The following is a 52,683-nucleotide window of genomic DNA, read 5'->3' on the forward strand; positions in this document are numbered from 1 at the left end:
CGGCCGGGCGGCTGCTGGAGCGCGCCCCCGAGATCCTGGCCAAGGCCGTCGAGCGCTGAGTCGCCTGCGTCACCCGGAGCGCCCGGTCCCGTCGAAGGGGCCGGGCGCTCCGGCATCATGGGCGGGAGGCCGGACCGTCGAGGAGAGCAGGGACACACCGTGGGCAAGCGCGCGCAGCAGGACGGGGACGGGGGCGCCGCCCCACTGCTGGAGCAGGCGGTGCGATCGGTGCTGACGGCCCCGGACGAGACGCTGGACCTCGCCCTGGACACCGGGGCGTCGCTGCTCGCCGCCTCGGCCGGGCAGTGGCCGGCGGTCAGCCGGGCCCTGCTGGCGTACGCGGACACCGCCGTCGGCCGCTGCTGGTCCGCCGGGTGGCGCCCGGCCGACGTGGCCCGGGTGGTCCGGCGCGGGCTGAAGCCCGTCCACCTGGCCCTCGCGGTGGACCTGATCGCCGCCGAGGGCCGTCGGCACGCCGCGGCCGCCCTCGACCGGCGCTGGCACGAGCAGCTGCGCGAGCTGGAGGCCGAGGTGTGGTGGCCCGGTGACGAGCAGTACCTCGGCGCCTTCGCCGACCGGCACCGGCTGGACCGCTTCGCGCTCGCCACCGCCGCCCTGGAGCTGCTGCGGACCTGGGGCCGGCTGCCGCCGATCTCCCCGGTCGGCCCCGCGCCCGGCGGGCGGCCGCAGGCCGAACGCGCCGCCGGCCCGCAGACCGGCGAGCCTCGGATGCTGGCCCGGATCCGCGCGCTGCTGGCCAAGGCCGAGTCCACCGAGTACCCGGAGGAGGCCGAGGCGCTCACCACCAAGGCCCAGCAGCTGATGGCCCAGCACAGCATCGACGACGCGCTGCTGGCCGCCACCCGCGACGACCGGAACACCCCGGCGGCGCTGCGGATCGGCGTGGACAACCCGTACGAGAGCCCCAAGACGATGCTGCTGGACGCCGTCGCGGCGGCCAACCGGTGCCGGGTGGTGTGGGCCAAGGAGTTCGGCTTCTGCACCGTCGTCGGCTTCGACGGCGACCTGGACGGCGTCGAACTGCTCTACACCTCGCTGCTGGTGCAGGCCACCCACGCGCTCAACAAGGCCGGCTCCCGCCGGGACTCGCGCAGCAAGGCGTTCCGGCACTCCTTCCTGGTCGCGTACGCGGCGCGGATCCGCGAGCGGCTGACCGCCGCCACCGAGCGCGCGACCAGCGCCGCCGCGGCCGGCCGGCACCTGCGCGAGGACGGCACCGAGGAGCAGCTGCTGCCCGACGAGCGGCTGCTGCCCGCGCTCGCGGCCCGCTCCGAGGCGGTGGACGACGAGGTCGGCCGACTGTTCCCCAAGCTGGTCTCGCAGCGGGTCCGGGTGAGCGACGGCGTGGGCTGGGCGGCCGGGCGCGCCGCCGCCGACCGCGCCGCGCTGCACGGGCGCGCCGGGCAGATCCGCCGGTAGACCTGATAGAACGTATCCCGCCATGAACCAAGGGGGATCGACGTGACGGAGTCGGCGGCCGAATCGGGATACCGCGACCGGGTGCGCGGGGCGCTGCTCGGCGGGGCCGTCGGCGATGCGCTGGGCTGGCCGGTGGAGTTCCAGCAGCTCCACCAGATCCAGCAGCGGTACGGGCCGGACGGCGTGACCGGGCTGCCGCCCGGCGCCGGGCCGGTCGAAGTCACCGACGACACCCAGATGACCCTGTTCACCGCCGAAGGCCTGATCCGCGCGTTCGTCCGCGGCTGGACGGGCGGCGGCGGCTCGGTGCCGGAGGCCGTCCACGCCGCGTACCGGCGCTGGCTGCTGACCCAGCGCCAGGGCTCGCCGGACACCGCGCCGCAGCCCCGCCCGTACGACGGCTGGCTGCTGACCAGGCCCTTCCTGTACGCGTCGAGGGCGCCCGGCAACGCCTGCATGAGCGGGGTGTCCGAGCACCCGGAGTTCGAGTCGCCGTCCGTGATCGGGCAGCCGGGGCCGATCAACCCGGACTCCAAGGGCTGCGGCACGGTGATGCGCTCGGCGCCGTTCGGGCTGGCCCGGCTGGGCGTCGAGCTGTCCTTCGGGCTGGCCGTGCAGTGCGCCCAGCTCACCCACGGGCACCCGACCGGCTACCTCTCGGCGGGCGCCTTCGCGGCGCTGGTCGAGCGGCTCGCCAACGGGACCGAGCCGTGGGCGGCGGTCGGCGAGACCGTGGAGCAGATCCGCGAGCTGCCGGGGTCCAAGGAGACGGTGCAGGCGCTGGCCCGGGCCGTCCGGGTGGCCCAGGAGTCGCAGCCGACGGCGGAGTCCGTGGAGCGGGTCGGCCTCGGCTGGACCGCCGAGGAGTGCCTGGCCATCGCGGTGTACTCGCTGCTGGCGACCACCCTCGAACCCGACCCGGTGCGCAGCGCGCTGCTGCTGTCGGTGAACCACTCCGGGGACAGCGACTCCACCGGCGCGGTCTGCGGCAACCTGGTCGGCGCCGCGTACGGCGCCTCGGCGCTGCCCGCCGAGTGGGCGGGGGCGGTCGAGGGCCGGGCCGAACTGCTGCGGGTCGCGGACGACCTGCTGGTGCTGTTCGGCAGCCGCGACCCGGCCCACCCGGCGCTCGGCGGGCGCTACCCGGCCTGGTGACGCCCGGTCCTCCCCCGGCTGCTTCGGCCGTTTCGGCTGCTTGGCCTGCGGGTCGGCTCAGGGCGCCTGCGGGTCGGTGACCTGGCCGAGGAACAGCGGCCGCCCGTCGGCGGTGTCGCGGATCAGGAACAGGAACGGCCGGTCGATGTGCAGCTGGACGGACTCCGGCGCGGCCGGCGCCGCCATCACCGCCACCCCGGCGCCGCTGCCGGCCGCCGCGACCGTACCGTCCTCGTCCACCTCGACGGTGGCCTTCTGCACCACCGCGCCCAGGCCGAGCGGCTCCTTGCCGGTGATGCCGGTGAAGTCGGGTGCGTCGAAGGCCGCCCTGACGCCGAGTGAGCGCAGGGCGGGGACGAGGTCGTTGGCCGTGTCGAAGTGGAACCGCGGCAGGGTCAGGTCGACGGACCGCTCGTCGAGCCCGCCGAGGATCCGGTCGAGCTGGGCCTGGTCCAGGCCCTTGCTGAAGGCCGCGTACCCGCCCTGCGCGGGGACGATCAGGTCCATCGCCAACCCGCCTCCGACGTACGGGAGTTCGACGGCCTGCCAGGGTTCGCCGACGATGCCGCCGGAGCCCTCGGCGTACCGGAGGGTGCCGGTGCGGCTCATCGTGCTCACCGACGGGGTGGAGCCGTCCAGCCGGTGGAAGGGGCGCTCGGAGGTGTTGGCGGGCTTGAACCCGGAGGCCCACGCCGCCTTCAGGTAGAGCGCGTCGGTGAGTGCCAGCCGGGTGTCGGCGGTGATCTGCCGCGGGCCGAAGAGCTCCTTGATCCGCCCCTCGGTGGCCTTCTCCACCGCCGCGTTGATGCTCCCGCGGGCACCGGCCGGGTCCCTGGCGAAGTCGACGGGGTGCACGCCGGTGTCGAAGGCGGCGGCGAGCGTGTCCAGGTACTCCGGGGCGACGGCCAGGCCCTGCTGCGTCCACAGGGCGTCGGACCGGCGCAGGACGACCTGGTCGCCGCCGGCCCGGCTCCCGCTGTCCGGCGCGCCGACGGCGAGGGCGTACTGGCGCGGGTCGAGCCCGGTGTGCAGGGCCTTGGCCAGCTCCTCGGCGGTGGCGCCGCGCGCCCCCGGCAGCAGCATCCCGAGCACGCTCGCCAGCCCGGCCGGCGAGACCACGACGTTGCGCCCCGCCCCGTCCGGCGTCGCGGTCAGCGCGTGCAGCAGGTCCAGCCCGAACGCGCTGGTCCCGGCCGCGACCGCCGCCACCTGCCCCGGATCCACCGCCGCCCGGCTCCCCGACGTCGAGGCCCGCACCACCGCGGGCCCCCCGCCCGCCGTACTCCCGCACCCCGCCAGCGCCGGGCCGACGGCCAACCCGGCGGCGAGTAGCAGCCCCGCCCGACGGCGGGAACGGCCATGCCCTGCGACGCTGCGCTTCGTCATGGCCCTTCGACGCACCGCCCCCGAACCCGGTTCCCCGGCGTCAGGGGGGATTTCAGACCTCGACCACCAGTTCCCGGAGGCCCCGGATCACGTAGCCCGGGTTCCACTCGGGTTCGCGGGCCAGGCGCAGGCCGGGGGCGCGGCGCAGGAGGGCGCCGTAGGACTCGGCGAGTTCCAGCCTGGCGAGCGGGGCGCCGAGGCAGAAGTGGATGCCGGCGCCGAAGGTGATGTGGGGGTTGTCGGTGCGGCCGAGGTCGAGGCGGTCGGGGTCGGTGAAGCGCTCGGGGTCGCGGTTGGCGGAGCCGAAGAGGAGGGCGACCTCGGAGCCGCGCGGGATGGTGACGCCGCGCAGCTCGATGTCCTCCAGGACCCACCGTTCGAACAGCTGCAGCGGGGTGTCCCAGCGCATCAGCTCCTCGATGGCGGTGGGCAGGAGCGCGTCGGTCGCGCCGCGCAGCCGGGCGAGTTCGCCGGGGTTGCGGAACAGCGCCCACCAGCCGTTGCCGGTGGTGTTGACGGTCGCCTCGTGGCCGGCGTTGAGCAGCAGCACGCAGGTGGAGATCATCTCCTGCTCGCTGAGCGCGTCGGAGCCCTCCTGGGCCTGGATCAGCGCGCTGATCAGGTCGCTGCCGGGGGCGGTGCGGCGTTCGCGGATGAGGGCGCGCAGGTAGTCGGAGAACTCGGTGCTCGCGGTGACGGCCTTGCGGGCGGCCTCCTCGCTCGGGTTGAGCTCGTACATGCCGGTGATGTCGGCGGACCAGGGCCGCAGCAGGTGCCGGTCGCCCTCCGGCACGCCGAGCATCTCGGCGATCACGGCGACCGGCAGCGGCTCGGCGACGGCGGCGATCAGGTCGCCGCCGCCGGCCGCGAGCAGGCCGTCGACGAGTTCCCCGGCGAGCCGCTGGACGGTCGGCCGCAGGCCCTCGACCATGCGCGGGGTGAAGGCCTTGGAGACCAGCCGGCGGATCCGGGTGTGGTCGGGGGCCTCCAGGTCGAGCAGCCCGAAGTCGTTGAGGGTGTGGAAGGGCTCGTGCGCCGGGTCGGGTTCGGGTCGCCCGAACTCCTGGTGGCTGAAGCGGTGGGTATAGGTGCGCCCGAGCCGCCGGTCGCGCAGGAGCGCGCTGACGTCCTCGTGCCGCGAGACGAGCCACTGCCCGGTCGGCTCGAAGTACGTCACCGGCGCGTGCTCGCGCAACTCGGCGTACGCGTCGTACGGGTGGGCCACGAACGCCGCCGACCAGGGGTCGAACTTCGCCGTCGTCGTCATCGCTCGATCACTCCAGGCCATGAGGGGGGAGCCGGAAGGATCATCGTACGCATGCGGTTCACCCCTTTTTAAGCCCCTTCCTCAGAGCCCCTCCCCCACCAGCCTGCGCACCAGGGCCGGCAGCGCCTGGGAGATCGGCTCGCGGATCACCTCGTCGGCGGCCTCGTCGTACGGCGTCGGCTCGGCGTTCAGGATGATCAGCTTCGACCCCGTCCGCACCGCGTCGTACGGCAACGCGGCCACCGGGAACACCTGGAGGCTGGTACCGACCGCGATGAACACGTCGCAGGCGCGGGCGATCGAGTCGGCCTGCCCGAGCACCTCCTGGTCCAGGTTCTCGCCGAACATCACCGTGCGCGGCTTCAGGATCCCCCCGCACGCCCGGCAGGCGGGGTCCGGCTCGCCCGCCTCGACCCGCCGCAGCGCCTCCGCCATCGGCCCCGTCGCCCCGCAGCCCAGACACTGCACCTCCAGTGCGGTGCCGTGCAGTTCGAGCACCTTGCGCGGGGGCAGCCCGGCCCGCTGGTGCAACCCGTCCACGTTCTGGGTGAGCACCCGCAGCGGCAGCCCCGAGCGCTCCAGATCGACCAGCGCCCGGTGCCCGGCGTTCGGCTCGGCCCCCAGCACGCCCGTCTCCAGCCTCAGCCGCCAGGCCCGCCGCCGCACCTCGGGATCGGCACGGTACGGACCGATGGTGACCAGGTCCTGGGCCGACGGGTCGCGCTGCCAGAGCCCCTGCGGGCCGCGGTAGTCGGGGATGCCCGAGTCGGTCGAGATGCCCGCGCCGGTGAGGACGGCGATCAGGGGGCGTTTCGCGTTCATGCCCCGGACGGTACGGGCGGCCCGGTTCGGGGCGCCAGCGAAAATCCGGGTGCGCCGCGTCAACTGCCGCCGCACACTGGGCCGGTCACCCCACCACTCGCCAAGGAGCCCCGTGCAGGGAGCAGTCAGCGTCTCGCCCGTCCAGATTCCCGAGTTGCTGCTCGGTCTGGCCACCGTCCGACCGGTGTTCCTCTGGGGCGCGCCCGGGATCGGGAAGTCCTCGCTGGTACGGGAGTTCGCCGAGTCGCTCGGCCTGGAGTGCGTGAGCCTGGTCGGCACCCAGCTCGCCCCGGAGGACCTGATCGGCGTCCCGCAGCTGACCCCGGAGGGCCGCTCCCGGTTCTGCCCGCCCGAGCAGATCGCCCGCGACGAGCCGTACTGCCTGTTCCTGGACGAGCTCAACGCGGCGACCCCGGACGTCCAGAAGGCGTTCTACTCGCTGATCCTGGACCGCCGGATCGGCTCGTACGAGCTGCCGCCCGGCTCGATCGTGATCGGCGCCGGGAACCGCGCCACCGACGGCGCGCTCGCCCGGCCGATGGCGTCCGCGCTGGTCAACCGCGTGGTCCACGTGCACCTGCGGGCCAGCGCCGCGGACTGGCTGCGCTGGGCGGCCGGCGCCGGCATCCACCCCTGGGTCATCGACTACGTCACCGACCGGCCCGACCACCTGTGGTCCGCCCCGCCGAAGACCGAGGAGCCGTTCTCCACCCCGCGCGCCTGGCACATGCTCTCCGACGCGCTGCACTCCTTCGGCCCCACCCTGGACGAGGAGACCCTCAAGGTGCTCGCGTACGGGCTGCTCACCCCGCAGCACGCGATCGCCTTCTGCGGCTACGCCAAGATCGTCCGCAACGCGTACGGCCTGGAAGCGATCCTCAAGGGCGACGCCCGCTGGCCGCACCGGCTGGAGGACCGCGACCTGCTCTACTACCTGGCCGACGCCTTCCGCGACCGCCTGGTCAAGGAGCTGCCCGCCAGCAAGGAGCACGCCTCGGGGGCGCAGCGGCAGACCGCCTTCCGGGCCAAGTCGCTGCTGGTGCAGCTGGCCGAGATCTCGGTGGAGGTCGCCCAGACGGTGATCGCCGACGGCGCGGACGGCAATCCGGTGCTGCCCTCCTGGTTCCTGATCGAGGCGGCCCGGGACATGCCCCGGCTGGTCGAGGCCCGCCGGTGAGCCCTTCCGTCCAGAAGGGTGCGAAGAAGCCGGACCCGGGCGCGGAGGTCTTCGCCGCGGGGGTCCGGCTGCTGCGCCGGAACCCGGCCTTCGACGCCGTGCCCGCCGACTTCTGCCGCCGGGACGACTGCGGGCTGGCCCCGCCCGACGGCTGGGCGGTGGTCGACTCCGACGGCACCGTGCACGTCAACCCGCGCCGCCGGGCCGAGCCGGAGGAGTGGGCCTGGGTGCTGGCGCACTGCCTGCTGCACCTGGGCTTCGGCCACGTCCCGGCCGCCCGGGGTGTCCGGGTCCAGCCCGACGCCTTCGAGGAGGCGGCCCGCTGCGCGGTGGTGAACCGTTTCCTCGCGACCTTCCCGGTCGGCCGCCCCCCGGTCGCCCTCCCGCAGGAGTACCCGGGCGGCGACGAGGAGGAGCTGGCCGCCCGCTGGCGCCGCGACGGCCTGCCACCCGCCGTCACCGCCGGGACGGCCGGCGCCGCCGACCACGACCAGCTGCTGGTCGAGTGGCAGGACCATGGCCACACCCCGCAGGACTGGTCGATGGCCTTCGCCGCCGCCCTCACCCGCACCATGTCCGCCGCGATGGACCGGGCCGGCGGCCGTTTCGACCAGGAGACCGGCGAGCGCCTGCCCGAACGGCCGTGGACCAGGGCGCTCGGCTGGTTCGTCTCCTCCTACCCGCTGCTCGGCGGCATCGCGGCCGGCCTCACCGTCGTCGCCGACGCCGAACTGGCCCGCGCCCACGGCATCACCATCGCCGCCGTCAACGCCGAGGCCGGCGAGGTCTACATCAACCCGCTGCGCCAGCAGACCGACGAGGAGTGGCGGTTCATCCTCGGCCACGAGATGCTGCACGCCGCCCTGCGGCACGGCGAGCGCCGCGGCGGCCGGGACCCGTTCCTCTTCAACGTCGCCGCCGACTACGTCATCAACGGCTGGCTGCTGGAGATGGGCGTCGGCGACATGCCGGAAGGCCTGCTGCACGACCCGCAGCTGAAGGGGCTGTCGGCCGAGGAGGTGTACGACCGGATCGTCCGCGACGAGCGCCGGATCCGCCGGCTCGCCACCCTGGCCGGCAAGAACCGCCCGGACATCCTCGGCGCACCGCTGGACCGCGGCCCGCGCGACTACGTGGACCTCGACGACTTCTACCGCCGCGGCCTCCAGCAGGGCTTCGAGCTGCACCGGCGCGAACGCGGGCTGCTGCCCGCCGGGCTGGTCGAGGAGATCCGCGCCCTCGCCCACCCGCCGCTGCCCTGGGACGCCCGGCTGGCCCGCTGGTTCGACGAGTTCGTGCCCCGCCCGGAGCCGGTCCGCAGCTACTCCCGCCCGGCCCGACGGCAGTCCGCCACCCCGGACATCCCCCGGGCCGGCCGCTACCACCCGCCCGAGGAGGTGCCGCGCTGCACCTTCGGCGTCGTCCTGGACACCTCCGGCTCGATGAACCGGGTGCTGCTCGGCAAGGCGCTCGGCGCGATCGCCTCGTACGCGGCCGCCCGGGACGTGCCCGCGGCCCGGGTGGTGCACTGCGACGCCGCACCGCACGACGCCGGGTACGTCCCGGTCGGCGAGATCGCCGGCCGGGTCCGGGTACGCGGGCGCGGCGGCACCGAGCTGCAGCCGGGCGTCGACCTGCTGGAGCGGGCCGAGGACTTCCCGCGCGGGGCGCCCGTGCTGGTGATCACCGACGGCGCGTGCGACGTGCTGCGGGTGCGCCGTGAGCACGCCTTCCTCGTCCCCCGGGGCGCCGGGCTGCCGTTCACCCCGCGCGGACCGGTGTTCCGGATGAGTTGACGGGCGTCCGCCCCTCCCCCGTGGGAGCGGGCGCCCATCCGTACTGCCCGTCCGGGGCACCCGGTCAGGCCAGTGCCGGGCGGGGCGCGGCGGAGCGGCGGGCCAGCGGGGCCAGCGCCGCCAGGTAGCAGACCGAGGCCACCGGGATCAGCGCCAGGTCGACCCCCGAGGCGGCGGTGCCGACCAGCATCAGTACCGGGCTCCACCAGGGCAGCGTCCGGGCCGCGCCCACCGCGGCGGCGACCAGCAGGGCCAGCAGGCCGACGTAGAACAGCAGCGGGCCGATCCGGTAGACGGCGGGCAGCACCCCGGGGACGCTCTGAACGCGGTCGAACATCCGCGACTGCCCGGCCTTGTCCGCCGCCGCCAGGCCGACGTACAGGTCGATCCCGATCTGCACCAGCGAGGCCGCCAGGCCCGCGAACGCCGTCCCGAGCGCGGCACCGGCCGCGAGCCGCCCGGCCGTGGTGCCGCGCGGGGCGAGCAGCCCGCGCAGGGCGAGCAGGACCGGGGCGAACAGCAGCAGCCCGGCGAACATCGCGGTGTGGCCGAGCGTCCAGCCGAGGCCGGGCGCCCGGGAGCCCGGGATCAGCCGGATCCCCCCGTAGAGGGCCATCAGGGCGGGGGCGCCGACGACGGCGTAGGCGGTGCGGCGGTTCTGCTGCAAGGTGTCCATCCGACGATCTCCTGTGGTGATCAGTGGCCCGTGGCCCCTGGCCCGTGGTCCGTTCCGACACCACAGATGCTGTCCGCCGCACCCCTCGTCGCGGATCGCCCGCACCGGCGAACCCGCCGCCTCCCCCGCACGGGGGAGCCCCGGCCCCGCGCGCCCGCCAGGGCCCCGCAGGAGGGCCCCTACCCCTCCCCCGCCACCACCGCGCCGGCCTCGTACGCGAACACCACCGCATGCACCCGGTCCCGCAGCCCCAGCTTGCTCAGCACATTGCTGACGTGCGTCTTCACCGTGTGCTCGCTGACCACCAGCTCGGCCGCGATCTCCGCGTTGGAGAGCCCGCGCGCCAGCAGCCGCAGGGTCTCCTGCTCGCGCAGGGTGAGCTGCTCCAGCAGCCTGGACGGCGGCCGCACCGCCCGCTCGGGCGAGCCCGGGCGGCGGGCGGCGAACTCGCCGATCAGCCGCCTGGTCACCGAGGGCGCGAGCAGCGCCTCCCCGGAGGCCACCATCCGCACCCCGTGCGCCAGGTCGTCCCGCCGGACGTCCTTGAGCAGGAAGCCGCTGGCGCCCGCGTACAGCGCGTCGAAGACGTAGTCGTCGGCGTCGAAGGTGGTCAGCATGATCACCTTGGTGGACGGGAACTCGGCGCAGACCCGGCGGGCCGCCTCCAGCCCGTCCATGACCGGCATCCGGACGTCCAGCAGCAGGACGTCCGGCCCGTGGACGCGGACCGCCTCGACCGCCTCGGCGCCGTCGCAGGCCTCGGCCACCACCTCGATGTCGGGCTGCGCGTCCAGGATCATCCCGAACCCTGCCCGCACCAGCTCCTGGTCGTCCGCGACGACCACCCGAATCGGCTTCATCCGCCCACCTTCTCCACCACGCCCGGCGCCCCCAACGGCAGCCGGGCACTCACCAGGAAGCCCTTGCCCCCCGGTCCGGGTCCGGCCTCGGCCCGCCCGCCGCAGGCCGCCGCCCGCTCCCGGATGCCGACCAGCCCGCGGCCGCCGGACCAGCCGTTCACCGCGCCGCCGGCGGTCACCGGCAACCCGCGCCCGTTGTCGGACACCACGACCTCCAGGGTGTCCCCGGACCGCCGCACCCGGACCGCCACCCGGTCGGCGCCGGAGTGCTTGACCGTGTTGGTCAGCGCCTCCTGCACGATCCGGTACGCCGCCGCCTGGAGGTCGGCGGGCACCGCGCCCAGCCCGTCGGCCAGTTCGAGCTCCACCGCAGGTCCGGCCCGGCGCACCCGCTCGGCCACGTCGGCGAGTTCGGCCAGCCGGGGCTGCGGGGCCAGCTCGGGGCCGGCCCCCTCCTCCTTCAGCACTCCGAGGACGCGCCGCAGTTGGACCATCGCGTCGCGGCCCGTGTCGGCGATGGTGTCGAAGGCGCGGATCGCCCGGTCCGGGTCGGCGTGCACCACCAGCGGCCCGGCCTCGGCCTGGATGATCATCAGTGAGACGGCGTGCGCCAGGATGTCGTGCATCTCCCGGGCGATCCGGGCCCGCTCCTCCACCACCGCGCGGCCCGCCTCACTCGCCGCCCGCTCCCCCGCCTCGCGGGCCCGCTCGGCCTCCAGCCGGGCCAGCCGCCGCTGGGCACGCACCAGCGAGCCGAAGACGAACGAGCCGACCGAGGTGAGCAGGCTGAACAGCATGCCGTTGGGCGAGTGGGTGCCGATCACGTTGGCGACCACCACCACCGCCAGCACCGTCCAGCGCTGCCGGTCCGGGGAGCGCTCCGCCACCGTGTAGATGCCGATCACCCCGGCCAGCGGCACCTGCGGACTCGCCGAGTGCGCCACCACGGACAGCGTCATGAAGGCCACGCTGCCCGCCGCCAGCGCGGCCAGCGGCGCCCGGCGCCGCCAGGGCAGCGACAGCGAGGCGGACACCGCCAACAGGTAGACCCACCACGGCCAGGCCGTGTCGTCGTTGCCGACCGCCCAGAGCGAGATCCCGGCCGATGCCACGGCCAGCAGCGAGTCCAGCACGTACGGACTCAGCCCGGCCGACCAGCTCCGCCAGCGCGCCGTTCGCACCACCGCCGCCCCTCCCCCGGGTCCGGGGGCGCCGCCCCCGCGGAGAAGATCATGCCCTACCGGCAGGACCTCCGGAACGGCCCGGTCAGACACCGTCGACCGACACTCCTCCGGCGCCCGTACGCGCCGTGATGCTGCGCGCCGCCCCCGGCTGCGAGGGGATCCCGAGCTCCACTCCGCCGGCCCCGGCGTGCGCGTCCACCGCGTACGCCTCCCCGGTCGGCACCCTGACCCGCACCCCGCCGGTCTCCGCCTTCGCCTCCACCTTCACGGGCGCCGCCGCGAACTCGGCCCGCACCCCGCCCGTCCGGGTGCTCAACCGGACGGTCTGCGAGGTCAGCCGGGTGGCCTCGACCCCGCCGGTGTCCACCGAGACCTCCACCTCGGCGGCCAGCCCGACCAGCCGCACCCCGCCGGTCTCCTGGGTCACCCACACCTTCGTCCCGGCCGGCACCTGCACGGTGTACCCGACGCCGCAGCCCCGGCAGTCGTACGTCAGCCGCAGCACGCCGTCCTTCACCTCGTGCGTGGTCCGCGGCGCCTCGCCCCGGTAGTTCTGCGCCTCGGTCACGTGCACCGCGTCGCCGCCGGTCACCACGATCCCGCCGGTGTGCGCCTCGACCACCAGTTCCCTGACCGGCTCCGACACCCCGTAGTCCACGGTCCGGTGCTCCTGGTCGTCCCCGAAGGGCAGGCAGGCCGACATCCCGACCAGCACCGCCCCCGTGATCGCCATCGCGCCCAGTACCCGCCTCATGCCCGACCCCCTTCGAAAGCCCCGCCGTCCCGATACGTGAAGCCTCCCCCGGCCGCCCCCTCCCCCGCCTCCCTCACCAGAGCGGTTCCGGCCCCTCCCCCGCACGGGGGAGGGGCAGCTCCCGGGAACGACGAAGGGCCCGGAGGCTTGATGCCTCCGGGCCCTTCGTTTGCTACTGAGTAGCGGGGACAGGATTTGAACCTGCGACCTCTGGGTTATGAGCCCAGCGAGCTACCGAGCTGCTCCACCCCGCGTCGGTGAACACGACTCTACGCGACTTGTGCCGGGGAACCTAATCCGTGCCCCGCAGGGCCCCCGGCGCCCCTACGCCCCGGCCCCCGCAGCGGAAACGCCGCAGGGCGGCCACCCCGCGAGGGGTGACCGCCCTGACAGCCGAACGTCGGACTCAGCCGGTGTACGGGCCGTAGTCGTAGTCGTCCAGCGGGACCGCCTGGCCGGAGCCGGCGCCGAAGGGCGACAGGTCGTAGTCGTCGTAGCCGACGGCCGAGTACATCGCGGCCTTGGCCTCCTCGGTCGGCTCGACCCGGATGTTGCGGTAACGGGGCAGACCCGTACCGGCCGGGATGAGCTTACCGAGGATGACGTTCTCCTTGAGGCCCAGCAGCGGGTCCGACTTGGCGTGGATCGCCGCGTCGGTGAGGACCCGGGTCGTCTCCTGGAAGGAGGCGGCCGACAGCCAGGACTCGGTGGCCAGCGAGGCCTTGGTGATACCCATCAGCTGCGGACGACCGGAGGCGGGGTGACCGCCCTCGGCGACCACGCGACGGTTCTCGGTCTCGAAGCGGCCGCGCTCGACGAGCTCGCCCGGGAGCAGCTCGGCGTCGCCCGACTCGATGATCGTCACGCGGCGGAGCATCTGCCGGATGATGATCTCGATGTGCTTGTCGTGGATCGACACACCCTGCGAGTTGTAGACCTTCTGGACCTCGGCGACCAGGTGGATCTGGACGGCACGCTGGCCCATGATGCGCAGGACGTCGTGCGGGTTGGTGGCACCCATGGTCAGCTTCTGGCCGACCTCGACCGCCTCGCCCTCGCTGACCAGCAGCTTCACACGCTTGGAGACGGGGTAGGCGATCTCGTCGCTGCCGTCGTCCGGGGTGATGACGAGCTTGCGGGTCTTCTCGGTGTCCTCGATCCGCGCCCGGCCGGTGGCCTCCGAGATCGGGGCCACACCCTTGGGGGTACGGGCCTCGAAGAGCTCGACGACACGCGGCAGACCCTGGGTGATGTCGTCACCGGCCACACCACCGGTGTGGAAGGTACGCATCGTCAGCTGGGTACCGGGCTCACCGATGGACTGGGCGGCGATGATGCCGACCGCCTCACCGATGTCGACCAGCTTGCCGGTGGCCAGCGAACGCCCGTAGCAGAAGGCGCAGGTGCCGACGGCCGACTCGCAGGTCAGGATCGAGCGGGTCTTGACCTCGCCGATGCCGTGGCGGATCAGCTCGTCGATCAGCACGTCACCGAGGTCGGTGTTGGCGGTGGCAAGGAGCTTGCCGTCCACCGTGATGTCCTCGGCGAGCATGCGGGCGTACACGCTGGTCTCGACGTCGTCGGCCTTGCGCAGCACGCCGTCCGCACCGACGGCGCCGATCGCCAGCTTCAGGCCGCGCTCGGTGCCGCAGTCCTCCTCGCGAATGATGACGTCCTGGGAGACGTCGACCAGACGACGGGTGAGGTAGCCGGAGTCGGCGGTACGGAGGGCGGTGTCCGCCAGACCCTTACGGGCACCGTGGGTGGAGATGAAGTACTCCAGCACGGTGAGACCCTCACGGAACGACGCCTTGATGGGTCGCGGGATGGTCTCGTTCTTGGCGTTCGACACCAGACCACGCATACCGGCGATCTGGCGCATCTGCATCATGTTTCCACGAGCACCCGAGTCGACCATCATGAAGATGGGGTTCGTCTTCGGGAAGTTCTCGTTCATGGCCTCGGCGACCTCGTTGGTCGCCTGGGTCCAGATGCCGATGAGCTCCTGCTTGCGCTCGTCGTTGGTGATCAGGCCGCGCTCGTACTGACGCTGGACCTTCTCCGCCTTCGCCTCGTAGCCCTCGAGGATCTGGGGCTTGTTCGGCGGGACGACGACGTCGGAGATGGAGACGGTGACACCCGAGCGGGTCGACCAGTGGAAACCGGCCGCCTTCAGGTTGTCCAGGGTCGCCGCGACGACGACCTTGGGGTAGCGCTCCGCCAGGTCGTTGACGATCGCGGAGAGCTGCTTCTTGCCCACCTCGTAGTCGACGAACGGGTAGTCCTCGGGCAGCAGCTCGTTGAAGAGCGCGCGGCCCAGGGTGGTGGTCAGGCGGAACGGCTCGCCGTCGAACCAGGCCGTCTGGCCCTCCTCGTCCACCGGCGGGGTCCAGCCGCGCGGCGGGACGGTGCCGGCCGGCAGGCGCAGCTCGATCGGGGCCTGGACGTCCAGCTCGCGGGCGTCGAAGGCCATGACGGCCTCGGCGGTCGAGGAGAAGGAACGGCCACCGCCCTTCACCGTCTCCCGGTCCGAGGTCAGGAAGAACAGACCGAGCACCATGTCCTGGGTCGGCATGGTGACGGGGCGACCGTCGGCCGGCTTCAGGATGTTGTTCGAGGACAGCATCAGGATGCGGGCCTCGGCCTGCGCCTCCGCGGAGAGCGGCAGGTGGACGGCCATCTGGTCACCGTCGAAGTCCGCGTTGAACGCGGTGCAGACGAGCGGGTGGATCTGGATGGCCTTGCCCTCGACCAGCTGGGGCTCGAAGGCCTGGATGCCGAGGCGGTGCAGGGTGGGCGCACGGTTCAGCAGGACGGGGTGCTCGGCGATGACCTCTTCGAGCACGTCCCACACGACCGGGCGGGCACGCTCGACCATGCGCTTGGCCGACTTGATGTTCTGCGCGTGGTTCAGGTCGACCAGGCGCTTCATCACGAACGGCTTGAAGAGCTCCAGCGCCATGGCCTTGGGCAGACCGCACTGGTGCAGCTTGAGCTGCGGGCCGACGACGATGACCGAACGGGCCGAGTAGTCGACGCGCTTGCCGAGCAGGTTCTGGCGGAAACGACCCTGCTTGCCCTTCAGCATGTCGCTGAGGGACTTCAGCGGGCGGTTGCCCGGGCCGGTGACCGGACGGCCGCGACGGCCGTTGTCGAACAGGGCGTCGACGGCCTCCTGGAGCATGCGCTTCTCGTTGTTCACGATGATCTCGGGCGCGCCGAGGTCGAGAAGCCGCTTCAGGCGGTTGTTGCGGTTGATCACGCGGCGGTACAGGTCGTTCAGGTCGGAGGTCGCGAAGCGGCCACCGTCCAGCTGCACCATCGGACGCAGGTCCGGCGGGATGACCGGGACGCAGTCCAGCACCATGCCGTTGGGCTTGTTGGTGGTCTGCAGGAACGCGGAGACGACCTTGAGGCGCTTCAGCGCACGGGTCTTCTTCTGGCCCTTGCCGGTGCGGATGATCTCGCGCAGGCGCTCGGACTCCTCCGCCAGGTCGAAGGTCTCGAGGCGGTCCTTGAGGGCCGCCGCGCCCATCGAGCCGGAGAAGTAGGTGCCGAAGCGGTCGCGCAGCTCGCGGTAGAGCAGCTCGTCGCCCTCGAGGTCCTGGACCTTGAGGTTCTTGAAGCGGGCCCACACCTCGTCGAGGCGGTCGAGCTCGCGCTGCGCGCGGTCGCGCAGCTGCTTCATCTCGCGCTCGGCACCCTCGCGCACCTTGCGGCGCACGTCGGCCTTGGCGCCCTCGGCCTCCAGCTCGGCCAGGTCGGTCTCGGCCTTCTTGGCACGGGCCTCGAGGTCGGAGTCGCGGCGGTTCTCGATCTGCTGGCGCTCGACCGAGACGTGCGCCTCCAGGGACGGCAGGTCGCGCTGGCGGCGCTCGTCGTCGACCCAGGTGATCATGTAGGCGGCGAAGTAGATGACCTTCTCGAGGTCCTTCGGCGCCAGGTCGAGCAGGTAGCCCAGGCGGGACGGCACGCCCTTGAAGTACCAGATGTGGGTGACCGGGGCGGCCAGCTCGATGTGGCCCATCCGCTCACGGCGCACCTTGGCGCGGGTCACCTCGACGCCGCAGCGCTCACAGATGATGCCCTTGAAGCGGACGCGCTTGTACTTACCGCAGTAGCACTCCCAGTCCCGGGTGGGGCCGAAGATCTTCTCGCAGAAGAGTCCGTCCTTTTCGGGCTTCAGGGTGCGGTAGTTGATGGTCTCCGGCTTCTTGACCTCGCCGTGCGACCACTGGCGGATGTCGTCGGCGGTGGCCAGGCCGATGCGGAGCTCGTCGAAGAAGTTGACGTCAAGCACTGGTCGTCAAGCCCTCTTTCGTAAGTCGAGAGTCGTTCATGTGGTCTGAGGGGGGCCTGGGGGCGGGCCGGCTGCTCGGGCAGCCGGCCCAACCTCCGTCAGACCTCTTCGACGCTGCTGGGCTCGCGCCGGGACAGGTCGATGCCGAGCTCCTCGGCGGCGCGGAACACGTCCTCGTCGGAGTCCCGCATCTCGATGGACTGGCCGTCCGAGGACAGCACCTCCACGTTGAGGCAGAGCGACTGCATTTCCTTGATGAGGACCTTGAAGGACTCGGGAATGCCGGGCTCGGGGATGTTCTCGCCCTTGACGATGGCCTCGTAGACCTTCACGCGGCCGAGGACGTCGTCGGACTTGATGGTGAGCAGCTCCTGCAGCGCGTAAGCAGCGCCGTACGCCTCAAGGGCCCACACCTCCATCTCACCGAAGCGCTGACCACCGAACTGCGCCTTACCACCGAGCGGCTGCTGGGTGATCATCGAGTACGGACCGGTCGAACGGGCGTGCAGCTTGTCGTCGACCAGGTGGTGCAGCTTGAGGATGTACATGTAGCCGACCGAGACCGGCATCGGGAACGGCTCGCCGGAGCGGCCGTCGAACAGCCGGGCCTTGCCGGTGGAGTTCACCAGGCGCTCACCGTCACGGGTGAGGGTGGTGTTGTCCAGCAGGCCGGTGATCTCGTCCTCGCGGGCGCCGTCGAAGACCGGGGTGGCGAGGTTGGTGCCGCCCTGGACCGTGTCGGCGCCGATCGCCTGGAGGCGCTGGGCCCACTCGTCGGCGAGGCCGGAGACGTCCCAGCCCTGCTTGGCGAGCCACCCGAGGTGGATCTCCAGGACCTGTCCCGGGTTCATTCGGGACGGGACACCCAGCGGGTTGAGGATGATGTCGACCGGGGTGCCGTCCTCCAGGAACGGCATGTCCTCGACCGGCAGGATCTTCGAGATGACGCCCTTGTTGCCGTGACGGCCGGCGAGCTTGTCACCGTTGGTGATCTTGCGCTTCTGGGCCACGTAGACGCGGACCAGCTGGTTCACGCCCGGGGGCAGCTCGTCGCCCTCTTCGCGGTCGAAGACGCGGACGCCGATGACCTTGCCGGACTCACCGTGCGGCACCTTCAGCGAGGTGTCGCGGACCTCACGGGCCTTCTCACCGAAGATCGCGCGGAGCAGGCGCTCCTCCGGGGTCAGCTCGGTCTCGCCCTTGGGCGTGACCTTGCCGACCAGGATGTCGCCGGTGACGACGTCGGCGCCGATGCGGATGATGCCGCGCTCGTCGAGGTCGGCGAGGACCTCCTCGGAGACGTTCGGGATGTCCCGGGTGATCTCCTCGGGGCCGAGCTTGGTGTCACGGGCGTCGACCTCGTGCTCCTCGATGTGGATCGAGGAGAGGACGTCGTCCTGCACGAGGCGCTGCGACAGGATGATCGCGTCCTCGTAGTTGTGACCCTCCCACGACATGAACGCCACGAGCAGGTTCTTGCCGAGGGCCATCTCGCCCTCGTCGGTGCACGGGCCGTCGGCCAGCACCTGGCCGGACTCGACCCGGGCGCCCTCGTCCACGAGCACCTTCTGGTTGAAGGCGGTGCCCTGGTTCGAGCGGGTGAACTTGGCGGCGCGGTACGTGGTGTACGTGCCGTCGTCGTTGGCGACGGTGACGTAGTCGGCCGAGACCTCCTGGACGACACCGGCCTTCTCGGCGGTGATGACGTCCGCGGCGTCGACGGCGCAGCGGTACTCCATGCCGGTACCGACCAGCGGAGCCTCGCTCTTCAGCAGCGGCACCGCCTGGCGCATCATGTTCGAGCCCATGAGCGCGCGGTTGGCGTCGTCGTGCTCGAGGAACGGGATCATGGCGGTCGCGACCGACACCATCTGGCGCGGCGAGACGTCCATGTAGTCGATCTCGGTGCCCGGGATGTAGTCGATCTCGCCGCCACGGCGGCGGACCAGGACACGCGGCTCGGCGAAGGTCAGCTCCGTCGTCAGCGGGGCGTTGGCCTGCGCGATGACGTAGCGGTCCTCCTCGTCGGCCGTGAGGTAGTCGACCTGCTCCGTGACGACACCCTCGATGACCTTGCGGTACGGGGTCTCGATGAAGCCGAAGGCGTTGACCCGGCCGTACGAGGCCAGCGACCCGATCAGACCGATGTTCGGGCCTTCGGGGGTCTCGATCGGACACATGCGCCCGTAGTGCGAGGGGTGCACGTCACGGACCTCGAAGCCGGCGCGCTCACGGGAGAGACCACCGGGGCCGAGGGCGGACAGACGGCGCTTGTGGGTCAGGCCCGACAGCGGGTTCGTCTGGTCCATGAACTGCGACAGCTGGCTGGTGCCGAAGAACTCCTTGATGGAGGCGACGACCGGCCGGATGTTGATCAGGGTCTGCGGCGTGATCGCCTCGACGTCCTGGGTGGTCATGCGCTCGCGCACGACGCGCTCCATACGGGCGAGACCCGTACGGACCTGGTTCTGGATGAGCTCGCCGACGTTGCGCAGGCGACGGTTGCCGAAGTGGTCGATGTCGTCGACCTCGACCACGATGTCGCGACCGGTCTGGTCGTTCCACTCGGTCTCACCGGCGTGCAGCTTCACCAGGTACTTGATCGCACCGATGATGTCGGGCTCGGTGAGCACGCCGGAGTCCAGCGACTCGGCGTTGCCCAGCTTCCGGTTGACCTTGTAGCGGCCCACCTTGGCGAGGTCGTAGCGCTTCGGGTTGAAGTACAGGTTCTCCAGAAGCGTCTGCGCGGCCTCGCGCGTCGGCGGCTCGCCAGGACGCAGCTTGCGGTAGATGTCCAGAAGCGCGTCGTCCTGGCCCTGGGTGTGGTCCTTCTCCAGGGTGTTGCGCATGGACTCGTACTCGCCGAACTCCTCGAGAATCATCTCGTTGGTCCAGCCGAGCGCCTTGAGCAGCACGGTGACGGACTGCTTGCGCTTGCGGTCGATGCGGACGCCGACCATGTCGCGCTTGTCGATCTCCATCTCCAGCCAGGCACCACGCGAGGGGATGACCTTGCAGGAGTAGATGTCCTTGTCGGACACCTTGTCCAGGGTGGAGTCGAAGTACACGCCCGGGGAGCGGACCAGCTGCGACACGACGACACGCTCGGTGCCGTTGATCACGAACGTGCCCTTGTGGGTCATGAGCGGGAAGTCGCCCATGAAGACCGTCTGAGACTTGATCTCACCGGTCTCGTTGTTGGTGAACTCGGCCGTGACGAAGAGCGGAGCCGCGAACGTGAAGTCGCGGTCCTTGCACTCGTCAATCGAGTTCTTCGGCGGCTCGAAACGGTGGTCGCGGAAGGTCAGCGACATCGACCCACTGAAGTCCTCGATCGGGGAGATCTCCTCGAAGATCTCCTCCAGACCGGACTTGGTGGGGACGTCCTGACCGTTCTCCAGCGCCGCCTCGACCCGGGACTTCCAGGCCGCGTTGCCGAGCAGCCAGTCAAAGCTCTCGGTCTGCAGGGCCAGGAGGTTGGGGACCTCGAGGGGCTCCTTGATCTTCGCGAAGGAGACGCGGAGCGGGGCGGTGGATGCGGCGGAATTGTTCGAGGCGTTGCGCGGCGCGGCCAAGAGGGGGGTCCTTCCGAGGGCTCGGAGCTCACTACGCGCGTACCAGCCGGGCCTTCACGGGCTTGGTCCCGCCTCCCTCGCCACTGGCCTCCGCCGGGATCGAAATCCCAGGTCAGAGCCGCTTTGCGGAGGCGATGCCAGACCCCTTCAGGGCAACGCAAACTCCGGGCGACGAGTCACGGAGCAGCTAACAGGCAGCGCAAAGGGACAGTGTAGCCAAAGGGCACACTGCTGTCCAGCTCTGATTCGGAAACCGAATCGGAGACTCCTCCCGGTAGCCGGCGGACGCGAACGCCCACCGGGTACTGCACCGGCCCGGGCACTGCCCGGGCCCCATAACTCACGTGGAGTCATTTCCCGCCTGAGCCGCTGGTTATGCATCCAGAGGCAAACCAACCGGGCGGACTCGCGCCTTGAGAATCGCGCGCCTCGCCGGGTTCGTCAAGGGCCCGCAGGCAGTGCGGACCTCGACCCGTCCATCGGCCGAGAGCCCCCCGGCGTTACAGAAGCCGTGGTGGGGGCCACAGTCGATGACGGTGATCACCATACCCGTCCGCACCGACGCTGCCGAGTGGGCTCTCGGCCACACCGGCGCGTCCCGGCCGCGGACCGGCCCCGGGGCCGCCCAGGGCCGCTCAGGGCCGGAAACGCGAAAAAGCCGGGCCGACCACCCACAAGGGTGATCGGCCCGGCTTCAGGCCCCCTCAGAGGGGGCGAGAAGTCACTTGACGGTGACCTTGGCGCCGGCACCCTCGAGGGCGGCCTTGGCCTTCTCGGCAACGTCCTTGGCAACCTTCTCCAGGACCTTGGCACCAGCGGTGTCAACGAGGTCCTTGGCCTCCTTCAGGCCGAGGGAGGTCAGGGTGCGCACCTCCTTGATGACCTGGATCTTCTTGTCGCCGGCACCATCGAGGATGACGTCGAACTCGTCCTGCTCCTCGACGGCCTCAACGGCGGCCGGGCCACCGGCGGCGGCAACGGCGACCGGGGCGGCGGCGGTGACGTCGAACTTCTCCTCGAAGGCCTTCACGAAGCCAGCGAGCTCGATGAGGGTGAGGTCCTCGAACTGCGCGAGCAGCTCGTCCTGGGACAGCTTCGCCATGATGGCGTCCTTCCACTAAATCGGCAGGTGATGCCGTATGTACGGGTGGGGCGGGCACGGGCCCGCAGCGAGGCGTGAGCCTGCCGATTACTCGGCGGCGGCGTCCTCGGCGGCGGGAGCCGGCGTACCGGCACCGCCCTGCTCGACCTTGTCGCGCAGCGCGTCCACAGTGCGGACGAGCTTCGACGGCAGGGCCTGGAAGAGCGCGGCAGCCTGGGACTGCTTGGCCTTCAGGGCACCCGCCAGCTTGGCGAGCAGCACCTCGCGGGACTCGAGGTCCGCGAGCTTCTTGATCTCATCGGCGGACAGCGCCTTACCGTCAAGGACACCGCCCTTGATGATGAGAGCGGGGTTCTCCTTGGCGAAGTCACGCAGAGCCTTCGCCGACTCCACCGGGTCACCGGTGACGAAGGCGACAGCCGTCGGACCGTTGAACAGGTCGTCGAGCTCCGAAATCCCGGCCTCGTTGGCCGCGATCTTGGTCAGCGTGTTCTTCACCACGGCGTACTCGGCGTTCTCGCCGAGCGAGCGACGCAGGGTCTTGACCTGCTTCACCGAGAGACCGCGGTACTCGGTCAGCAGCGCCGCGGAAGAGCCACGGAACTTGTCCGTGATCTCGGCGACGGCAGCAGCCTTGTCGGGCCTTGCCATAGGCTTACGCCTCCTTCCGTGATGTCGAAATCCGGCCGACCGCGAAAGTCGACCATTCACGCCTCGAACCGGCCGGACGGAAGGAAAGCCTGCGGAAAAGCAGATGAGCCCCGGTGCGCAGGGCGCACGGGGCTCGAAACGACCTCAACGGATGTTCGCGTGAACGCGGACCCGGAAGTCGAAGCTCCAGACACACCTGCGCGGGCTGCCTGCGACGAAGCGCAGATCCTTCGGCCACCGAATCCCTCGCGAGCACGGTGACAACCAGCGGTCTTTGGCTTCGGTAACAGTAACCGGACTCGGCCGTCCGGGGCAAATCGCCCCTGAACGGCCGATCCCCGCCGGGCCGGCCGTGCCGGACGGGGCTCAGCGGGCCAGTGGGGAGACCGTCCGGGGCCCGGTGTCCACGGTGTCCGCCTCGGCCGGGGCCTGCACCGAGAGCAGGGCGCCGGCGAAGTCGGAGTAGAGGATCGAGTCGTCCGCCCGGCCGCTGTCACCGCTGCCGGTGCGCTGGAGCCGGACCAGCTGGTCCTTGTCGTTGAGCCAGAGGTCCACGGTGAGCGAGATCGAGCCGCCGGGGGCCAGCGCGGCCCGCAGGCCGTCCCGGCGGGCCTGGGTCAGCTGGGTCTGGGCGGCGGCGTAGCGCTCGGCGGTGGTGGTGATCCGGTAGTGCTCGACCGTCGAGTCGTCGAACTTCTCCTCGCCGACGAACCGGGGGTCCACCCCGTCGGCGGTGGCGGCGGCCAGCGCCTCGACCGGGTTCAGCAGGTCGATCAGCCCCGCGTACGGGACCTCCCGGTGGCCGTCCTGGTCCGGCGGGACGGAGAAGCGCTCCCAGTGCCGGCCGCCCTGGCGGGCCGCGGTGGCGGCGTCACCGCCCTGGTAGGCGACGGTGTCCACGACGATCAGCTGCTCGGCGTCGGCCGGGGTGGAGCGCTTGATCTGGAGCGCCGTCTTGGGCTGCCAGAACAGCGGCCCGGCCCCGGCGTCCGCTCCCAGCCGGTAGTTGACCTTGGCCCGGCGGGCGGTCTGCATGGCCAGCTGGGCGGAGACCAGGACGCCGTGCGGCGAGCGGTCGCTGGGCTTGGCCGCCTCGGTCGACGAGGAACTGGTCGGGGTCGGGCTGCCGGAGGGCGTGGCCGGCGTGCCGCCACCCCCGCTGCATCCCGCCAGCCCGGTCGCCAGCAGGACGACCGCGGCCAGCGCCGCCAACCGCCGTCGTCCCGCCATCGTCTGGTCCCCTCTCGCCCGGGCGCCGCGTCGGCGGCTTTCGTTCCGGCCACCTTGCCACCCTGCCCCGGATCAACCGGTGGCGCCCCCCTTGCCCAGCTTCGCCAGCTCGGCCAGTTCCACCGTGTCGGCCGCCTCCGGCACCGTGGCGGTGACCGGCGTGCCGTAGTCCGAGTAGAGGACCGTGGACTTGAACGCGCCCGCCTTGGTGTCACCGGTCGCGCTCCGCTGGACGACCAACTGGTCGGCGTCCACCCAGAGGTCGATCCGCTCGCTGGTGAGGCCGCTGGCGGCCAGCTTCTCCTTGGCCTTCTCGAGCTGCTCCGGAGTCACGCCCTTGCCGGCCATCCCGGCGATCTTGTCGGCGTCGAGCTCACCGGTGTAGTGGGTGGTGGCCTTGCCGTTCAGCTGCTCCTGCCCCACCTCTTTCGCGTTGCCGGTCGCGATCAGCAGCCGGACGCCCTCGACCGGGTCCGTGTCCTTGAGCTGGTCGGCCGTGCCACTGGCGGTCTTGGCCAGGTCGTCCTTGCTGTAGTGCAGCCAGTGCCGACCGCCGAGGGCGTCGACCACTCCGCCGCCCAGGCGCAGGTACATCGCGTCCTTGGTGTAGCGGTAGGACACGGTCTGGCCGCCGGTCAGGGACGAGATGGCCTTGCTCATCGCAGAGCCCGACAGGTCCTGGGCGAGCTCGCCCTGGAGGCCGTCGGCCCAGGAGACGGCGCCCTCGCCCTTGACGGCGATGTCGCCCACCGTGGCCGACTGGGTGACCTTGGCCGACTTGGCGGCGCCGGTCTTCTGGACGACCTGCTCCAGGAGGACGGCCGGGGTCGCCTTGGTGTGCGTCGCGGCGGCCGGCACGGCCGCCGCCCCGGTGGTCGGCGCCGAAGCGGCGTCCTTGCTGCCGTCGTTGTTGTTGCAGGCCGTCGCGGTCAACGCCAGAGCGGCGAGGACGACGACGGTGGCGGTCTTGCGGGTTCCAGCCATGAATCCCCCTGCCGGCCCCGGGCGCACCGCGCCCGGGGCCGGCCGTTCGATACGGAGGGAGCCGTGTCGGCTCCGGTGCGCGGGCTCGGCGGATCAGCCGAGCAGTTTGAGGAGATCGGTCTCGCTGCCGAGGTCGGTGGCGGCGGGGGCGTCGATCTTCGCGGCCTTGCCGAGGTCCGCGTACTTGACGGTGACGGCGTCGTGCTCGCCGTTCTTGTCGCCGTACTCCTGGTACTGGACGAGTTCCTGCCGGCCGTTGAGCCAGAGGTCGATGGTGAGGGTCCTGCCGTCCTGTTCCAGGGACTTCTGGACGGCCGTGCGCTGGTCGGCCGTGAGCGCCGGCATGCCGGCCACCATGGCGGAGGCCTCCTCGACCACCCGCAGGTGGGTGACCTGGACGCCGTCCAGGCTCTCCTGGCCGACCTTGGCGGGCTTGCCGCTCTGCGCGGCGAGCCCGAGCTGGGCGACGGGGTTGAGCAGCTGGCTCATCAGCAGGACGCCGTCGCCGAGTTCGTTCGAGGCGGGCAGCTTGATCCAGTGCTTGCCGCCCATGGCGGCGGCCTCGGTGTCGCCGCCGCCGAGGTAGCCGTCGGTCCCGATCACCCGGAACCGGATCTTCTTGGTCTCCACCTCGCCCGTCAGGTCGACGGCCGTCCGGTTCGGGTCCTTCCAGTCGGCGTCGCCGCTGCCCGCGGTGTGGGTCGAGCCGTCCGGGGAGACCATGGTGACCTTGCCGTTGCCGGCCTTCTGCATCACCAGGGCGGAGGCGGCCAGCGCGGCCTTGGGGTCTCCGGCCGACGCCGCGTCGCCGCTCTTGGCGTCGCCGCCCTTGCTGCCGCAGGCGGTGACGGCACCGAGCAGCACGGCCGCGGTGACGACGGTCGAGGCGAGGCGCGCAGCGCGCATGAAGTCCCCCGTGAGATCCGAACGATCCGATGAAGAACCGATTTTCGGCTTCTTCCACGCGGACTCTAACGGATCGCCAGATGCCGCACGCGCCGGACGGCCCCCTCACGTCACCCGGTTTCGGCCGGGGGCGTGTCCCCTTCTCCGGGGGTCGAGACATCCGTCGTGGTCACCGTGGTGCCGTCGCTCCCCCGGGCCGTCTCCCGCAGTCTCAGCAGCCGCTCGCCGGGCCCGACCCAGACGTCGTAACCGATCGCCGACACCCCTCGCCGGCGGTACCAGTCGACCACCGCGGCGAGTCGCGCGGGGGTCAACTCCTGGTCCGCGCCGAAGTATTCGGCCACCGGCGTGGTGCCCTGGTAGTGCGCCACGGTCATCCCGGCCAGCTGCTCGCCGCCGAGCGAGCCGAGCTTCCCGGCCTGCGCGATCTGGTACGCGCGGCTGCCCGGGTTGGTGACCAGGGCGGTCATCCAGCCGCCCGCGTAGCCGCCGGGGCCGGTGGTCGCCCGCGGATCGAGCGACTCGGCGCCGTCCCGGTCCGCGTGCTTGGGCGCGGCGCCCTGGTAGCCGAGGTCGAGTGCGCCGTCCCTCAGGGTCAGCTGCCCGGTGCCCTGCTCGTCGGTGACGGTCAGGGCGCCCTCGTCCCGGGTGCCCCAGGTCAGGGTGCCGCTCGCGGTGCGGCGGCCGGCCGGGCCCTCCTCGACCACGTCGATCCGGGCGCCGCCGGCGTCGTCCAGCGCCTGGGCGGCGGCGAGCACCACCTGGCGGGGCGGTACGGGCGCGGGGTCGCCGTCGGGGGTGCGGGTTCCCGGGGCGGCCAGCAGGCTGCACCCGGTGGTGGCACCGATCAGCAGCAGGGTGGCCACCGCGACGGCGGGGCGAAGGGTGGGCGGCACGGCACGCTCCGACGGTCACACGTTCTGCACATGATCTGACCGGCAGAGCGTACGACGCTTCGGGCAACCGTTCCCATCCACCCCTGTCCCGATCCGGAAACGACTGCGGGCCCGCACCCCCGGTGAAGGGGGTGCGGGCCCGCTGTGCAGACTGCTTCAGAGCCGATCGGCTCAGACCGCGGCCGGGTCCTCTTCGACGAAGAGGTTGCGGGTGCGGTTCGGGTCCACGGGGATGCCGGGGCCGATCGTGGTGCTGATGGCGGTCTTCTTGATGTAGCGGCCCTTGGCGGCGGACGGCTTGGCGCGGAGCACCTCGTCCAGCGCGGCGGCGTAGTTCTCGACCAGCTGCTCGTCGGTGAAGGAGGCCTTACCGATGATGAAGTGCAGGTTCGAGTGCTTGTCGACGCGGAACTCGATCTTGCCGCCCTTGATGTCGTTGACAGCCTTGGCGACGTCCGGGGTCACGGTGCCGGTCTTCGGGTTCGGCATCAGACCACGGGGACCGAGCACGCGGCCGAGGCGGCCGACCTTGCCCATGAGGTCCGGGGTGGCGACGACGGCGTCGAAGTCCAGACGGCCCTTGGCGACCTCGTCGATCAGCTCGTCGGAGCCGACGATGTCGGCGCCCGCAGCACGCGCGGCCTCGGCACGGTCACCGGTCGCGAAGACCAGGACCCGAGCGGTCTTACCGGTGCCGTGCGGGAGGATCACGGTGCTGCGGACCATCTGGTCGGCCTTGCGCGGGTCGACGCCCAGACGCATGGCGACCTCGACGGTGCCGTCGAACTTGGTGGTGCTGGTGGCCTTGGCGAGGCGGATGGCCTCGAGGGGGGCGTAGAGGCGGTCGCGGTCGACCTGAGCGTCCGCGGCCTTCAGAGCCTTGCTGCGCTTCACTGCTGCTCCTGAATGGTGATGGGAGTCGTGGTATCACGGGCCTGCGCAGGCCCTACCACAGGGACGAAAAGAGCTGGTCAGCCCTCGACGGTGATGCCCATCGACCGGGCGGTGCCGGCGATGATCTTCTCCGCCGCGTCCAGGTCGTTGGCGTTCAGGTCGGGCATCTTGGTGGTCGCGATGTCGCGGACCTGGGCGCTGGTGAGCTTGGCGACCTTGGTCTTGTGCGGCTCGCTGGAGCCCTTGTCCACACCGGCGGCCTTCAGGATGAGGCGCGCGGCCGGCGGCGTCTTCGTGATGAAGGTGAAGGAACGGTCGTCGTAGACCGTGATCTCCACCGGCACGATCATGCCGCGCTGCGACTCGGTCGCAGCGTTGTAGGCCTTGCAGAACTCCATGATGTTGACGCCGTGCTGGCCCAGCGCGGGGCCGACCGGCGGCGCCGGGTTGGCCGCACCGGCGTTGATCTGGAGCTTGATAAGCCCCGTGACCTTCTTCTTCTTGGGAGGCATGTCTCTCCGGGTCCTTCCGAGAGGTGAGTGCTGGTGTGTGCGGAACCGGGGCGACACCCGGCCGCCAACACACACATCGAACCAGGCTAACGCCTTAGCGCCGCTGGACCAAAACGGATCCGGGGCAGGGCCCTCGGCCCCGCCCCGGATCCGAAGACCGTGGGACTAGTTCTTCTGGATCTGGTCGAAGGAGAGCTCGACCGGGGTCTCCCGGCCGAAGATCTCGACCAGGCCCTTGACCTTCTTCGAGTCGGGGTTGATCTCGTTGATGGTCGCCTGCAGCGTCGCGAACGGACCGTCGGTGACGGTGACCGAGTCGCCGACCTCGAAGTCCAGCACCTGGATCTCGCTGGGCTTGATCGGCGAGGGCTTGCCGGCCTCCTTGGCCGCCTGGCGCTCGACGTCCGGGGCGAGCATCTTGACGACCTCGTCCAGGGTCAGCGGGTACGGGTCGTAGGCGTTGCCGACGAAGCCGGTGACACCGGGGGTGTTGCGTACGACGCCCCAGGACTCGGGGGTGAGGTCCATGCGCACCAGGACGTAGCCGGGGAGCTTGTTCTGGCGGATGGTCTTGCGGTCGCCGTTCTTGATCTGGACGACCTCCTCCTGCGGCACCTCGGCCTGGAAGATGTACTCCTCGACGTTCAGCGAGACGGCGCGCTGCTCCAGGTTCTGCTTCACCCGGTTCTCGTAGCCGGCGTAGGTGTGGATCACGTACCACTCGCCCGGCATGAAGCGCAGGTCCTCGCGGAACTTGGCGACCGGGTCGACCTCGACGGCCTCCTCAGCCTCGGCCTCCTCGGCGTCGGCGTCGGCCTCGGTCTCCTCGGCGGCGGGCTCCACGTCGTCCTCCACGTGCAGCGCCGCCTCCTCGGCGGGCTCGCCGGCCTCGGCCTCGTCCTGCGCCTCGACCTCGTCCTCGTCGCCGTCCACGGCGTCAACGATCTGCTCGGCGGACTCGGCTTCGTCAGCCAGCTCGGCCGCGTCCAGCTCGGCGGCGACATCCGCCTCGCGGACGGTCTCGTCGGCGTCGTACAGGGGGGACTCAGACACGGTGGCTGCTTCTTTCCTGGAGATGGTGAAGGTGGCGCGCTCCGGGGCCGGCTCCGGCGGGCTGCCGCTCGCGCGGGCGCCAGGAGAGGACTCGGAGACTTCAACAGTACCGAGTCCACGGTAGCGGCCGCGTACGTCCGGCGCAGACAGCGCGACCCGGGCCGATGATTCGGCCCGGGTCGGGAGACTGCTACGGAGGTGGGACGGCCAGGTCAGCCGAAGACCAGGAGGCTCAGCTTGGAGAGGCCGTAGTCGAGGCCGGCCACGAAGCCCATCACGACCACCACGAACACGACGACGACGGTCGTGTACTGGGTGAGCTCGCTGCGGGTGGGCCAGACGACCTTGCGCAGTTCGGCGATGATCTGGCGGTAGAACAGGCCGATCCGGGCGAACGGGCCCATCTTGCCGCGCTTGCCGGACTTCTTGTCGCCGGCGCGGGCGGCGCGCTTGCGCTCGCGGCGCGAGAGCGACTTGTCCTCGCCCTCGGCGGGCGTGGTCTCGGCAGCGCCGTCGGCCCCCTCAGGGTTGCCGCTCTCAGGCGTTGCGGTGGAGCCCGTGGTCTCCGTCACTCGTCCTCACCTGAATCCGGGTCCGGCCGAGCGGCTCGCGCCCGATGGGGCACGAACGGCCGGCTACAAGCGGTGCTGATTCGGCCCTCTCCGCATCAAGCCCGCTCGCTCTGTGGAGCGAACGGGCTGAAAACGGATCAAGCAGCAGGGCAAGAGGGACTTGAACCCCCAACCGCCGGTTTTGGAGACCGGTGCTCTACCAATTGAGCTATTGCCCTACGGGGTCTCGCGACTCCGTAGCGACCAACCTACCGCATCTCCCCCGGCTGTCTGCACAGCTGGTGAAGCTCCGGTTCTTTCTCGGCGGGCCGTCGAGCAGTGAGCATACGTGGTCGAGGGGTGTTTGGTCGAACCTCTTCTTCCGGGAGCACCGGTTGTCCGGCATATGTCCGGCATGCCCGCATGATCACCGACGGATCGACGGGCGCCGCCATGTGGACGGTCCGGTACGGATGGTGAAACCGCGATGCCCGGTCCGTCCCGGTTCTGCGACGATGCAGGCATGAGCGCTTCCACCCCGCAGCCCGACCGTTCCATCCGCCCCGCCGACCGCCGGGTCTCCGCCCGGATCGGTGCGATCGCCGAGTCCGCGACCCTCGCCGTGGACGCCAAGGCCAAGGCCCTCAAGGCGGCCGGCCGTCCGGTGATCGGCTTCGGAGCCGGCGAGCCCGACTTCCCCACCCCGGACTACATCGTCGAGGCGGCCGTCGAGGCCTGCCGCGACCCGAAGAACCACCGCTACACCCCGGCGGGTGGCCTGCCCGAGCTGAAGTCCGCGATCGCCGCCAAGACGCTGCGCGACTCCGGCTACGAGGTGGACGCCTCCCAGGTGCTGGTCACCAACGGCGGCAAGCAGGCGATCTACGAGGCGTTCGCCGCGATCCTGGACCCGGGCGACGAGGTCATCGTCCCGGCCCCGTACTGGACCACCTACCCGGAGTCGGTCCAGCTCGCCGGCGGCGTCCCGGTGGAGGTCGTGACCGACGAGACCACCGGTTACAAGGTCTCGGTCGAGCAGCTGGAGGCCGCCCGCACCGAGAACACCAAGGTGGTGCTCTTCGTCTCGCCGTCCAACCCGACCGGCGCGGTGTACACCGAGGCCGAGGCCGAGGCGATCGGCCGCTGGGCGCTGGAGCACGGCCTCTGGGTGCTCACCGACGAGATCTACGAGCACCTGGTGTACGGCGACGCCTCCTTCACCTCGCTGCCGGCCCTGCTGCCCGAGCTGGCCGACAAGTGCGTCGTGGTCAACGGCGTCGCCAAGACCTACGCGATGACCGGCTGGCGGGTGGGCTGGGTGATCGGCCCCAAGGACGTCATCAAGGCCGCGACCAACCTGCAGTCGCACGCCACCTCGAACGTCTCCAACGTCGCCCAGCGCGCCGCGATCGCCGCCGTCAGCGGCGACCTGTCCGCCGTGCACGAGATGCGCACCGCCTTCGACCGCCGCCGCAAGACCATCGTGCGGATGCTCAACGAGATCGAGGGCGTGTACTGCCCCGAGCCGGAGGGCGCGTTCTACGTGTACCCGTCCGTCAAGGGCCTGCTGGGCAAGGAGATCCGCGGCCGGCGCCCGGAGAGCTCCGGCGAGCTGGCCTCGCTGATCCTGGACGAGGCCGAGGTCGCGGCCGTCCCGGGCGAGGCCTTCGGCACCCCCGGCTACCTGCGGTTCTCCTACGCGCTCGGCGACGCCGACCTGGCCGAGGGCATCGGCCGGCTGCAGAAGCTGCTCGGCGAGGCCCGCGACTGACACCCGTCGGCGTCCGCTGACGCCCGCTGACACCCGCGCTCCACGTCGGGTACCGCCCTCTTTCACCCCTTCGGGGGACGGAAGGAGGGCGGTTCCCGTTTGGGGGTCCGATGCGGCAGTATCGGCGAATGGAACGCCTGTTGAATCCGCGAGACGTCAGGGACCTCCCGAAGGCCCACCTGCACCTGCACTTCACCGGCTCGATGCGGCCCGCCACCCTGCTGGAGCTGGCCGACAAGCACGGCGTCCGACTGCCGGAGGCGCTCAGCTCCGGCGAGCCGCCGCAACTGCGGGCCACCGACGAACGCGGCTGGTTCCGCTTCCAGCGCCTGTACGACACCGCCCGCTCGGTGCTGCGGGACGAGGAGGACATCCGCCGGCTGGTCCTGGAGACCGCCCAGGACGAGCGGCGGGACGGCTCCCGCTGGCTGGAGATCCAGGTCGACCCGACCTCGTACGCGCCCCGGCTGGGCGGGCTGATCCCCGCACTGGAGCTGATCCTGGACGCCGTGGAGAACGCCGCCACGGCCACCGGGGTGGGCATCCGGGTGCTGGTCGCGGCGAACCGGATGAAGTCCCCGATGGACGCGCGGACGCTGGCCCGGCTCGCCGTCCGGTACGCCGACCAGGGCGTGGTCGGCTTCGGCCTCTCCAACGACGAGCGGCGCGGCCTCGCCCGGGACTTCGACCGGGCCTTCGAGATCGCCCGCAAGGGCGGGCTGCTGGCCGCCCCGCACGGCGGCGAGCTGGCCGGGCCCGAGTCCGTCCGGGACTGCCTGGACGACCTGGGCGCCGGCCGGATCGGCCACGGCGTCCGCGCCGCCGAGGACCCCCGGCTGATGGAACGGCTGGCGGACCGCCAGATCACCTGCGAGGTCTGCCCGTCCTCGAACGTCTCGCTCGGCGTCTACGAGCGCCCCGAGGACGTCCCGCTGCGGCGGCTGTTCGACGCCGGCGTGCCGCTGGCCCTGGGCGCGGACGACCCGCTGCTGTTCGGCAGCCGGCTGGCCGCCCAGTACGACCTGGCCCGCGACGTCCTCGGCTTCGACGACGCCGAACTCGCCGAGCTGGCACGGCAGTCCGTCCGCGGCTCGCGCGCGCCGGAGGCCGTCCGCAAGGAGCTGCTGGCGGACATCGACACCTGGCTGGTCAGCGGCACCTGAGGCGTGCCTCGCGGACCGGGCCTAGAGCTTGACGCCGATCATCACCGGCTCGTTCACCAGCTCGACCCCGAAGGCCTCGCGGACGCCGTCCCGGATCTCCCGGGCCAGCGCCAGCAGGTCCTCGGCGGTGGCCGCGCCGCGGTTGGTGAGCGCCAGGGTGTGCTTCGTGGAGAGCGTCGCCGGGCCGCTGCCGTAGCCCTTGCCGAAGCCGGCCCGGTCGATCAGCCAGGCGGCCGAGGTCTTGGTGCAGCCCTCCGGCGCCGGGTAGGCGGGGGCGTTCTCGGTGCCCGGGCGGGTCCGGAAGGACTCGTACTGGGCGGCGGTGAGCACCGGGTTGGTGAAGAAGGAGCCGGCCGACCAGGTGTCGTGGTCCGCCGGGTCCAGCACCATGCCCTTGCCGGAGCGCAGCCCCAGCACCGCGTCGTGCGCCCGCTCCAGCGGCACCCGCTCGCCCTGCTCGACGCCGAAGTGCCTGGCCACCTCGGCGTACTTGACCGGAGTGGAGAGCCCCTCGTGGTCGGCCAGGGCGAACCGCACCCGCAGCACCACGTAGCGGTCCGGCTCGGCCTTGAAGCGGCTGTGCCGGTAGGAGAACGCGCACTCGGCGTTGGGGAGCGTGACCACCTCGCCGGCCGTGCGGTCGTAGGCGACCACCTCGGTGATCGACTGGGCGACCTCCTGGCCGTACGCGCCGACGTTCTGCACCGGGGTGGCACCGGCCGAGCCGGGGATGCCGGCCAGGAACTCGACGCCCGCCAGGCCGTGCTCGCGCACCGCGCGGGCGACCGCCTCCGACCAGACCTCGCCGGCCGCCAGCTCCAGCACGGTGCCGTCCAGGGCGAAGCCGGTGGTCGCGATCCGCAGCACGGTGCCGGGGAAGCCGGCGTCGCCGATCACCAGGTTGGAGCCGCCGCCGAGGACCAGCAGCGGCTCGCCGGCCTCGTCGGCCTCGCGGACGGCGGCGATCACCTCGTCGTCGGTGTGGGCGGTCACCAGGCGGCGGGCCGGGCCGCCGAGCCGGAGCGTGGTCAGCGGGGCGAGGAGGGCGTCGTTTTCTACCAGCACGCCCACCAGCGTACGGGTGCGGGGGCGGCCGCCCGGCCGCCCCCGCACCCGCACCCGGATCGGCCGGTCAGGCCTTCGAGGCCTCGGCGGGGACGGGCGCCGCGTCCTCGGCCCGCTCGGCAGCGGTCTGCTCTGCACCGACCCGCTCTGCACCGGCCCGCTCCGGCTCCACGGCGGCCGGCTCGTCGGCGACGGCCGCGGGCTTCACCCGGCGCGGGAGGAAGAACGCGCAGACCGCCGCGACCGCCACCACCCCGGCGCCGACGTACAGCGCGGGCACCAGGCCGTCGATGAAGGACTGCTCCGACGTGTACCCGCCCTGCGCCGAGAACACCGCCGAGAGGACGGCCACGCCGAGCGCGCCGCCGACCTCGCGCAGCGCGTTGTTGGCGCCGGAGGCGATGCCCTGCTCCTCCGGCCGGACGCTGTCCATCACCAGGGCGGCGGTCGGGGCGAAGTACAGCGACATGCCGATGCCGCAGATCACCACGGCGGGGATCTCGGCGGCGTAGTCGTAGCCGGTGCTGCCGCCCGTGATCGCCGCGTACATCGCCAGGCCGGCGCCCTGCAGCAGCAGCCCGGTGACCACGATGGGGCGGCCGCCGAAGCGGTCGGCCAGGATGCCCGCGATCGGGGCGACGATCAGCGGCATGCCGGTCCACGGGAGCATCCGGATGCCGGCCTCCTGCGGGCTGTAGCCGCCCACGCTCTGCAGGTGCTGGCTGATCAGGAAGATCGAGCCGAACATCCCGAGGAACATCAGCAGGCCGGAGGCGTTGACGGCGGAGAAGGCCCGGCTGCGGAACAGCCGCATCGGGAGCATCGGGTGCTCGGCCCAGCGCTGCTCGTACAGCACGAAGGCGGTGAGCAGCGCGACGCCGCCGATCAGGGAGCCGAGCACCAGCGGGCTGGTCCAGCCGTCCGGGTTGCCGCGGATCAGGCCGAGGACGACGCCGAACAGGCCCAGGCTGACCAGGATCGTGCCGACCGCGTCCAGCGCCGGGTTGGCGCCCCGGCTCTCGCGGAGCTTGAGGGCGGCGAGCGGGATCAGGACGAGGCCGACCGGGACGTTCACCCAGAAGATCCACTGCCAGGAGAAGTGCTCGGTGAGCGTCCCGCCGACCAGCGGTCCGGTGGCGACGGCCAGGCCGTTGACGCCCGCCCAGATGCCGAAGGCGAGGCCCCGCCTGGCCGCCGGCACCGCGGCGGTGAGCAGGGTGAGGGTGAGCGGCATGGAGACCGCGGCGCCGGCGCCCTGGACGGCGCGGGCGGCGATCAGCGCGCCGATGCCCGGCGAGAGGGCGGCGGCGGCGGAGCCGGCGGTGAAGAGCGTGAGCCCGACCAGGAAGATCCGGCGGCGGCCGAACCGGTCGCCGAGCGCGGCGCCGAACATCAGCAGGACGGCGAAGGACAGGGTGTAGGCGCTGACCGTCCACTCCAGGTCGGACAGCCCGCCGCCGAGGTCCTCGCGGATGGACGGCAGCGCGGTGGTGACGACCAGGTTGTCCAGGCTGGCCATGAAGCCCGCGACGCTGGTGATCACCAGCGTCCAGACACCGAGCCGTCCGAGGCCCTGTTCTTCCGTTCTCTCCGACATGACTTCCCCCCAGGGGTCTTAGATAGTTATTGATCACTAACTTTTGAGGCCCGAAAAAAGGCCGCACGGACTCCACCGTGCGGCCCGCTACTCCCCGCCCTCGCCGTGCTCTCCGTGCTCTTCGCGCTCTTCGCGCGCTTCCTGCTCTTCGTGCTCTTCGTGCTCTCCGAAGCCCAGGCCGCTCCAGATCCGGTGGTCCCGGGGGTACCCCAGCGCCACCAGCGTGTTGATCAGCATCCCGTACGCGAAGAACTCCGCGGCGCCCTGCACGTCACCGCCGATCCGGTTCCTGACCCGCTCGAACAGCTCCTCCCAGAGCCTCCGGGCGGTCTCCCCGATCTCGTCCTCGCCGGTCGTCCGGGCCGCGAACACCGAGACGTAGAGCTGCATCTGCATCATGAGCTGCTCGCTGTCCGCGACCAGGCCCAGGTACGCCTCGGACATCGCCTGGGCGGCCGCCGGCCCGGTCAGCCCGACCGAGGCCTCGTCGAAGACCTTCCAGGTCTCCTCGATGCAGCGCTCGGCGGCGGCCGTGAAGATCGCCTGCTTGCCGGGGAACAGCCGGAACAGGTACGGCTGCGAGACACCCACCCGGCGGGCGATCGCCTCGGTGGACGTCCCCCGGTAGCCGCTCCTGGCGAATTCGATCACCGCGGCGCGAACGACGCTCTCGCGCCGCTCCTCCGCGCTCATCCGCATGCTCGTCCTCGCCATGGGAGTCAAGTTAGTGGCCAATCACTATCTTCGCAAGGCCGACGGGCGCGGCGGGAATCCCGTCGAACGGGCCCCGCCGCAGCCGAAAGAGGGGCCTCAGGCGAGCCGGACGACCGCCCTGGACATCCCGAGCACCTTCTGCCCGCCGGTGGTGGCCAGCAGGTCGACCTGCACCTTGCGGTCGTCCAGCAGCTTGGCGACCTTGGCCGACACCTCGACCACCGCGCCGACGCCGTCGTTCGGCACCGGGACGGGGCGGGTGAAGCGGACGCCGTACTCGACCACCGCGGCCGGGTCGCCGACCCAGTCGGTCACCACCCGAATGGCCGCAGCCATGGTGAACATTCCGTGCGCGATGACGTCCGGCAGGCCGACCTCCACGGCGAACTTCTCGTTCCAGTGGATCGGGTTGAAGTCGCCGGAGGCACCCGCGTACCGCACCAGGGTGTCGCGGGTCACGGGGAAGGACTGCGCCGGCAGCTGGGTGCCGACCTCGACCTCGTCGTAGCTGATCGCCATCGTGTTCACTTCCCCGTCTCGTCGGCGGCCCGGGCCACCAGCGTCATGACCGACGTCACCACGTGCTCGCCGATCGCGTCCGACACCTCGCCACGCACGGTGAGCACGTCGTTGCCCGCCAGCGACTTGATGTTGTCGATGGTGACCGCGACCGTCAGCCGGTCGCCGGCCAGCACCGGGCGGGAGTAGGAGAACTTCTGGTCCCCGTGCACCACTCGGCTGTAGTCCAGGCCCAGCTCCGGGTCCTCGACCACCTGGGAGGCCGCCTGGTAGGTGATCACGAACGGGAAGGTCGTCGGGGCGATCACGTCGGGGTGGCCCAGCGCCTTCGCCACCGCCGGATCGGTGAACGCCGGATTGGTGTCCCCGATCGCGATCGCGAACTCGCGGATCTTCTCCCGGCCGACCTCGTACGGCTCGGTGGGCGGGTAGGTCCGCCCGATGAAGGAGGGGTCGAGTGCCATGGGGCAACTCCTCGGAAGCACGGTGGATCCGGCGGCCGTTGCCGCCGGCGGGGCGCGCATGGGTGCATACGCGAAAAACTCCGGGCCGCACCCCCTGAGGGATGCGGCCCGGAGCTCAAGACCTGTCACACAGGCCCGATGCCCTGCGAGAGGGTCAGCGGGTCTCGCGGTGCGCGGTGTGCGAGTTGCAGCGGGGGCAGTGCTTCTTCATCTCAAGACGGTCCGGGTCGTTACGCCGGTTCTTCTTGGTGATGTAGTTCCGCTCCTTGCACTCCACGCAGGCCAGCGTGATCTTCGGGCGGACGTCGGTGGCAGCCACGGGAGTGCCTTCCTGGGACAACGAATAAGAACACAACAAGAGTAGCCGACCGGGAGTGCGATCTCCCGACCGACTACGCGGGGTAGCGGTGACCGGACTTGAACCGGTGACACAGCGATTATGAGCCGCTTGCTCTACCAACTGAGCTACACCGCCACAGTGATCCGCAGCACAACCGAAGCCGACTGCTTTTCACCAGAGCCCCCATGCGGAATCGAACCGCAGACCTTCTCCTTACCATGGAGACGCTCTACCGACTGAGCTATAGGGGCGAACGAGGAAGAGATTACACGTTCCGCGCCCAGAGGTGAAATCCGTATCCCGACGCGAAGACCGCAGGTCGGCGAGGTGAACGGACGGACGATCCAAGGCCCCGCGTTCGATCGGCCCACCAGCCGCACGGCCCGACCCGATACGACTATTGCCCGCCTCCGAGCGCCCCGCCCCCACGCGCCATAGGCTCGATCCTCATTGACGGGGACGGCCCGGGGCGTCAGAACGACCCGGGATCAGGACGACCCGGGATCAGGACGGTCCGACCGACCGGACGGGCCAGCGCGGGAAGGAGCCTGCGATGGACAGCGCAGCCGCCGACGGACCGCACTCCGGCTCCGGCCCGACAGCCAACCCGCTCGGGCACGGGCCGGTCCTCCTGCTCACCGGCGCCCGGTTGGCCGACGGGCGGGTGGTGGACGTCCGGATCAGCGGTGACCGGATCCAGGCCGTCGGCACCGTCGGCAGCCTCGGCCCGCTACCCGCCCTGCCCGGCGCGCCCACCATCACCACGGGCGCCAGGATCGACCTCAAGGGCTATCTGCTGCTGCCGGCCCCCGCCGAGGCGCACGCCCACTACGACACCGCCTTCTCCGCCGCCCTCGCCGACCCGCCGCCGGAGAGCCCCTCCGACCTCACCCGGCGGGTCACCGAGGCCGCGCTCGCCTCGCTCGGCTACGGCGCCACCGCCCAGCGCACCCACGTCCGGATCGGCGACGTGCACGGGCTGCGCCGGCTGGAGGCGGTGCTCACCGCCCGGCAGGCGCTGCGCGGCCTGGCCGAGCTCCAGGCGGTGGCGATGCCCCGGCTGCTCACCGGCCGGGCCGGCGCCGACGGCCGGGCGCAACTGCGCGAGGCGCTCAAGCTGGGCGCCACCGCGGCCGGCGGCTGCCCGGAGCTGGACCCGGATCCGGCCGGGTACGTCCAGGTGCTGCTGGAGGCCGCCCGGGAGGCGGACTGCTCGGTGGACCTGCACACCACGGCCGGCGATCCGGCCCAACTCGCCCGACTGGTCGGCGCGTTGGCCCCGCTGCGGCCGCGGGTGACGCTCGGGCCGTGCGGGGCGCTGGCCCGGGGCGCGTCCACGGTGCTGGCGACCGGCGGGGTGCGGGTGGTCTGCCTGCCGCAGAACGGCGGCTGCACCGGGCTGGAGGGCCGGTCGACGGGGCTGCGGCCGGGCCTGCTCCGGGAGTTGACGGCGGCCCGGGTGCCGCTGGCGGCCGGCAGCGGCGCGCTGCGGGACCAGTCCAACCCGGTCGGCCGGGCGGATCCGCTGGAGTCGGCGTACCTGCTGGCGGCGGGCGGGGAGTTGGACCTGGAGGCGGCGTACGACGCGGTGGCGAACCAGGCCCGGGCGGCGCTCGGGCTGCCGCCGGTCCGGGTGGACGCCGGGTTCCCGGCGGAGCTGCTGGCGGTGCGCGGGGACAGCCTGGCCGGGGCGCTCGCGGGCGGCCACAGCCGGCTGGTGGTGCACAGCGGCCGGGTGGTCAGCCGGACGAGCGCGGTGCGGGAGTTCGCGGACACCGTGGCGTTGGCGCTGCCCCGGCAGTCCGGGAGCACCGGCGGGGGCTGAACGGCCCCCCTGGAAAGTTCAAGGGGCGCGCGACGGATGTCGCGCGCCCCTCCCCCACCTGCTGGCCGCCGTTCAACGGCGGCTGGAGCGGTCCGGGCCTCCCCCACATTGGAGCCGGGCCCGCTCGGTCAGCACTGACGCTACGCCCACGGACCACCGCTCCGGGCCTGCCTTGACGCTCCCCTGTCGGCCTCCGGCCCGCTCTTGACGGGTCGTTGACGCGGCGGCGGCCGGGGCGGCGCTCAGGGCTCGTACCGGTACCCGATCCCCGGTTCGGTGATCAGGTGCCGCGGGCGGGCCGGATCGCGCTCCAACTTGCGGCGCAGCCCGGCCAGGTAGACCCGCAGGTAGTTGCCGCGCGCCTCCTGGGCCGGCCCCCACACCTCGCGCAGGATCTGCCGCCCGGGCACCAGCCGGCCCGGGTTGGCCACCAGCAGGGCGAGGATCCGCCACTCGGTCGGGGTGAGCCGCACCGGGCCCCGCGGGCCGGTCACCGTGGTGGCCGTCAGGTCGACGGTGTGGTCGCCTATCACCGGTCGCCCCAGCGGGGCACCGCCCAGCGGCCGGCGCAGCACGGCGCGCAGCCGGGCCAGCAGTTCCTCCATCAGGAACGGCTTGGTGAGGTAGTCGTCGGCGCCCGCGTCGAGGGCGCCGACCTTGTCGGCGGCGCCGGACCGGCCGGAGAGCACGATGATCGGCATCGCGCTGTGGGTGCGCAGGCCGCGCAGCACGTCCATGCCGTCCAGGTCCGGCAGGCCGAGGTCGAGCAGCACGGCGTCCGGGGCGGAGTGTGCGGCGCGGTCCAGCGCCTCGCCGCCGCTGGCGGCCGTCCGCACGGCGTACTGCCGGGCGCTGAGGTTGATCCGCAGCGTGCGCAGCAGGGCCGGTTCGTCGTCGACGATCAGGATCTCGCTCATGCGGCCACCTCGCTCCGCCCGGCGGTCGCTTCGCGGGACACGTACCTGTCGGCGGTTCGTTCAGTTCGTCCACTCATGAACGGGCTCCTCCCGAGTGGCGGCGGGCAGGGTGAGCAGCATGGTGGTGCCGCCCCCGGGGGTGTCCTCGACCTCCAGGCTGCCGCCCATGGCCTCGGCCAGACCGCGGGAGAGCGCGAGGCCGAGGCCGACACCGGTGGTGTTGTCGGTGTCGCCGAGGCGCTGGAAGGGCAGGAAGACCCGGTCGCGCTCCTCGGGGGCGATGCCGGGGCCGCGGTCGATCACCCGGATCTCGACCAGGTCGGCGTGGTGGCTGGCGGTGACCAGGACGGGCGCGCCGGGCGCGTTGTAGCGCAGCGCGTTGGTGATCACGTTGGCGAGCACCCGCTCCAGCAGCGGCGGGTCGGCGAGCACCGGCGGCGCGGTGTCCAGGTCGAGCGGCTGGATCGGGGCGTACGGGTCGGGGAGGCTGTCGAGCGCCCGGGGCAGGATCTCGTCGAGGTGGGTCTCGGTGAGGTGCAGGGTGAGCGCGCCGGCCTGGAGGCGGCTCATGTCGAGCAGGTTGTCGACCAGGCGGGTGAGCTTGACCAGCGACTCGTCGGCGGTGGCGAGCAGTTCGGCCTGGTCCTCGGGCGAGAACTCGACGTCGGGGCTGCGCAGCGAGCCGACCGAGGCGAGCGCCGCGGCGAGCGGGGTGCGCAGGTCGTGGCTGACGGCGGCGAGCAGGGCGGTGCGCATCCGGTCGGCGGCCTTGATCGGCTCGACCTCGGCGGCGACCATGGCGAGCCGGTCGCGTTCCAGCGCGACGGCGACGTGCGCGGCGAAGGCGGTGAGGACGCGCTGGTCGGCGGCCGGCAGCCGGCGGCCGGTGAGGACCAGGACGGCGTCCGCGCCGACCGGCACCTCGGTGGTCTCGCTCTGCCCGTCGGAGTCGTCCTGGTGCTCGGCCTCGGAGTGGGCGAGCACCTCGTCGTCGGCCCGGGAGAGCAGCGCGACGGCCTGCATGCCGAAGGCCGTCCGGGACTTCTCCATCAGGGCGGACAGGGCGTCGGCGCCCCGCAGCACGCTGCCGGCCAGGGTGGAGAGGGTCTCGGCCTCGGCGGTGGCACGGGCGGCACGGCTGGTGAGCCGGCTGGCGTGGTCGACGATGGTGGCGACGGCGAGCGCGACGGAGGCGAAGACGATCAGGGCGACGATGTTGTTGGTCTCGCCGATGGTCAGGGCGTGTATCGGCGGGATGAAGTAGTAGTTGAGCAGCAGCGAGGCGGTGACCGAGGCCAGCAGGGCGGAGACCGCGCCGCCGAGCAGGGCGACGATGACCACGCCGAGCTGGAAGATCAGCGCGTCGGTGGTGAGGTTGATGCTCTCGTGCGCCTGGGACAGGATCGCGGTCAGCAGCCAGGGCACCACGAGGCCGGCCGCGTAGCCGGCGATGGTGCGGCGCCTGGAGTGGCGGCGGCCGAGCGAGGGCAGCCGGCCGCGGCCGGTGAACTCGTGGGTGACCATGTGGACGTCGATGTCCTCGGATTCGTCCACGGTGGTCTCGCCGATGCCGGGGCCGGTGAGGAAGCGGTTGATCCGGCCGCGGCGGCTGGTGCCGAGCACCAGCTGGGTGGCGTCGTGGGCGCGGGCGAAGGTGAGCAGCGCGGTGGGGATGTCGTCGCCGACCACCACGTGGTAGCTGCCGCCGAGGGTCTCGACCAGCTGGCGCTGCTGGGCGAGCGCGCCGGAGGAGGCGCCGGCCAGGCCGTCGCTGCGGGTGACGTGGACGGCCAGCAGGTCGCCGCCGGCGGTGCGGTCGGCGATCCGGGCGGCGCGGCGGATCAGGGTCTCGCCCTCGGGGCCGCCGGTGAGGGCGACCACGACGCGTTCGCGGGTCTCCCAGACGCGGTCGATGTTGTGGCTGGCCCGGTAGTCGCGCAGGCCCTCGTCGACCCGCCCGGCCACCCAGAGCAGGGCGAGTTCGCGCAGGGCGGTGAGGTTGCCGACCCGGAAGTAGTTGGAGAGCGCGGCGTCCACCTTCTCCGCCCTGTAGACGTTGCCGTGGGCCATCCGGCGGCGCAGCGCCTGCGGGGCCATGTCGACGAGTTCGATCTGGTCGGCCCGGCGGACCACCTCGTCCGGGACGGTCTCGCGCTGCGGGATGCCGGTGATCTTCTGGACGACGTCGTTCAGCGATTCCAGGTGCTGGATGTTGACGGTGGTGATGACGTCGATCCCGGCGGCCAGCAGTTCCTCGACGTCCTGCCAGCGCTTGGCGTGGCGGCCGCCGGGGATGTTGGTGTGCGCCAGTTCGTCGACCAGCACGACGGACGGACGGCGGGTGAGCACCCCGTCGAGGTCCATCTCGTCGAACTCGGCGTCGCGGTAGGAGCGTTGGACACGCGGCAGGACCTCCAGGCCGTCCAGCATGCCCTCGGTGTGGCGGCGGCCGTGGCACTCGATGTACCCGACCGCGACGTCGGCCCCGCGCTCCTGTCTGCGCCGGGCCTCGTCCAGCATCCGGTAGGTCTTGCCGACCCCCGGGGCGGAACCGAGGTACACCCTCAGCCGGCCCTTGCGGATGCCGGTGCCGGGGGTGAGGTCGCGGGCCATGGGCACTGCTCTTTCGTTCCTGCGAGGGCTGCCGCCAGGGCGTCCTCGGGCCGGGGTCGGGACGTACGGCGGCCGACCCGGGCGCGGGGGTGGTGCCCCGGCCCGGGTCGGCCTGTTTCACGGATCCAGCCGTTGACCTGTCGCTTCTGTTCCGCCGGTCATTCCTGTTCCGCCGGTCACTTCTGTTCCGCGAGGGCCCGGTTCAGCAGGAGGACGTTGACGCCCTCCTGTCCGAGGAAGCCGAGCGAGCGGCCTTCGGTGTACTTCTCGACCAGCTTCCGCACCGCGTCCGCCGACAGGTTCCGGGTCTTGGCGACCCGGTTCACCTGCTCCTCGGCGTAGGCGACCGAGATGTACGGGTCGAGGCCGGAGCCGGAGGCGGTCAGCGCGTCGGCCGGGACGCTCTCCGGGGCGACGCCGTCGAACTCGGCGGCGGCGGCACGGCGGTCGTTGACGGCCTTCAGCAGGTCGTCGCTGTTCGGGCCGAGGTTGGAGGCGCCGGACGAGGACGAGTCGTAGCCGGTCCCGGCCGCGGAGGGGCGGGGCTGGAACCACTTCGGGTCCGGCTGCGCCTCCTCCTTCGGGTCGTCGGGGTTCTTCTTCGGGAGGTTGAAGTTCTGGCCGATCAGGCTGGAACCGACCTCCTTGCCGTCGGACTTCACGAGCGAGCCGTTGGCCTTCTCGGTGAAGGCGACCTGGCTGATCCCGGTGACCAGCAGCGGGTAGGCGATCCCGAGGATCGCGGTGAGCACCAGCAGCGCCCGCAGTGCGGTGAAGTGGGTGCGGACGGTCGTCGGCAGGGGCTTGGACATCGGATTCTCCTCTCTCAGCTCAGGCCGGGGATGAACTGGACGATCAGGTCGATCAGCTTGATGCCGACGAACGGCACCACCAGACCGCCGAAGCCGTAGACCCCGATGTTGCGGCGCAGCAGGGAGCTGGCGTCGGACGGGCGGTAGCGCACGCCGCGCAGGGCGAGCGGGATCAGGCCGATGATGACCAGGGCGTTGAAGATGATCGCCGAGGTGATCGCGGACTGCGGGCTGTGCAGGCCCATGATGTTGAGGTGGCTCAGGCCCGGGTAGACCCCGGCGAACATCGCGGGGATGATCGCGAAGTACTTGGCCACGTCGTTGGCGATCGAGAAGGTGGTCAGCGCGCCACGGGTGATCAGCAGCTGCTTGCCGATCTCGACGATCTCGATCAGCTTGGTCGGGTTGGAGTCCAGGTCGACCATGTTGCCGGCCTCCTTGGCCGCCATGGTCCCGGTGTTCATGGCCACGCCGACGTCGGCCTGGGCGAGCGCGGGGGCGTCGTTGGTGCCGTCGCCGGTCATCGCGACCAGCTTGCCGCCCTCCTGCTCCTTCTTGATCAGCGCCATCTTGTCCTCGGGGGTGGCCTCGGCGAGGAAGTCGTCCACGCCCGCCTCCTCCGCGATCGCCTTGGCGGTCAGCGGGTTGTCGCCCGTGATCATGATGGTCTTGATGCCCATCCGGCGGAGCTCGTCGAAGCGCTCCCGCATGCCCTCCTTGACCACGTCCTTGAGGTGGATCACCCCGAGGACGCGGGCCGGCTTGGCGCCGACCTTGGTGGCCACCACCAGCGGGGTGCCGCCGGCCGCGGAGATCCCGTCGACCAGGGCGGAGACCTCGTTGCCGACCGAACCGCCGTTCTCGGTCACCCAGTTGGTGACCGCGCCAGCCGCGCCCTTGCGGACCTGGTGGACCGCCTCGGCCTCGTCCAGGTCGACGCCGGACATCCGGGTCTGGGCGGTGAACGGGACCCAGGTGGCGTGCGTCAGCTCGCCCTGGGCGCGGGCCCGCAGGCCGTACTCGGTCTTGGCGAGGACCACGATCGAGCGGCCCTCCGGGGTCTCGTCCGCGAGCGAGGACAGCTGCGCGGCGCTGGCCAGCTCCTCGGTGGACACGCCCGGGGCGGGCAGGAACTCGGCGGCCTGGCGGTTGCCCAGGGTGATGGTGCCGGTCTTGTCCAGCAGCAGGGTGTTGACGTCGCCGGCCGCCTCGACGGCCCGGCCGGACATCGCCAGCACGTTGCGCTGCACCAGCCGGTCCATGCCGGCGATGCCGATCGCGGAGAGCAGCGCGCCGATGGTGGTCGGGATGAGCGCCACGATCAGGGCGACCAGGACGATCATCGACTGCGGGGCGCCCGCGTAGGTGGCCATCGGCTGCAGGGTCACCACGGCGACCAGGAAGACGATGGTCAGCGAGGCGAGCAGGATGTTCAGCGCGATCTCGTTCGGCGTCTTCTGCCGGGCGGCGCCCTCGACCAGGGCGATCATCCGGTCGATGAACGACTTGCCGGGCTCCGAGGCGATCTTCACCACGATCCGGTCGGACAGCACCTTGGTGCCGCCGGTCACCGCCGAGCGGTCACCGCCGGACTCCCGGATGACCGGCGCGGACTCGCCGGTGATCGCCGACTCGTCGACGCTCGCGACGCCCTCGACGACGTCGCCGTCGCCGGGGATGATCTGCCCGGCCTCGACCACCACGTGGTCGCCGAGCCGCAGCGCGGTGCCCGGCACCTCCTCCTCGGCCTGCGTGGCGGGCCAGTCGGTGAGCCGGCGGGCGACGCTCTCGGTCTTGGTCTTGCGCAGGGTGTCGGCCTGGGCCTTGCCGCGGCCCTCGGCGACGGCCTCGGCCAGGTTGGCGAAGATCGTGGTGAGCCAGAGCCAGACGGTGATGGCCCAGGCGAACACGGACGGGCTGGCGATCGCGGAGACGGTGGTGACCACCGAGCCGACCTCGACCACGAACATGACCGGGTTCTTGACCATCACCCGGGGGTCGAGCTTCTTCACCGCGTCCGGCAGGGACGCGACGATCAGCTTCGGGTCGAGCAGGCCGCTGGCCACTCTGTGCTGCGCGGCGGGCTCGGCCTTGTCGGCCGGTGCGGGGTTGAGCGTAGGGGTGGACATCAGGAGAGACCTTCCGCGATCGGCCCGAGAGCCAGGGCCGGGAAGTAGGTGAGGCCGACGACGATCAGGATGACGCCCGACAGCAGGCCCACGAACAGCGGCTTGTGGGTGGGCAGGGTGCCCGGGGTGGCCGGGACCGGCTGCTGCTGGGCGAGCGAACCGGACAGCGCCAGGACGAAGACGATCGGCAGGAGGCGGCCGAAGATCATCGCCAGGCCGAGCGCCGTGTCGTACCAGTCGGTGTTGACGGTGATGCCGCCGAAGGCCGAGCCGTTGTTGTTGGCGGCCGAGGTGAAGGCGTACAGCACCTCGGAGAAGCCGTGGGCGCCCGAGTTGAGCATCCCGGCCCGCTCGCCCGGCAGGGCCATCGCCAGGCCCGTGCCGACCAGCACCAGGGTCGGCGTGGTGAGGATGTACAGCGAGGCGAACTTCATCTCCCGGCCGCCGAGCTTCTTGCCCAGGTACTCGGGGGTGCGGCCGACCATCAGACCGGCGACGAACACCGCGACGATCGCCAGCACGAGCATGCCGTACAGGCCGGAGCCCACACCGCCGGGCGCGATCTCGCCCAGCATCATGTTGAAGACCGTCAGCCCGCCGCCGAACGGCGTGTACGAGTCGTGGAAGGAGTTCACCGCGCCGGTCGAGGTCAGCGTGGTCGAGGCGGCGAACAGGCCGGAGGCGGCGATGCCGAAGCGCTGCTCCTTGCCCTCCATCGCGGCGCCCGCGGCCTGGAGGGCGGTGCCCTGGTGCTGCGACTCGGCGAAGGTGAGCAGGGCGGTCGAGGCGACCCAGAACAGGCCCATCACGGCGAGGATCGCGTAGCCCTGGCGGTTGTCCCCCACCATCCGGCCGAAGGCCCGCGGCAGCGCGAACGGGATCAGCAGGATCAGGAAGATCTCGACCAGGTTGGAGAAGCCGGTCGGGTTCTCGAACGGGTGCGCGGAGTTGGCGTTGAAGAAGCCGCCGCCGTTGGTGCCGAGCAGCTTGATGACCTCCTGGGAGGCCACCGGGCCGCCCGGGATCTTCTGCACCTCGCCGCTGAGCGTGGCCACCTCGTGGAAGCCGTGGAAGTTCTGGATCACGCCGGAGGCGGCCAGGACCAGGGCGAAGACGATCGAGATCGGCAGCAGCAGGCGCAGGTTGATCCGGGTGAGGTCCACCCAGAAGTTGCCGACCCGGTCGGTCCGGTTGCGGGTGAAGCCCCGGATCAGCGCGCCGACGACGGCGATGCCGACGGCCGCGGAGACGAAGTTCTGCACCGCCAGGCCCGCCATCTGCGCCAGGTGGCCCATCGCGGACTCACCGGCGTAGGACTGCCAGTTGGTGTTCGCGACGAACGAGATCGCGGTGTTCCAGGCCTGGTGACCCTCCATCTGCGGAACGCCCAGGTTCAGCAGCAGGTAGCCCTGGAGGCGGATCAGGCCGTAGAGGAAGAGGACGGAGACGGCCGAGAAGGCCAGCACCGAGCGGAGGTACACCGGCCAGCGCTGATCGGCGTCGCCGTCGACGCCGATCACCTTGTAGATGCCGCGCTCGACTCTGAGGTGCTTGGTGGTGGTGAGGAGCTTGGCGATGTAGTCGCCGAGGGGGCGGTAGCACAGGGCCAGGGCCCCGACCAGGGCCAGGGCCTGCAGCCAGCCCGCGAGAGTGGATCCCATGTCAGAACTTCTCCGGGAAGATCAGCGCCACGACGAGATAGCCGACGAGCGCGACGGCCACGATCAGACCTGCGATGTTCTCCGCGCTCACAGCTTCTCCACCCCCCGCGCGATCAGGGCGATGACGGCGAACACGGCGACCGTGACACCGACGTAGATGAGATCGGACATGGGCTCCACCAGAGCGGTTCGGGAGACTGCCGCGGGCGGGCCGGGGGCTTCGCGCGGCGCCGGCGGACGACCGGCAGATGCAGCAAAGCAGCCGTCAGAGGCGCGTTATGGCTCCCTGACGCCCTCCATACGGGTGACTGCGGGACGTTGACGCGACCTTGACGCCCGCTTCACCGGGCCGTGACCGTCGTCATCAGGCCGTGATCGGCCCGGCGCCGGAACGCCGGAAGCCCCGGGATTCCGGGGCTTCCGTACGGGTGGGGGTGCGGGTTGGTGCGGGGGGCCGGGCCCGACGGAGGCCGGGGGGCCTGCTACTGCTCCCGTCAGACCTTCTCCGGCGCCGGGAGCCGCTCGTACCCGCTCCCCGGGGCCGGCTCGCCCCGGCGCACCGCGCCGGGCGCCCGGCGCGACGGGCCGCCCGCGCGCCCGGAGGAGGTCAGCTGCCACGGCACGCTGATCACCATCACCCCCGCCGTGAACAGCAGCCGGCTCTTCAGCCACAGCGCCGACTGGTTGTGCAGCAGGTGCTCCCACCAGCGGCCGACCACGTACTCCGGGATGAACACGGCGACCGCCTCCCGGGGGCTGCCCCGGCGGTGCTCCCGCACGTACGCCAGCACCGGCTTGGTGATCTCCCGGTACGGCGAGTCCAGCACCTTCAGCGGCACCCGGACGCCGGCCTCCGTCCACTGCCGCTCCAACTCGCCGGTGGCCTCCGGCTCCACCGCCACGGTCAGCGCCTCCAGCGAGTCCGGCCGGAACGCCTCCGCGTAGCCGAGCGCCCGCAGCGTCGGCTTGTGCAGCTTGGACACCAGCACGATCCCGTGCACCCGGGCGGGCCGCGCCGACTCGGCCTCCGGGTCGTCCACCGCCAGCTCGGCGGCGACGCCGTCGTAGTGCCGGCGGATGCCGCGCATCATCAGCCACAGCACCAGCGCGGCGACCACGGCCAGCCAGGCGCCCTGGGTGAACTTCGTGAGCAGCACGATCACCAGCACCAGCGCGGTGACGACCGCGCCGAAGGCGTTGATCACCCGGGAGCGCAGCGCCGAGCGGCGCACCGCCGGGTCGGTCTCGGTGGCCAGCGCCCGGTTCCAGTGCCGGACCATGCCGATCTGGGACAGCGTGAAGGAGGTGAAGACGCCCAGGATGTACAGGTGGATCAGGCTGGTGACGTTCGCGTCGTACAGCCAGAGCAGCCCGCCGGCCACCACCGCGAGCGCGATGATGCCGTTGGAGAAGGCCAGCCGGTCCCCGCGGGTGTGCATCTGCCGGGGCAGGTAGCGGTGCTCGGCCAGGATCGAGGCCAGCAGCGGGAAGCCGTTGAAGGCGGTGTTGGCGGCCAGGATCAGCACCAGCGCGGTGACCGCCTGGATCGCGTAGAACAGCACGCTGTGGTCGCCGCCGAAGATCGCCGCCGCGAGCTGGGCGATCACGGTCTGCTGGGGCGTGCTCGCGCAGTCGCCGGGGAAGCCGGTCAGCCGGCAGGCGCCGCCCTCGGTGATGTGCACCTTGGCGATCAGCGCGAGGGCCGTGATGCCGGCGAACATCACCACGGCCGTGGTGCCCATCACGGCCATGGTGCGCGCGGCGTTCCTCGCCTTCGGCGCCCGGAAGGCCGGGACGCCGTTGGAGATCGCCTCCACCCCGGTCAGCGCCGTACAGCCGGAGGCGAACGCCCGCAGGCCCAGCATCAGCAGGCCGAGGCCCGCCACCGTGTCCTTGCCGTCCTCCGGGAGGATCCCGTACGAGGCGCTGGACGCCACCGGCGCATCGCCGAGCGCGACCCGGACCAGCCCGGTGACCACCATCAGCAGGATGCCGCCGATGAACAGGTACGTCGGCGCGGCGAAGGCCTTGCCGGACTCCCGGACGCCGCGCAGGTTCACCGCCATCAGCAGCAGCACGAAGCCCAGCGCCAGCCAGACCCGGTGACCGGCCAGCGAGGGCAGCGCCGAGATGATGTTGTCCACCCCTGAGGCCACCGACACCGCGACCGTCATCACGTAGTCGACCAGCAGCGAGGCGGCCACCACCAGACCGGAGTTGGCGCCGAGGTTGCGGGACACCACCTCGTACGAGCCGCCGCCGCTCGGGTAGGCGTGCACCACCTGGCGGTAGGACATCACCACGACCGCCATCAGCGCGACCACACCGGCCGCGACCCACGGGGTCAGGTAGAGGAAGGCGGCGCCACCGACGGTGAGCACCAGCAGGATCTCCTGGGTCGCGTAGGCGACCGAGGAGAGCGGGTCGGAGGCGAAGATCGGCAGCGCCAGCCGCTTGGGCAGCAGCGTCTCGCCGAGCTCCTCGCTGCGCATGGCCCGGCCGATGACGAGGCGCTTGAGCGCCTGGGGCACGTTGAACACAAATGTGAGGTTAGGTCGGGAAAACGCAACGGAATTCGTTGCGGAGATCGCCCAACACCCACCAGATCAAAGGCTTTCCCGCAGGTCAGAGCAGCTGCGGGCGGGTGAGTGCCGGGCGTATCGAGGGCGTCAAGGCCGCCCCGTTAAGACCGTGTCAAGATGCCAGGTTGTTATCGGGCGTCCAGGGTGTGGACGCCCCCCGGGGCGCCCTCCCCCAAGCCCGCTCGTCCGCCCGGCACCTCAGCGGCGGCGGCCCGGGTCACATCCGCATCCGCAGCCGGCAGACCACCGCGTCGGTGTGCCGGCGCAGCGCGCGGTCGATCACGGCGCCGCGCCGGTTCTGCAGCGCCCGCTGCCACCAGCGGGCCGGCTCCACCTCCGGGATCAGCACCGTCAGCCGGTCGTAGACGTGCTCCTCGCCGAGCCGGTTCACGAACGCGGCGATCGGCTGGCCCAGCCGGCGGCGGTCCTCCGGGATCTCCACCAGCGGCACGCCCGGCTGCCACAGCTCCCAGTCCCGCCGCAGCGCCTCCGCCTCGGCCTGCTCGTGCACCACCGTCACCGCCAGCACCTCGTCGCCGAGCGACAGCGCCGCCGACAGGCCGTCCCGGGTCAGCCGGGTGATGGCCGTCACCGGCACGACCACCAGGCTGCGCTGGCGGGTCACCGCGCCCGGCACCCGGCCCAGCTCCAGCCGCTCCCCGATCAGCCCGTAGCTGCGGTGCACCGCCTCGAACAGCACCACCAGCAGCGGCAGCGCCACCACGATGCCCCAGGCGCCCTCGGTGAACTTGGTGCCGTGCCGGTCACCACCACCGTCGCGACCCCGGTGAGCAGCGCGCCGAACCCGTTCAGCACGGCCTTCCACACCCAGCCGGCCGGCCGGTGCACGGACCAGTGCCGGACCATGCCGACCTGACAGATCGTGAACCCGACGAACACGCCGATCGAGAACAGCGGCACCAGGCTGTTCACGTCCCCGCCCGAGCCGACCAGCAGCGCCGCCGACACCAGGGCGAGGAACAGCACCCCGTGCCGGTGCACCTGGCGGTCGGCCCGCAGCGCGAACACGTGCGGCAGGTGGTTGTCCCGGGCGAGCAGGTGCAGCAGCACCGGCAGCCCGCCGAAGGAGGTGTTCGCGGCCAGCCCGAGCAGCACCACGGTGGCGAACTGGACGACGTAGAAGGCCGCGCCGTGGCCGAGCGAGGCGTCGGCGAGCTGGGCCAGCACCGTGACGCCCTCCACCGGCTGGAGGTGGAAACGGCCGATCAGCACGGCCAGCCCGATCAACATCACGCCGAGCAGGGCGCCGAGCGCCACCTCGGTGTGCTGCGCCCGCTTCACCCGCGGGGTCCGGAACGACGGGACGGCGTTCGCCACCGCCTCCACCCCGGTCAGCGCCGAGCACCCGGCCGCGAACGCCTTGAGCAGCAGCAGCGCGCCGACGGTCGTGGCGTTCTCGGCCAGCGTCGAGGCGTGGCCCGCGGCGGCCGCGGTGCTCGCCGGGCCGTCCCGGAACAGGCCGACCACGATGATCGCCAGGATCGACACCACGAAGACGGCCGTCGGCGCCATGAACCAGCGCGCCGACTCGGCGATCCCGCGCAGGTTCACCGCCGTCACCAGGGCCAGCACGCCCAGGCACAGCCAGACCCGCTGGTCGTACAGGCTCGGCACCGCCGAGGTCAGCGCCGCCACCCCCGCGGTCACCGAGACCGCCACGTTCAGGATGTAGTCGATCACCAGCGAGGCGGCCGCGGTCAGCGCCGTTCGCCGGCCCAGGTGCTCCTTCGCCACCGCGTACGAGCCGCCGCCGTCCGGGAACGCCGCGATCACCTGCCGGTACGACGCCACCAGCACGCCCAGCAGCACCGCGATCGCCACCGTCACCGGCAGCGTGAAGCCCAGCCCGTACGCCCCGGCCGCGGCCAGCACCAGCACGATCGACTCCGGCCCGTACGCGACCGAGGCCATGGCGTCCAACGACAGCGCCGCCAGGCCGCCCAGCGCACTCAGCCGGTGCCGCTCGTCGCCCGCGCCGGTGTCCGGCGGTTCGGGTTCGGCCGTGACGGCCGGGGTGGTGATGGCGCTGGGCATCGGACGGAACCTCCGCGATCGGTTGTTCCTCCGATCCTGCGGGCCGCACCCCTGCCCTTCCCCCGACCCCTACGCGTTCCTGACGCCGTCCCAGGAACCATTGACGGGCCCTTGACGCACCGCGGCAGAGCTCATGGCGGGGGGTGGCGGGGATGGGTGGGCCGCTGTCCCGGCGGGCGCCGGTTGGGAAGACGACCAGCTCTTGCGAAGAACCCCCGGCGCGCCCTACGCACACCCGGGACACCACCACAATCACGCTGAACGGCCCCACCCACCCCCGCACCCACTCTGCTGCCTGCTACCCGTAATTGCAAGCAATGCGCAATAAGTGTCCCCGCCGCCGACCGGCAGCACCGCGGCCTTCACGCGCCGGGAAACGACAACGGCCCCCGATCCGCGTTTCCGCAGATCGGGGGCCGTTCTCTGTCCTGTGGCTGGTGCAGGGTTCGAACCTGCGTAGCTTACGCGGCAGATTTACAGTCTGCTCCCTTTGGCCGCTCGGGCAACCAGCCAGGATCTTGTCCCCCGGGGCGTCCGCCCCGTTCGACGTCGTAAACAATACCTGATGCCAGGGGGTGCTCCGCCACTCGATAGGTCACGTGATGATCAAGGGCCACGGCGTGGCTGTCGGGGGCGGGGGCGGGGTGCCGCTGGATAGGCTGGGGAGGCGGACGCCCGGTGGGGCAGGCCGTGTCAGTGAAGCCAGAACATCAAGGAGACCAACACCCATGGCCGACTCCAGTTTCGACATCGTCTCGAAGGTCGAGTGGCAGGAGGTCGACAACGCGATCAACCAGACCTCCCGTGAGATCGCCACCCGTTTCGACTTCAAGGGCGTCGGCGGCGAGATCAGCCGCTCCGGCGAGAAGATCGAGATGAAGGCCAACGGCGAGGAGCGCGTGAAGGCCATCCTGGACGTCCTACAGGGCAAGTTCATCAAGCGCGGACTCTCGCTCAAGGCCCTGGACGCCGGTGAGCCGCAGCTGTCCGGCAAGGAGTACAAGATCTTCGCGGACATCAAGGAGGGCATCTCCACGGAGGATGCCAAGAAGGTCGCGAAGATCATCCGCGACGAGGGCCCGAAGGGCGTCAAGGCGCAGGTCCAGGGCGACGAGCTGCGGGTCAGCTCGAAGAGCCGCGACGACCTGCAGACCGTACAGGCACTACTCAAGGGCAAGGACCTGGACTTCGCGATCCAGTACGTGAACTACCGCTGACCCCCGGAGGGTCGTGCGGCAGGGCCCCGCCCCCCCGCGCGGGTGCACCCCCGGGGGGGGGCCACCCC

The 52,683-nt window shown here is 71.7% G+C and carries 40 protein-coding genes, 5 tRNA genes and 1 pseudogene; 8 read left to right on the forward strand and 38 right to left on the reverse strand.

Features of this window, described 5'->3' with window-relative positions:
• Positions 1-159 precede the first annotated feature (159 nt).
• Together ACFVTF_RS35710 and ACFVTF_RS35715 are read left to right on the forward strand one after the other, a co-directional pair.
• Positions 160-1,440 carry a DUF2786 domain-containing protein gene (locus ACFVTF_RS35710; protein ID WP_387818180.1) on the forward strand — a complete coding sequence of 427 codons (1,281 nt, stop codon included), beginning with the start codon at positions 160-162 and terminating at the stop codon, positions 1,438-1,440.
• A gap of 42 nt (positions 1,441-1,482) precedes the next feature.
• Positions 1,483-2,595 carry an ADP-ribosylglycohydrolase family protein gene (locus ACFVTF_RS35715; protein WP_387818182.1) on the forward strand — a complete coding sequence of 371 codons (1,113 nt, stop codon included), beginning with the start codon at positions 1,483-1,485 and terminating at the stop codon, positions 2,593-2,595.
• Positions 2,596-2,652: 57 nt separating this feature from the next.
• Here the strand turns inward: ACFVTF_RS35715 and ACFVTF_RS35720 are convergent, their stop codons facing one another.
• The 3 genes from ACFVTF_RS35720 to ACFVTF_RS35730 form a co-directional block, all read right to left on the reverse strand.
• Complete coding sequence (locus ACFVTF_RS35720) at positions 2,653-3,819, reverse strand: serpin family protein (RefSeq protein WP_387818184.1); 1,167 nt, start codon at positions 3,817-3,819, stop codon at positions 2,653-2,655.
• 214 nt (positions 3,820-4,033) lie between these two features.
• The gene (locus tag ACFVTF_RS35725; protein WP_387818186.1) at positions 4,034-5,248 is read right to left on the reverse strand and encodes a cytochrome P450; all 1,215 of its coding nucleotides are present in this window, start codon (positions 5,246-5,248) and stop codon (positions 4,034-4,036) included.
• An 81-nt stretch (positions 5,249-5,329) separates the two neighbouring features.
• On the reverse strand, positions 5,330-6,070 hold the full coding sequence (locus ACFVTF_RS35730; RefSeq protein WP_371518409.1) for an NAD-dependent deacetylase: 741 nt from the start codon (positions 6,068-6,070) through the stop codon (positions 5,330-5,332).
• A gap of 112 nt (positions 6,071-6,182) precedes the next feature.
• On the opposite strand from ACFVTF_RS35730, the gene ACFVTF_RS35735 reads away from it, so the two are divergent.
• Both ACFVTF_RS35735 and ACFVTF_RS35740 read left to right on the forward strand, forming a co-directional pair.
• A complete protein-coding gene (locus ACFVTF_RS35735) occupies positions 6,183-7,247 on the forward strand; it encodes an ATP-binding protein (protein WP_387818189.1) in 1,065 nt (354 codons plus the stop codon).
• On the forward strand, positions 7,244-9,043 hold the full coding sequence (locus ACFVTF_RS35740; protein ID WP_387818191.1) for a hypothetical protein: 1,800 nt from the start codon (positions 7,244-7,246) through the stop codon (positions 9,041-9,043). The genes ACFVTF_RS35735 and ACFVTF_RS35740 overlap by 4 nt, the downstream gene beginning before the upstream one ends.
• A 64-nt stretch (positions 9,044-9,107) precedes the next feature.
• Here ACFVTF_RS35740 and ACFVTF_RS35745 read toward each other — a convergent pair whose 3' ends face one another.
• The 18 genes from ACFVTF_RS35745 to ACFVTF_RS35830 form a co-directional block, all read right to left on the reverse strand.
• On the reverse strand, positions 9,108-9,719 hold the full coding sequence (locus tag ACFVTF_RS35745; protein WP_387818193.1) for a hypothetical protein: 612 nt from the start codon (positions 9,717-9,719) through the stop codon (positions 9,108-9,110).
• Between the two features lie 179 nt (positions 9,720-9,898).
• Positions 9,899-10,579, reverse strand: coding sequence for a response regulator (locus tag ACFVTF_RS35750; RefSeq protein ID WP_371518406.1), 681 nt, complete (start codon positions 10,577-10,579; stop codon positions 9,899-9,901).
• A complete protein-coding gene (locus ACFVTF_RS35755; RefSeq protein WP_387818195.1) occupies positions 10,576-11,763 on the reverse strand; it encodes a sensor histidine kinase in 1,188 nt (395 codons plus the stop codon). The genes ACFVTF_RS35750 and ACFVTF_RS35755 overlap by 4 nt, the downstream gene beginning before the upstream one ends.
• A gap of 82 nt (positions 11,764-11,845) precedes the next feature.
• Positions 11,846-12,517, reverse strand: a complete 672-nt coding sequence (locus ACFVTF_RS35760) for a DUF4097 family beta strand repeat-containing protein (protein WP_387818197.1) — start codon at positions 12,515-12,517, stop codon at positions 11,846-11,848.
• 180 nt (positions 12,518-12,697) lie between these two features.
• Positions 12,698-12,771 (reverse strand) — tRNA-Met (locus ACFVTF_RS35765).
• A 152-nt stretch (positions 12,772-12,923) separates the two neighbouring features.
• Positions 12,924-16,817, reverse strand: coding sequence for a DNA-directed RNA polymerase subunit beta' (locus ACFVTF_RS35770; RefSeq protein ID WP_387818199.1), 3,894 nt, complete (start codon positions 16,815-16,817; stop codon positions 12,924-12,926).
• A gap of 98 nt (positions 16,818-16,915) precedes the next feature.
• On the reverse strand, positions 16,916-20,392 hold the full coding sequence (gene rpoB / locus ACFVTF_RS35775) for a DNA-directed RNA polymerase subunit beta (protein ID WP_350877059.1): 3,477 nt from the start codon (positions 20,390-20,392) through the stop codon (positions 16,916-16,918).
• 721 nt (positions 20,393-21,113) lie between these two features.
• Positions 21,114-21,497, reverse strand: coding sequence for a 50S ribosomal protein L7/L12 (gene rplL / locus ACFVTF_RS35780; RefSeq protein ID WP_208869184.1), 384 nt, complete (start codon positions 21,495-21,497; stop codon positions 21,114-21,116).
• An 84-nt stretch (positions 21,498-21,581) separates the two neighbouring features.
• A complete protein-coding gene (rplJ, locus tag ACFVTF_RS35785) occupies positions 21,582-22,145 on the reverse strand; it encodes a 50S ribosomal protein L10 (protein ID WP_063348937.1) in 564 nt (187 codons plus the stop codon).
• 366 nt (positions 22,146-22,511) lie between these two features.
• Positions 22,512-23,375: a hypothetical protein gene (locus ACFVTF_RS35790; protein ID WP_371518403.1), complete on the reverse strand. Its 864-nt coding sequence runs from the start codon at positions 23,373-23,375 to the stop codon at positions 22,512-22,514.
• Positions 23,376-23,447: 72 nt separating this feature from the next.
• Positions 23,448-24,359, reverse strand: a complete 912-nt coding sequence (locus ACFVTF_RS35795; protein ID WP_387818202.1) for a hypothetical protein — start codon at positions 24,357-24,359, stop codon at positions 23,448-23,450.
• Between the two features lie 93 nt (positions 24,360-24,452).
• The gene (locus ACFVTF_RS35800; RefSeq protein WP_387818204.1) at positions 24,453-25,265 is read right to left on the reverse strand and encodes a hypothetical protein; all 813 of its coding nucleotides are present in this window, start codon (positions 25,263-25,265) and stop codon (positions 24,453-24,455) included.
• A gap of 110 nt (positions 25,266-25,375) precedes the next feature.
• Entirely contained in the window at positions 25,376-26,161 is a 786-nt protein-coding gene (locus ACFVTF_RS35805) for a hypothetical protein (RefSeq protein ID WP_387818206.1), read from the reverse strand.
• 171 nt (positions 26,162-26,332) lie between these two features.
• Entirely contained in the window at positions 26,333-27,055 is a 723-nt protein-coding gene (gene rplA, locus ACFVTF_RS35810) for a 50S ribosomal protein L1 (RefSeq protein WP_363580057.1), read from the reverse strand.
• 77 nt (positions 27,056-27,132) lie between these two features.
• Positions 27,133-27,567, reverse strand: a complete 435-nt coding sequence (rplK, locus tag ACFVTF_RS35815) for a 50S ribosomal protein L11 (protein WP_063348931.1) — start codon at positions 27,565-27,567, stop codon at positions 27,133-27,135.
• Positions 27,568-27,732: 165 nt separating this feature from the next.
• The gene (nusG, locus tag ACFVTF_RS35820) at positions 27,733-28,620 is read right to left on the reverse strand and encodes a transcription termination/antitermination protein NusG (protein WP_387818208.1); all 888 of its coding nucleotides are present in this window, start codon (positions 28,618-28,620) and stop codon (positions 27,733-27,735) included.
• Between the two features lie 212 nt (positions 28,621-28,832).
• A complete protein-coding gene (gene secE, locus ACFVTF_RS35825) occupies positions 28,833-29,192 on the reverse strand; it encodes a preprotein translocase subunit SecE (protein WP_371518399.1) in 360 nt (119 codons plus the stop codon).
• A 145-nt stretch (positions 29,193-29,337) separates the two neighbouring features.
• Positions 29,338-29,410, reverse strand: a tRNA-Trp gene (locus ACFVTF_RS35830).
• Positions 29,411-29,694: 284 nt separating this feature from the next.
• Here ACFVTF_RS35830 and ACFVTF_RS35835 point away from each other — a divergent pair.
• Positions 29,695-30,942 (forward strand): pyridoxal phosphate-dependent aminotransferase, encoded by a 1,248-nt coding sequence (locus ACFVTF_RS35835; RefSeq protein ID WP_387818210.1) that lies wholly within the window; start codon positions 29,695-29,697, stop codon positions 30,940-30,942.
• Between the two features lie 128 nt (positions 30,943-31,070).
• Complete coding sequence (locus tag ACFVTF_RS35840; RefSeq protein WP_387818212.1) at positions 31,071-32,105, forward strand: adenosine deaminase; 1,035 nt, start codon at positions 31,071-31,073, stop codon at positions 32,103-32,105.
• 21 nt (positions 32,106-32,126) lie between these two features.
• On the opposite strand, the gene ACFVTF_RS35845 is transcribed toward ACFVTF_RS35840, so the two are convergent.
• The 8 genes from ACFVTF_RS35845 to ACFVTF_RS35880 all read right to left on the reverse strand — a co-directional run bounded on the left by ACFVTF_RS35845 (position 32,127) and on the right by ACFVTF_RS35880 (position 37,055).
• Complete coding sequence (locus ACFVTF_RS35845) at positions 32,127-33,170, reverse strand: UDP-N-acetylmuramate dehydrogenase (RefSeq protein WP_387818214.1); 1,044 nt, start codon at positions 33,168-33,170, stop codon at positions 32,127-32,129.
• A gap of 67 nt (positions 33,171-33,237) precedes the next feature.
• Positions 33,238-34,767 carry an MFS transporter gene (locus ACFVTF_RS35850; RefSeq protein ID WP_387818216.1) on the reverse strand — a complete coding sequence of 510 codons (1,530 nt, stop codon included), beginning with the start codon at positions 34,765-34,767 and terminating at the stop codon, positions 33,238-33,240.
• Between the two features lie 87 nt (positions 34,768-34,854).
• Positions 34,855-35,481, reverse strand: a complete 627-nt coding sequence (locus ACFVTF_RS35855) for a TetR/AcrR family transcriptional regulator (protein WP_387818218.1) — start codon at positions 35,479-35,481, stop codon at positions 34,855-34,857.
• A gap of 96 nt (positions 35,482-35,577) precedes the next feature.
• Positions 35,578-36,000: a MaoC family dehydratase gene (locus ACFVTF_RS35860; RefSeq protein WP_063351327.1), complete on the reverse strand. Its 423-nt coding sequence runs from the start codon at positions 35,998-36,000 to the stop codon at positions 35,578-35,580.
• 5 nt (positions 36,001-36,005) lie between these two features.
• A complete protein-coding gene (locus ACFVTF_RS35865) occupies positions 36,006-36,464 on the reverse strand; it encodes a MaoC family dehydratase N-terminal domain-containing protein (RefSeq protein ID WP_363369376.1) in 459 nt (152 codons plus the stop codon).
• Between the two features lie 154 nt (positions 36,465-36,618).
• Positions 36,619-36,783 (reverse strand): 50S ribosomal protein L33, encoded by a 165-nt coding sequence (rpmG, locus tag ACFVTF_RS35870; protein ID WP_006604855.1) that lies wholly within the window; start codon positions 36,781-36,783, stop codon positions 36,619-36,621.
• An 83-nt stretch (positions 36,784-36,866) separates the two neighbouring features.
• Positions 36,867-36,939 (reverse strand) — tRNA-Met (locus ACFVTF_RS35875).
• 43 nt (positions 36,940-36,982) lie between these two features.
• A tRNA-Thr gene (locus ACFVTF_RS35880) sits at positions 36,983-37,055 on the reverse strand.
• A gap of 302 nt (positions 37,056-37,357) precedes the next feature.
• Between ACFVTF_RS35880 and ACFVTF_RS35885 the strand changes: the two genes are divergently transcribed.
• Positions 37,358-38,629, forward strand: a complete 1,272-nt coding sequence (locus tag ACFVTF_RS35885; RefSeq protein WP_387818220.1) for a hydrolase — start codon at positions 37,358-37,360, stop codon at positions 38,627-38,629.
• 242 nt (positions 38,630-38,871) lie between these two features.
• On the opposite strand, the gene ACFVTF_RS35890 is transcribed toward ACFVTF_RS35885, so the two are convergent.
• The 9 genes and pseudogenes from ACFVTF_RS35890 to ACFVTF_RS35930 form a co-directional block, all read right to left on the reverse strand.
• Positions 38,872-39,546, reverse strand: coding sequence for a response regulator (locus ACFVTF_RS35890; protein ID WP_371518387.1), 675 nt, complete (start codon positions 39,544-39,546; stop codon positions 38,872-38,874).
• Between the two features lie 60 nt (positions 39,547-39,606).
• The gene (locus ACFVTF_RS35895) at positions 39,607-42,159 is read right to left on the reverse strand and encodes an ATP-binding protein (protein WP_387818222.1); all 2,553 of its coding nucleotides are present in this window, start codon (positions 42,157-42,159) and stop codon (positions 39,607-39,609) included.
• Between the two features lie 176 nt (positions 42,160-42,335).
• A complete protein-coding gene (kdpC, locus tag ACFVTF_RS35900; RefSeq protein ID WP_371518384.1) occupies positions 42,336-42,971 on the reverse strand; it encodes a potassium-transporting ATPase subunit KdpC in 636 nt (211 codons plus the stop codon).
• Between the two features lie 14 nt (positions 42,972-42,985).
• Positions 42,986-45,100, reverse strand: coding sequence for a potassium-transporting ATPase subunit KdpB (gene kdpB, locus ACFVTF_RS35905; RefSeq protein WP_363580038.1), 2,115 nt, complete (start codon positions 45,098-45,100; stop codon positions 42,986-42,988).
• Entirely contained in the window at positions 45,100-46,761 is a 1,662-nt protein-coding gene (gene kdpA, locus ACFVTF_RS35910; protein ID WP_371518382.1) for a potassium-transporting ATPase subunit KdpA, read from the reverse strand. The genes kdpB and kdpA overlap by 1 nt, the downstream gene beginning before the upstream one ends.
• Before the next feature lies 1 nt (position 46,762).
• Complete coding sequence (gene kdpF, locus ACFVTF_RS35915; protein ID WP_037971201.1) at positions 46,763-46,852, reverse strand: K(+)-transporting ATPase subunit F; 90 nt, start codon at positions 46,850-46,852, stop codon at positions 46,763-46,765.
• 403 nt (positions 46,853-47,255) lie between these two features.
• Entirely contained in the window at positions 47,256-49,253 is a 1,998-nt protein-coding gene (locus ACFVTF_RS35920; RefSeq protein WP_387818226.1) for an APC family permease, read from the reverse strand.
• Positions 49,254-49,560: 307 nt separating this feature from the next.
• Positions 49,561-51,398 (reverse strand): annotated as a pseudogene (locus tag ACFVTF_RS35925) (APC family permease).
• Between the two features lie 431 nt (positions 51,399-51,829).
• Positions 51,830-51,910 (reverse strand) — tRNA-Tyr (locus ACFVTF_RS35930).
• Positions 51,911-52,126: 216 nt separating this feature from the next.
• Here ACFVTF_RS35930 and ACFVTF_RS35935 point away from each other — a divergent pair.
• A complete protein-coding gene (locus ACFVTF_RS35935; protein ID WP_063348915.1) occupies positions 52,127-52,615 on the forward strand; it encodes a YajQ family cyclic di-GMP-binding protein in 489 nt (162 codons plus the stop codon).
• Positions 52,616-52,683 lie beyond the last annotated feature (68 nt).

It is taken from the genome of Kitasatospora sp. NPDC057940, assembly GCF_042887425.1.
Taxonomy (GTDB): Bacteria; Actinomycetota; Actinomycetes; order Streptomycetales; family Streptomycetaceae; genus Kitasatospora.

What these genes read in the sequence shown, in the direction of transcription:
- ACFVTF_RS35790 (WP_371518403.1), bottom strand. Translation starts at nt 23,375, where the DNA reads ATGGCGGGACGACGGCGGTTGGCGGCGCTGGCCGCGGTCGTCCTGCTG.
- ACFVTF_RS35730 (WP_371518409.1), bottom strand. Translation starts at nt 6,070, where the DNA reads ATGAACGCGAAACGCCCCCTGATCGCCGTCCTCACCGGCGCGGGCATC.
- kdpB (WP_363580038.1), bottom strand. Translation starts at nt 45,100, where the DNA reads ATGTCCACCCCTACGCTCAACCCCGCACCGGCCGACAAGGCCGAGCCC.
- ACFVTF_RS35920 (WP_387818226.1), bottom strand. Translation starts at nt 49,253, where the DNA reads ATGCGCAGCGAGGAGCTCGGCGAGACGCTGCTGCCCAAGCGGCTGGCG.
- rplK (WP_063348931.1), bottom strand. Translation starts at nt 27,567, where the DNA reads ATGCCTCCCAAGAAGAAGAAGGTCACGGGGCTTATCAAGCTCCAGATC.
- ACFVTF_RS35860 (WP_063351327.1), bottom strand. Translation starts at nt 36,000, where the DNA reads ATGGCGATCAGCTACGACGAGGTCGAGGTCGGCACCCAGCTGCCGGCG.
- ACFVTF_RS35885 (WP_387818220.1), top strand. Translation starts at nt 37,358, where the DNA reads ATGGACAGCGCAGCCGCCGACGGACCGCACTCCGGCTCCGGCCCGACA.
- ACFVTF_RS35795 (WP_387818202.1), bottom strand. Translation starts at nt 24,359, where the DNA reads ATGGCTGGAACCCGCAAGACCGCCACCGTCGTCGTCCTCGCCGCTCTG.
- kdpA (WP_371518382.1), bottom strand. Translation starts at nt 46,761, where the DNA reads ATGGGATCCACTCTCGCGGGCTGGCTGCAGGCCCTGGCCCTGGTCGGG.
- ACFVTF_RS35865 (WP_363369376.1), bottom strand. Translation starts at nt 36,464, where the DNA reads ATGGCACTCGACCCCTCCTTCATCGGGCGGACCTACCCGCCCACCGAG.
- rplJ (WP_063348937.1), bottom strand. Translation starts at nt 22,145, where the DNA reads ATGGCAAGGCCCGACAAGGCTGCTGCCGTCGCCGAGATCACGGACAAG.
- ACFVTF_RS35800 (WP_387818204.1), bottom strand. Translation starts at nt 25,265, where the DNA reads ATGCGCGCTGCGCGCCTCGCCTCGACCGTCGTCACCGCGGCCGTGCTG.
- ACFVTF_RS35760 (WP_387818197.1), bottom strand. Translation starts at nt 12,517, where the DNA reads ATGAGGCGGGTACTGGGCGCGATGGCGATCACGGGGGCGGTGCTGGTC.
- ACFVTF_RS35750 (WP_371518406.1), bottom strand. Translation starts at nt 10,579, where the DNA reads ATGAAGCCGATTCGGGTGGTCGTCGCGGACGACCAGGAGCTGGTGCGG.
- ACFVTF_RS35935 (WP_063348915.1), top strand. Translation starts at nt 52,127, where the DNA reads ATGGCCGACTCCAGTTTCGACATCGTCTCGAAGGTCGAGTGGCAGGAG.
- kdpC (WP_371518384.1), bottom strand. Translation starts at nt 42,971, where the DNA reads ATGTCCAAGCCCCTGCCGACGACCGTCCGCACCCACTTCACCGCACTG.
- ACFVTF_RS35840 (WP_387818212.1), top strand. Translation starts at nt 31,071, where the DNA reads ATGGAACGCCTGTTGAATCCGCGAGACGTCAGGGACCTCCCGAAGGCC.
- ACFVTF_RS35725 (WP_387818186.1), bottom strand. Translation starts at nt 5,248, where the DNA reads ATGACGACGACGGCGAAGTTCGACCCCTGGTCGGCGGCGTTCGTGGCC.
- ACFVTF_RS35745 (WP_387818193.1), bottom strand. Translation starts at nt 9,719, where the DNA reads ATGGACACCTTGCAGCAGAACCGCCGCACCGCCTACGCCGTCGTCGGC.
- ACFVTF_RS35855 (WP_387818218.1), bottom strand. Translation starts at nt 35,481, where the DNA reads ATGGCGAGGACGAGCATGCGGATGAGCGCGGAGGAGCGGCGCGAGAGC.
- ACFVTF_RS35895 (WP_387818222.1), bottom strand. Translation starts at nt 42,159, where the DNA reads ATGGCCCGCGACCTCACCCCCGGCACCGGCATCCGCAAGGGCCGGCTG.
- ACFVTF_RS35890 (WP_371518387.1), bottom strand. Translation starts at nt 39,546, where the DNA reads ATGAGCGAGATCCTGATCGTCGACGACGAACCGGCCCTGCTGCGCACG.
- ACFVTF_RS35835 (WP_387818210.1), top strand. Translation starts at nt 29,695, where the DNA reads ATGAGCGCTTCCACCCCGCAGCCCGACCGTTCCATCCGCCCCGCCGAC.
- ACFVTF_RS35850 (WP_387818216.1), bottom strand. Translation starts at nt 34,767, where the DNA reads ATGTCGGAGAGAACGGAAGAACAGGGCCTCGGACGGCTCGGTGTCTGG.